The sequence below is a fragment of the Streptomyces sp. NPDC005195 genome, from assembly GCF_040608315.1.
In the GTDB taxonomy this organism is placed as follows: domain Bacteria; phylum Actinomycetota; class Actinomycetes; order Streptomycetales; family Streptomycetaceae; genus Streptomyces; species Streptomyces kaempferi.
On record NZ_JBEXHZ010000016.1, the window covers coordinates 1 to 56,513 of the forward strand.

Below are 56,513 nucleotides of genomic sequence, written 5' to 3' on the forward strand. Positions count from 1 at the left end.
CCACCGAACGCCGCCTTGATCGCGATCGGCAGCCCGTGCTCCTTCGCGAAGGCCACGACCTCCTCCGCCCCGGACACCGGATCGGGAGTGCCCGCGACCAGCGGGGCACCCGCACGCTGCGCGATGTGCCGGGCCGCGACCTTGTCACCCAGGTCACGGATGGCCTGCGGGGGCGGCCCGATCCAGATCAGCCCCGCGTCCAGGACCGCCTGCGCGAACTCGGCGTTCTCCGACAAGAACCCGTACCCGGGATGGACCGCGTCCGCCCCCGAGTCCCCGGCGGCCCGCAGGACCTTCGCGATGTCCAGATAACTGGTGGCCGGAGTGTCACCGCCCAACGCGAACGCCTCGTCCGCCGCTCGGACATGCACAGCGTCCCGGTCCGGTTCCGCATACACGGCAACGCTCGCGATCCCGGCATCCCGGCACGCCCGGGCCACGCGGACAGCGATTTCGCCACGGTTGGCGATGAGCACCTTGCGCACGATGGCTCCCTCCTTGAAACAAGCCGAGTTTAGGGACTGCCGACACGGCCTATCGACCCGTCCCCAATGGTGAGCTTGCCCACACGGAGCGTGATTCGAGGCTCGCTCGACCCGCGAGATCCCTTGTCACACCGTGGTACGCAGGAATCCTTGGTTGAACCCTAGCCCTCCTGTGTGGTCAAGGTCTCTGTGCGGCTGTGCCGCGCCGCACATCGTTTCTTTGTGGAGTCCCTACGAATGGCCCAACGATTCTTTGCCCTCGGCAGAACCCTTGTCCCGTGGTTTACCCGTTAGTAGCGTTCAGGATGTCTCGAACGTACTTGTGGTAACAGCACTCGGAAGTGGGTGGGGACCGGTGGTACGCAGACCGGTGGCGTGGGTGGCGGCGATCGTGCTCTTCGTGGAGGCGGTCGGAATCGCGTTGCTGAACTGGTTCCTCGGCGTGGTCGTCGACCGGCAGGACATGTCCCTGGCGGGGCTGGACTCGGACATGATGTCCACCTCGTCGAAGATCGGGGGACTGGTCTTCGGTCTCTACTTCGCGCTGTGCGGGGTCGCCGCGCTGCTCGCCGGGGTGCGGAACCGCGCGCCGGGGGTCTTCGGGCGCGTCCTGCTGATCAGCGCCGCCGTGGTGCACGGCCTGCTCGGCGCGTTCACGGTGGGGCTGGTGGGCTGGGGCGCGTTCGCCTTCATGATGGTGGTGCTCGCGCTGATCGTGTTCACGCTGCTGGCGTTCGGTCCCGCGGCGGGTCCCGCGGACGCCGCGCCGGGAGACGGCGGCGGTGGCCTGGACGGGGTGCACGGCGGCAAGGGAGGAGCCCCGGTCGCGGCTCCTCCGGCGCCCAGCGCCTCCTGACCGCCCTGGTGCCGCGGCAGGCGACGTCCGCCCCGTCGCGGCACCAGCGGGCGTCACTTCTCCCGCGGTGTCCACAACTCCGTGATGCCGACGCCCAGTTCGCCCAGCAGTCGGCGGACCAGGGGCAGGGAGATGCCGATGACGTTGCCGTGGTCGCCGTCGATGCCCTCGATGAACGGGGCCGAGCGGCCGTCGAGCGTGAAGGCGCCGGCGACGTGGAGCGGTTCGCCCGAGGCGACGTACGCGGCGATCTCGGCGTCGGTCGGCTCGCCGAAGCGGACCACGGTGGACGCGGTCGCCGACGCGTAGCGCTTGGTCGCCGTGTCGTGGACGCAGTGCCCCGTCTGGAGGGTCCCGGCCCGGCCGCGCATCGCCTTCCAGCGCGCGGTGGCCTCCTCGGCGTCCGCCGGCTTGCCGAGCGCCTGGCCGTCCAGGTCGAGGACCGAGTCGCAGCCGATCACCAGGGCGCCCTGCACCTCGGGCCGCGCGGCCACGACGGAGGCCTTGGCCTCGGCCAGGGCGAGCGCGAGTTCGGCGGGTGTCGGGGCGGAGACGGCGTCCTCGTCGACCCCGCTCACGATCACCTCGGGGGCGAGTCCGGCCTGCCGCAGCAGGTTGAGCCGGGCGGGGGACTGCGAGGCGAGGACGAGGCGGCGGCGCGGCTGATCGGTCATGCGGTCAGCGTATCGGCGCGGGCGTGTCGTGCGCCGCTCACATCAGACCGAGGACGAGCATCGCGAGCAGCATGGCCAGTGCCATGAGAACGCCGAGCCGCCGCAACATGTCCTGCATGTCGCGCAACTCCTTGGGCGGCTCGTTCTCGGGGTCGGACCACAGCATGTCCCCGATCGTGCGGCGGCCCGGGTGCCGGGCGCCTGAGTACGCGTACTCAACCTTGCCCTCCGCCCGGTGAACGGGTCCGAGGTTTCTTCGGCCGCCCCGCGCCCGCTGCGACGCGGGTGCCGGAGGGAACCCGCCGTTGAACGACTCGGCCCCGTACCGCGGACTCGCCGGTCCGGCGGATCCGGACCGGCTGCGGGCGGCGTACGACTTCGGCGATCACCCGCATCCGAACGACGCCGGGATCGCGGTGATGGCCGAAGAGGCGGCGGACTGCCTGCGGGGCCGCGCGCGTAGGCGCGGCGCCCGCCCGGCCGCTCACGAGGCCCCGCGTCCCGGCGGGGCACTCCCGTCAGCCCGGCCAGTAGGTCCGGGTCCAGGTCGACGCGCCCGGCTGCGGCAGACGGCGGGCGGCGATGCGGGACGGGTCCGCCCACGCGTCCCTGGTTCCCGGCGCGCCGGACGGCGGGCCCGCCGCCGCCGCGGCGCGGACCTGGACCACCGCCAGTGCGGCGGCCAGCTCCTCGGGGGTCGGATTGCCCCGTACGACCTTGATGTTCATGTCCGCTCCCAAGGATCCCGGGGTCTACAGGGGGATGTTGCCGTGCTTCTTCGGAGGGAGTGATTCCCGCTTCGTGCGCAGCTGACGCAGACCCCGTACGAGATGGGAGCGGGTGTCGGAGGGCATGATCACCGCGTCGATGTAGCCGCGCTCGGCCGCCGTGTAGGGATTGAGGAGCGCGTCCTCGTACTCCTGGATCAGACGGGCCCGGGTGGCCTCCGCCTCGGCGGGGTCCGTGACGGCGGCGATGGTACGGCGGTGCAGGATGTTCACCGCGCCCTGGGCGCCCATGACGGCGATCTGGGCGGTGGGCCACGCGAGGTTGAGGTCGGCTCCGAGGTGCTTGGAGCCCATGACGTCGTACGCGCCGCCGAAGGCCTTGCGGGTGATGACCGTGATGAGCGGGACGGTGGCCTCGGCGTACGCGTAGATCAGCTTGGCGCCGCGGCGGATGATGCCGGTGTGCTCCTGGCCGACGCCCGGGAGGAAGCCGGGGACGTCCACGAAGGTGATGACCGGGACGTTGAAGGCGTCGCAGGTGCGGACGAAGCGGGCCGCCTTCTCCGAGGCGTCGATGTCCAGGCAGCCGGCGAACTGCATCGGCTGGTTGGCGACGATGCCCACCGGCCGGCCCTCGACCCGGCCGAAGCCGGTGAGGATGTTCGGCGCGAACAGCGGCTGCGTCTCGAAGAACTCGGCGTCGTCCAGGACGTGTTCGATCACCGTGTGCATGTCGTACGGCTGGTTCGCGCTGTCCGGCACGATCGTGTCCAGCTCGCGGTCCTCGTCGGTGATCGCGAGGTCCGCCTCCTCCGGGAACACCGGGGGCTCGCTGAGGTTGTTGGACGGCAGGTACGACAGCAGCTGCTTGACGTACTCGATGGCGTCCTTCTCGTCACCCGCCATGTGGTGGGCCACGCCTGACACCGCGTTGTGCGTGCGGGCACCGCCGAGCTCCTCGAAGCCGACGTCCTCGCCCGTCACCGTCTTGATGACGTCCGGACCCGTGATGAACATGTGCGAGGTCTGGTCGACCATGATCGTGAAGTCGGTGATCGCGGGGGAGTAGACCGCGCCGCCCGCGCAGGGGCCGACGACCAGGCTGATCTGCGGGATCACGCCCGAGGCATGGGTGTTGCGGCGGAAGATCTCGCCGTACATGCCGAGGGCCGAGACGCCCTCCTGGATGCGGGCGCCGCCCGAGTCGTTGATGCCGATGACCGGACAGCCGGTCTTCAGCGCGAAGTCCATCACCTTCATGATCTTCTGCCCGAAGACCTCGCCGAGGGCGCCTCCGAAGACCGTGAAGTCCTGTGAGAAGACGGCGACGGGACGGCCGTCGACCATGCCGTACCCGGTCACGACACCGTCGCCGTACGGCCGGTTCTGCGCCATGCCGAAGTCGGTCGAACGGTGCTGCGCGAACTCGTCGAGTTCGACGAAGGAGCCCTCGTCGATCAGCAGGTCGATCCGCTCACGGGCCGTCAGTTTGCCTTTGGCGTGCTGCTTTTCGACAGCCCGCGCCGAGCCGGCGTGCGTCGCCTCCTGGACGCGGCGCCGCAGATCCGCGAGTTTGCCCGCGGTCGTGTGGATGTCGGGGTGGTGCAGCTCTTCCGGCTCGGACATCGGGATGCGGCTCCCTGCCTGCTCTGTGGGACATGAGGGTGATGTGCTCAGGGGGTTGCTACTGACTCGTAGGGTAGTGGTGCCGATACGGTTCGGCAGTGCGGCGTTTACCACACCTAGGGTGGGTTGCATGACGCCGCGAGATGCCTCAGACGCGAACGACAACCGATGGTCCGACCTCGACCGTCCGCCCCTCAACGCCACCGCCCTGCGCCGGGCGCTGGTGCGGGACGGCGCGGACGGCGGGCTCTGGAGCGATCTCCAGGTCGTGGCCGGCACCGGGTCCACCAACAGCGACCTGGTCGGGCTGGCCGTCTCCGGAAAGGCGGACGAAGGAGCCGTCCTCGTCGCCGAGGAGCAGAACGCCGGACGCGGCCGCCTGGACCGGCGGTGGACGGCACCGGCCCGCTCGGGCCTGTTCTTCTCCGTCCTCCTCAAACCCGCCGGGATCCCCATTGAGCGCTGGGGCTGGCTCCCGCTGCTGACCGGGGTCGCGGTGGCGTCGGCCCTCTCCCGGGTCGCGGGGGTCGACACGGCACTCAAGTGGCCCAACGACCTGCTGGTGACGGTGGACGGCGGAGAACGCAAGGCGGGCGGCATCCTCGCCGAACGCGCCGGTACCGACTCGGTGGTGGTCGGCATCGGTATCAACGTCACCCTGCGCGAGGACGAGCTCCCGGTGCCGGGTGCGGGGTCGCTCGCCCTCGCCGGAGCGACGACCACGGACCGTGACACCGTGCTGCGGGCCGTGCTGCGCTCACTGGAGCAGTGGTACGAGAAGTGGCGCGCCGCCGGCGGTGACCCCGACGCCTCGGGTCTCCAGGAGACATATGCCGCCGGGTGCGCGACGCTCGGACGAGTGGTGCGGGCCGAACTGCCGGGCGGCAGGTCGATCACCGGGGAGGCGGTGGCCGTCGACGGGGACGGGCGTCTGGTCCTGGCCACGGAGGAGGGGGTGCAGCAGCCGGTGGGCGCGGGAGACATCGTCCACCTCCGGCCGGCCTGAGCGTTCGAGGCCGGCGGGCCGTACTCAGCGATGGACACCGGAGCCGATCGCGGTTCCGGGTCCCGGTCAGGCGTACGAGTCAGGAGTGAGCCAGCGCACACCTGCCGTAGAGTTGAGCGCGGTCGATACCTGACCGTGGCAGATCGGAAAGGCAGCAGGCGTGACCGTCGACGACACGGGCTCCGGCACGGGTGCGCACCCCGCTCCCGACGGTGAGCCGGGGCGTACCGCCGGGTCGGCCACCGACCCGGCGCCCGCGGCCGCCGACGCGGACCTGCGGGGCGACGAGGACGCCGGGGACCCACAGGAGCGATCGAGGGCGAACGCGCGTTCGGATCGCAGTCTGTCGGACACCCCCAGCCCGCCGCCGGACCCGCAGGGGCGGCTGGACGGCCAGAGCCGGCTGGACGCGCAGAACCGGCTGGACGAGCAGGCCGCCGACTCCGGGGAGAATCCTCTCGCCCTGCGTCTGGAACAGCTCATCCTGGGCGCCGAGCGCCGCTACACCCCGTTCCAGGCCGCCCGCAGCGCGGGTGTCTCCATGGAGCTGGCCTCCCGCTTCTGGCGGGCCATGGGCTTCGCCGACATAGGGCAGGCCAAGGCGCTGACCGAGGCCGACGTCCTCGCCCTGCGGCGGCTGGCCGGTCTCGTCGAGGCGGGCCTGCTCAGCGAGGCGATGGCGGTGCAGGTCGCCCGGTCCACCGGCCAGACCACGGCGCGGCTGGCCGAGTGGCAGATCGACTCGTTCCTGGAGGGGCTGACCGAGCCTCCGGAACCGGGGATGACGCGCACCGAGGTCACGTATCCCCTGATCGAGCTGCTCCTGCCCGAGCTGGAGGAGTTCATCGTCTACGTCTGGCGGCGCCAGCTGGCCGCCGCCACCGGCCGGGTGGTCCAGGCCGGTGACGACGAGGAGATGGTCGACCGCCGTCTCGCCGTCGGCTTCGCGGACCTCGTCGGGTTCACCCGGCTGACCCGCCGCATGGAGGAGGAGGAGCTCGGCGAGCTCGTCGAGGCCTTCGAGACCACCGCCGCCGACCTGGTGGCCGCGCACGGGGGCCGGCTCATCAAGACCCTCGGCGACGAGGTGCTGTACTCCGCGGACGACGCGGGAGTCGCCGCCGAGATCGCCCTGCGCCTCATCGAGACGATGGCCAACGACGAGACCATGCCGGAACTGCGTGTCGGTATCGCCTTCGGCACCGTCACGACCCGGATGGGCGACGTCTTCGGCACGACGGTGAACCTCGCCTCCCGGCTCACGTCGATAGCGCCGCGGGACGCCGTCCTCGTGGACGGTGCCTTCGCGGAGGAACTGGTCCGCACCCAGGACGCCCCCGCCTCCGAGGCCGAGGCCGCCGAGGCGGCGGCCACCGCGGAGAAGGAGGGCGAGGAGCCGCCCGCCTACCGCTTCGCCCTCCAGCCGATGTGGCAGCGCCCGGTCCGTGGCCTCGGTGTGGTCGAACCGTGGCTGCTGGCCCGACGGGCGCGGTCGGACACACCCTGAGGGCTGTCCCACGATCCCCGGTGGCCCGGCGTGCGGCGTCGGACGCGGGTGTCCGCCGGGCGGAGGGAGCAGAGGTGCGGAGGCGTCCCTCGTGCCGGGCGGAGGGCGCAGCGGCGTCCTCGTACCGGGCGGGTTCGGGCGTGGTCCTGTCCGGGTGATCCGGTCGTGCGGCGAGGTGCCGCGGCTGTCGACGCGCGCCCGCCGGGGACCACGGGAGCGCCCCGCCCTGAGCCGGGCGGCCCCGCCGGCCGTCCTGTCCCCCGCGCACACCGCTCCCGGCGCCCCGCCCGGCTCCCGCTACCCGCCCAGCGGGTTCGTCAGGCTGTTGACGCAGATTCCCACGATCGGCACGCAGAGACCGGGAGAACCGGGCTTCGGTGCCGGGGAGTGGGTGGTGGCGCTCGGCGTGGGGTGCGGCGCGGGCGCGGCCGGAGGCTGCGACGGTACGGGCGCCGTGGGGATGCCGGTCGAGTCCGGCGCGTCGTCCGCGGGGGCGCCCGCGTGGCCCCGCGGGTGCGCCCCGGGCGGTGCCGTGGCCGACGGGTCCGTCACCCCGGGAGCCCCGGCCGCTCCGTCGGGTCCCCGCGACGCCGTCGACGCCGCGGACGCCGTGGCGCCGGGACTCGCCCCCGCTGCCGGGGTCGCGCCCACTCCGCCCTCCGCGGCGGCCGCACCGGCGGACGCGGGATGCGCGGAGGGCGCGGCCCAGACGGTGGGTGAGGCGTCGAGTGCCCCGTCGTCGGCGACCCCCGGCCGCGGCTCGGCCTCCGCGCCCCCGCCGCTCCCGGTGATCCCGTCCGGAGCCATCCGCGCCAGGCTCAGCGCCCCGGCGGCCAGCGCGAGCCCGCCCACGGCGAGGAGCGCCCGGCGCCTCCGCGGTCTGCGGTGCCGTCCGCGGCCGGTGCGCTGCGGGAACGCGGGAGGGGCGGTCTCGGCGGTCTCCTCCGGTTCCGGCGCGCGCTCGGCGGCCCCCGGCGAGGTGTCCGTGTCCCGGGTCCGGCCGGGCGGCACGGGGGCCCTGGCCGGCTCGGGGCGGGGCGGTTCCCCGCCGCGCGGGCGGGCGGGCGGCTGCGTGGCGGGAGTTCCCCCCGGCCGGGGGGAGCCGAGTGCCTGGGCGAGCGTCGCCACGCGGGTGATGGGCTCCGTGGACCCCGGCGGGACCGGGGGCACCCGTACCCAAGGTCCCCTCGCCACGTCGGTCGTCGTGCCGTTCGTCATGGTCATCCCTCCCCGGTCTGTGGACGCTCCCCGATGTCCTTGGCGGTGCGCAGGTTATGCGTCTTTTGGGTGCCTGGGGCGGGAGTTGGGCGGGATGTCACCCGAACGTGGAAGCGTGGCCGGAGGGACGGGTTTCGTCGGGCGGCGTCGGCTGCGATGATCGGGGGAGGCGGAAGTTAACCCGCGTTAACCGTTCACCGGGAGGGTGTCATGGCGGAGCAAGGGGACGAGCGGCGGTCCGGGGACGAGGGACGGTCCGGGGACGAGGGACGGTCCGAGGGTGAGGGACGGTCCGAGGGTGAGCGGCGGTTCGGGGAGTTCGTCGTCGTGCGTCGCCACGAGCATGTCGCGGAGCTCGCCCTCGACCGGCCGAAGGCCATGAACGCCGTGTCCACGGAGATGGCCCGTTCCCTCGCCGGTGCCTGCGCGGCGCTCGCCGCCGACCCCGGCGTACGGGTCGTGGTGCTGACCTCCACCCATGAGCGGGCCTTCTGCGTGGGCGCCGACCTGAAGGAGCGCAACTCCTTCACCGACGCCGACCTGATGCGGCAGCGCCCCGTGGCGCGGGCCGCGTACACCGGCGTTCTGGAGCTGCCGATGCCGACCGTCGCCGCCGTGCACGGCTTCGCGCTCGGCGGCGGATTCGAGCTGGCGCTCTCCTGCGACCTGATCGTGGCCGACCGTACGGCGGTGCTGGGGCTGCCCGAGGTGTCCGTCGGGGTGATCCCGGGAGGCGGCGGTACGCAGTTGCTGCCCCGCCGTGTCGGTGCGGCCCGCGCGGCCGAGCTGATCTTCTCGGCGCGCCGTCTGGAGGCGGCCGAGGCACGGGAGTTGGGACTCGTCGACGAGCTCGTGGACGAGGGACAGGACCGTACGGAGGCGCTGGCGCTCGCCGCCCGTGTCGCCGCCAACTCGCCCGTCGGCCTGCGGGCGGCGAAGCGGGCGCTGCGGCTCGGGCAGGGGCTCGACCTCCGTGCGGGCCTGGAGGTCGAGGACGCCGCCTGGCGGTCGGTCGCCTTCTCCGGGGACCGGGCGGAGGGAGTCGCGGCCTTCAACGAGAAGCGCAGGCCGCAGTGGCCCGGCCAGTAGCTTCCGGGTACGGCCACTCGGACCCCTGTCCGCCGTACCGATATCCCAAATGAAGGTAAATGTCCTTAGCCTGTAGTGATGGGTGAGGACAGACGGCTGAGGGCCGTGGTGGAGCTGGCGCAGGGGATGGCGGCGGCGCACACCCCGCGCGAATCCTGGCGGGCCGCGGCGCTCGGTGCCTGCCACGCGCTCAGCGGCAGCTTCGCCGCGCTCTCCGTGTGGGAGCGCGAACTCGGCCGGCTCCGCGTGCTGGTGAACGTGGGCGAACGCGCGCCGGACGAGGAGGAGTTCCCCGAGGGGGAGGCCTACCCGGTGCACCAGTTCCCGGAGATCGCCGAGTTCCTGCACGAGCGCTGGGCCGGCGGCGGCGGCCCGAACGCCTGGGTGGAGACCGCGGACGGCCCGGCGGGCGGCCGCGCCGGGTACTGCCACCAGCGGGTCGCCGCCCTGCGCAGGCGTGGGCGCGGCTGCTGCGTGGTCGCCCCGGTCGTGCTGCACGGGCGTGCCTGGGGTGAGCTGTACGTGGCCCGCCCCGCGGCGGAGCCCTTCTTCGACCGGGCCGACGCGGACTTCGCGACCGTCCTCGCCTCCGTCGTCGCGGCCGGGATCGCCCAGACCGAGCGGCTGGAGGAGGCCCGGCGGCTGGCGTTCACGGACGCCCTGACCGGGCTCGCCAACCGCCGTGCCGTCGACGTACGTCTGGACGAGGCGATCGGACGGCACCGGGCGGAGGACGTCGTGGTCAGTCTCGTCGTCTGCGACCTCAACGGACTCAAGCGCGTGAACGACACCCGGGGGCACGCCGTCGGCGACCGGCTCCTGGAGCGGTTCGGGTCGGTGCTGTCGCTGTGCGGGGCGATGCTCCCGGGCACCCTCGCCGCCCGTCTCGGCGGTGACGAGTTCTGTCTTCTCGCGGTCGGACCGCCGGCCGACGAGGTCGTTCGCATCGCCGGCGAACTCTGCCGCCGCGCCGCCGGGTTGGACATGGGCGAGGGGGTGGCGTGCGGGGTCGCCTCGACCGGGGACCCGATCGGACCGGTGCGCTCGGCGCGGCGCCTCTTCCGGCTGGCCGACGCCGCCCAGTACCGCGCGAAGGCCGTACGCGCCGCACAGCCCGTCGTCGCCGGGCGGGAAGGGCCCGACGACCCGGTCGTACGCCTGGCCGACGCGCCGCCCCCGGCCGAGGGGGAGCGCCGCCGCTTCCGGGGGCGGCACGAGCAGCGCCGCCCGTGACGCCGGGACGTACGGCGAAGTAAGGGGCGAACCGGCCATCCACTAGTGACACCCCTAGTGACATCGCGGAATTCACTGCGTACGCTCCTGAATATGGATATGCATACTGTGGTGGTGGGGACGTCCGGCGTGACCGCGTCCGACGTTCTCGCCGTGGCGCGTGGCGGCGCCCGGATCGAGCTCGCCGACGAGGCGGTGGCGGCCCTGGCCGCGGCCCGCGAGATCGTGGAGGCGCTGGCCGCCAAGCCGGAGCCCGTCTACGGCGTCTCCACCGGCTTCGGTGCGCTCGCGAGCCGGCACATCAGCCCGGAACTCCGCGCCCAGCTGCAGCGCAACATCGTCCGCTCGCACGCCGCCGGGATGGGCCCGCACGTCGAGCGCGAGGTCGTGCGCGCGCTCATGTTCCTGCGGCTCAAGACCGTCTGCTCGGGGCACACCGGCGTCCGGCCCGAGGTCGCGCGGACCATGGCCGACATCCTCAACGCGGGCATCACCCCGGTCGTGCACGAGTACGGCTCCCTGGGCTGCTCCGGCGACCTGGCGCCGCTCTCCCACTGCGCGCTGACGCTGATGGGCGAGGGCGACGCGGAGGGCCCGGACGGCACGGTCCGCCCCGCCGCCGAGCTCCTCGCCGCGCACGGCATCGCACCCGTCGAGCTGCGCGAGAAGGAAGGCCTCGCCCTTCTCAACGGCACCGACGGCATGCTCGGCATGCTGGTCATGGCCCTCGCCGACCTGGACACGCTCTACAAGTCCGCCGACGTCACCGCGGCCCTCTCCCTCGAGGCCCTGCTCGGCACCGACAAGGTCCTCGCCCCCGAGCTGCACGCCATCCGCCCGCACCCCGGACAGAGCGCCTCGGCCGCCAACATGCTGACCGTGCTCAAGGGTTCGGAGCTCACCGGCCACCACCAGGACGGCGCCCCGCGCGTCCAGGACGCCTACTCCGTGCGCTGCGCCCCGCAGGTCGCGGGCGCCGGCCGCGACACCCTCGCGCACGCCCGGCTCGTCGCGGAGCGCGAGCTCGCCGCCGCTGTCGACAACCCGCTCGTGCTGCCCGACGGACGCGTCGAGTCGAACGGCAACTTCCACGGCGCCCCGGTCGCCTACGTCCTCGACTTCCTGGCCATCGCCGCCGCCGACCTGGGCTCCATCGCCGAGCGCCGCACCGACCGGCTGCTCGACAAGAACCGCTCGCACGGACTGCCGCCGTTCCTCGCGGACGACGCGGGCGTCGACTCCGGTCTGATGATCGCCCAGTACACGCAGGCCGCGCTGGTCAGCGAGATGAAGCGGCTCGCCGTACCCGCGTCCGTGGACTCCATCCCGTCCTCCGCCATGCAGGAGGACCACGTCTCCATGGGCTGGTCGGCCGCGCGCAAGCTGCGCACCGCCGTGGACAACCTCACCCGCATCGTCGCGATCGAGCTGTACGCCGCCACCCGCGCGATCGAACTGCGCGAGGGCCTGACCCCCGCCCCGGCGTCGCGGGCCGTGATCGACGCCGTCCGCGCCGCCGGTGTCCAGGGGCCTGGCCCCGACCGTTTCCTCTCCCCGGACCTGGAGGCGGCCGACGCCTTCGTGCGCGGCGGCCGGGTGGTGACCGCGGTGGAAGCGGTCACCGGTCCGCTGCTGTAGGCACCCACCGCCGTATGCCGGTGAGGGCGCCGTCCAGGCCGGCGCCCTCACCGGCCGCAGAGTGTGCTACTGTCTCATTGATACGTTTTTGGTACCCATTTACTTTGTGCGCCTGATCGGAATCCTCCGCAGGCGCGTTTTGTTTTACCGGCATCTCCGGCATTTCCCGGTGCATCTCCGGATTGGGGCCCTACCTGTTCAGGAGAGAAACATGGCTACCGGCACCGTGAAGTGGTTCAACGCGGAAAAGGGCTTCGGCTTCATCGAGCAGGACGGCGGCGGCCCCGACGTCTTCGCCCACTACTCCAACATCGCCAGCTCCGGCTTCCGTGAGCTGCTGGAGGGCCAGAAGGTCTCGTTCGACGTCGCGCAGGGCCAGAAGGGCCTGCAGGCGGAGAACATCATCCCCGCCTGATTTCGGGGACGCGCTTTTCCAGAGCCGGGGCCCGCACCTTCGGGTGGGGGTCCCGGCTCGTGCTGTGAGTGCTCATGAAATGCCGCCCATATTGGCGGCGGGCGCTGTGCGTGCAGTCCGTGGGGCCCAGGAAGGAAATCCAGATCCAGCATGACTCGATCCGAACGTCCCGTCCGTAAGCGGCCGGCGAATGCGCGTGGCGGCGCCCAGACCGGCGGCTCCGCGAGGAACGCCGTCCGTGGTGGCGGCCGGGGCGCCGGCAAGGGCCCCGCCCGCAAGGCGGCGGCTCCGCAGGAGTTCTCCCTGCCCGAGACCATCACCCCGGCCCTGCCCTCCGTCGACTCCTTCGACGCGCTGGACATGCCGGCCGCCCTGACCAAGACCCTCGCGGCGCAGGGTGTCACCGAGCCGTTCCCGATCCAGGGCGCGACCCTGCCCAACTCGCTGGCCGGACGCGACGTCCTGGGCCGGGGCCGGACCGGCTCCGGCAAGACGCTCGCCTTCGGGCTCGCGCTGCTGGCCCGCACGGCCGGCCGTCGCGCCGAACCCAGGGCACCGCTCGCCCTGGTCCTGGTGCCCACGCGTGAGCTGGCCCAGCAGGTCGACGACGCGTTGACGCCGTACGCGACCGCCGTGAACCTGCGGGTCGTCACCGCGGTCGGCGGCATGTCGATCGGCCGCCAGGCCGGTACGCTGCGCCGCGGCGCCGAGGTGCTGGTGGCCACCCCGGGACGGCTGAAGGACCTCATCGAACGCGGCGACTGCACGCTCGGCCAGGTCGCGATCACCGTCCTCGACGAGGCCGACCAGATGGCCGACATGGGCTTCATGCCGCAGGTCACCGCGCTGCTCAAGCAGGTCGAGCCGGACGGTCAGCGACTGCTCTTCTCGGCGACGCTGGACAAGAACATCGACCGGCTCGTCCGGATGTTCCTGACGGACCCCGTGGTGCACTCCGTCGACCCGTCGGCGGGCGCGGTGACGACCATGGAGCACCACGTGCTGCACGTCGCCGACGAGACCGACAAGAAGGCCGTGGCCCTGCGGATCGCCGCGCGCGACGGCCGCGTGATCCTCTTCGTGGACACCAAGCGCGGAGCCGACCGGTTCACCAAGCGGCTGCTGGCCAACGGCGTACGGGCCTCCGCGCTGCACGGCGGCCGCAGCCAGCCGCAGCGCAACCGGACCCTGGACCAGTTCAAGAGCGGCCAGGTCACCGCGCTGGTCGCCACCAACGTGGCCGCTCGCGGCATCCACATCGACGACCTCGACCTCGTCGTCAACGTGGACCCGCCGACCGACCACAAGGACTACCTGCACCGGGGCGGGCGTACCGCGCGGGCCGGCGAGTCCGGCAGCGTCGTCACCCTCGTCCTGCCCGAGCAGCGGCGGGAGATGTCGCGTCTGATGGCGGACGCGGGCATCACCCCGCGCTCGGCCCAGGTCAAGTCGAGCGACGAGGAACTGGCCCGTCTCACCGGCGCCCGCGAGCCCTCCGGGGTTCCGGTCGTCATCGAGGTTCCGCAGCCCGTCGAGCAGCCGAAGCAGCGGCCCCGGTCGCGGCCCCGGACGGGTGGCGGCGCGCGGCGCTCCACCGGTTCGGGCACGGGCACGGAGTCGCAGGGCCGGCAGGCGCAGGGGCGTCAGCCGCAGCGAGGCACCGGCGGCGGCACCGGCGGTGGCACCGGCGGTGCCACCGGTGGACGTCGTACCGGCGGTGGCAGCGGGACCGGCGGCACCCGGGGGCGTGCTCCGCAGCGCCGTACGGAGCGTGGCGGACAGGGCGGCGGCGGCCGGCGCGCCGCGTAGGCGCTCCACCGGGAGCCGGTCCGGCCGGCTCCCGGCCGCACGCCGCGGCCGCGGACTTCACGGGTCCCGGGCTCCTCGGGGAGCCCGGGACCCGTCGGGTCTCTCAGGGGTGGAAGGCGCCGAGGAAGCCCGGATCGATCTTGTCGAGCTCCAGACCGACGTCCCGGTGGAGGTCGAGGAGCTCGGTCATGTGCAGCGCGCGGCGGCGGGCCGCGGGCAGGTCGCGGCGGGCGTCGGCGGACCACAGCACCGGGTCGAACGTGATGCCCTGGGAGCCCGGGAGCGGCCCCGTCTCGGCCCGCCAGCCGGGCCAGCGGAGGTTGTCGTAGAAGTCCTCCGTGCCGCCTTCCAGGAGCCAGCTGAGCCAGGCCGCGTGGCCCACGCCGAGGGCCTCCCAGCGCAGTGCGTCCGGCGCGAAGTAGAGCACCTCGCCGGGCCCCCCGGGGCGGCCCACCGCGCCCGGTTCGGGTCCGTTGAGCACATAGGTCCCGCCGAGGACGTCATGGCCGACGACGAGCCCGCCGTCCGGCCGCCACGCCGGGTCGAAGCGGGCGGGGAACTCGTTGACGTCGGCGATGCCCGGCGGCCCCTTGGGCGATCCGTCGCCCGGACTGCCGTAGATGCGCAGCCAGCCGCTGTCCAGTGACACGCCGCCGCAGTTGAGGACGAAGGCGCCGAGCCAGGAGCGTGCGGTGACCTGCAGTTGCAGCAGGGACGCGCGGGCCTGGGCCGGCTCCACCGGGAGCACCTCCAGGGACACCGTGCTGGTGGAGATCGCCTCGGAGAGGAGGGGCCATGCGGGCTCCTCGACATCGGTCAGCTCGGTCAGGTCTCGCATGGGTATCCCGTGGGGTTCCGGGCCGGAGCGCTGCGCTCAGAAGGCCGCCGTGCGTTCCCGCCGCACCGAGTAGGTCACAAAGCCGGCGCCGAGGCCGAGGAAAAGGGTGCCGCCGACGAGGTACGGCGTCGTGTCGACGCTTCCGGTGTCGGCGAGCCGGGTGTGGTCGTCGCTCGGCTCCGTGACGGCCTGCTCCGCTCCGGCCGTCGTGGTGGCGGCTTTCGTGGTGGCGGCCGTCGTGGTGCCGGCCGACGGGTCGGCGGTCGGTGCCGACCCGTGCTGAGCAGGCGCTTCCGGACTCGCGTTGGCGGACGGGACGAACCACAGGGCTCCCAGGAGGGTCCCGGCTGCGGTGGCGGTCAGCAACGAGCGACGTGCGGCGGACACGTAATATCGATCCCCTTGTGGCGCTGGCGAATTGGCCGTGTGGCCCGATGCTAATGAAAGGCGCGGGTCGTGGGAAAGTCGTGGGGACCTCGGGCCGTACGCTCCGTCCCATGAGTACTCCTGAGACATCACGATTTGTCCGGCTTCGCGTGGAGCTGGTGCTGGAAGTCGACGACGCGGACGCCGTCACCAAGGCCGCGCTGCGCCGCGTCGCGGACGACTCCGGCATGCAGGCCGACGAGCGGGCGCACGCCGAGAACGCGGTGGCGGAAGACACTGCCGAAGCCCTCGCCCATCTCGTCGATCCGTTCGACCTGGTCAGCGAGGTGCCCGGGGTCGAGCTCGCCCAGGCGTCCTGGAGCAGCGAGCCGATCGACTACGACCCCGATTCGCCGGAATGGGACCTGGACGAGGATGATGACGACGTGGACGACGACGAAGAAGTCGGAGTCGGCTGAGGCCCCTTGGGAAATTCGTGACCCCGGGTGGCAACCGCCGCCCGGGGTTCATTCGTCTCAGACGACGCACCGGCCACTTCCGCACCATGGGTTCGGTCCGGCCGCCGGTCCACCCGATCGGGGTCCCACGGGGCCGATCGGCTCGGTCGGCGCCGTTGACCGGCGTGGTGCGTCCCACACGCCAGAGGGATGTGGCACGGGACGAACCGGTCGTACGTTGAAGGTTCCTGACGGGGGTCTTGTGGTATTTGGTGATTCGGCAACGATGGAGAAGCGTGTGATGACGGACAGTAAGCGGGGTCGGGGCCTGATGGCCGCGTCCGCACTGCTCGGCGGAGTGCTGGTGCTCTCTGCGTGCAGCGGAAGTGGCAGCAAGGCCGACGCCTCGGACGGCGGCGGGTCCTCGCAGGCCCAGGCCGACGAGGCGGCGGCCCAGAAGAGTTCCGAGGCGCAGATCAAGATCACCCCCGCCGACGGCTCCGACAACGCGTCCATCAACAACGCCGCCGCGGTCACTGTGACCAAGGGCACACTCTCCTCCGTCTCCATGAAGACGGAGGCCGGCGCGGACGTCGCCGGCCAGATATCGGCCGACAAGAAGAGCTGGAAGCCCGCCGCCCAGCTCGACCGCGCCACCACGTACAAGATCGCCGCCGAGGCCGCCGACTCCGCGGGCCTGGTGGCCCACGAGAACGCGTCGTTCACCACGGTCTCCGCGGCGAACAGCTTCATCGGCAACTTCACGCCGGAGGACGGTTCCACCGTCGGCGTCGGCATGCCGGTCTCGGTCAACTTCAACAAGGCGATCACCAACAAGGCCGCCGTGCAGAAGGGGATCACCGTCTCCTCCAGCAGCGGCCAGGAGGTCGTCGGGCACTGGTTCGGCGCCAACCGCCTCGACTTCCGTCCCGAGAACTACTGGACGGGCGGTTCCACCGTCACCCTCAAGCTGAACCTGGACGGCGTCCAGGGCGCGAGCGGTGTGTACGGCGTGCAGCAGAAGACGGTCACGTTCAAGATCGGCCGCAACCAGGTCTCGGTCGTCGACGCCCAGACCAAGACCATGAAGGTCACGCAGGACGGCAAGACGATCAAGACGATCCCGATCTCCTCGGGATCCCCGGAGCACAAGACGTACCAGGGCCAGATGGTGATCTCCGAGAAGTTCAAGGAGACCCGGATGAACGGCTCGACGGTCGGCTTCACGAACTCCGACGGCAAGGGCGAGTACGACATCAAGGACGTGCCGCACGCCATGCGGCTGTCGAACTCCGGCACCTTCGTGCACGGCAACTACTGGGGCGCCAAGTCCATCTTCGGCTCGGTGAACACCAGTCACGGCTGTGTCGGCCTGTCCGACACCAAGGGTGCCGGCGACCCGAACACCGCCGCGGCCTGGTTCTACAACCACTCGCTGATCGGTGACGTCGTGGTCGTCAAGAACACCGGTGACAAGACCGTCGCCCCGGACAACGGCCTCAACGGCTGGAACCTGGACTGGGCGTCGTGGAAGGCCGGTTCGGCCGTCTGACGCCGGCTCCCGCCACTCACGAGAACCCCGCCGATGGCGGCGGCCCGCACGGGCCGCCGCCATCGGCGTTCCCACAGGGTTCCGGGGCCGCGCACAGGTGAACTTCCGTGCCGTCACAGCCTTCTCATCGTTCTCTTATTTCGGCCTTATGGCTTCATCACGCGCCGTACCTACCTTGCGGCCATGTTCTTCACCTACCTGAGGCGCGAACTGCGCCGCCGCAGGAAGGCGGCGCTCGTCGTCGCCTCCGGGCTCGCCCTGGGCATCGCCCTGGTCATCGTGGTCAGCTCCGTGTCGTCCGGCATGGAGAAGGCCCAGGGCAAGGTCCTCCAGTCGCTGTACGGGCTGGGTACGGACATGACCGTCACCAAGGCCGCGGCGCCGCCGACGAGCACCGGTCAGCGCCCCCGCTTCAACTTCGACGCGAACGACAACGGCTCCGACAAGGAGCAGAGCAGTGACCGCGTCATGGTCCAGGGATTCCAGACCCTGGCCGCCTCGACGGTCTCCAAGGTCGACTCTCAGCACGGCGTGGCGGACTCCGTCGGCGGCCTCAGTCTCCAGGTCATCCGCGTCAACGGGCAGTTCACCCGGGGCCAGTTCCAGCAGAACGGGAACGGTGGAGGCAACCGGCGGCAGGGCGGCCAGCAGCCCCCGCAGGGCCGCGTCGAGGGCGGCGGCGCCAACTTCGACGTCAACAACTACTCCGTCTACGGCACCGACGTCACCAAGCCGGCGCTCGGCCCGCTGACCTCCTCGAAGATCACCAGCGGCCGTACCTTCACGACGTCCGAGACGAACGCCGAGGTGGTCGTCGCCGACACGTCGTACGCCAAGGAGAAGAAGCTCTCGGTCGGCGGCACGGTCACCGTGAAGGGCGTCAAGTACCAGGTGATCGGGATCGCGACTCCGGACAGCGGTGACGCGGCGGCCAACCTCTACATGCCGCTCCAGCAGGCGCAGACGCTGGCCGGCGCCAAGGACAAGGTCACCACGATCTACGTCAAGGCGTCCGACTCGCAGCAGATCTCCAGCGTCAAGAGCACCATCCAGAAGAACATCTCGGGGACCACGGTCACCACCTCCGCCGACCTCGCGGACACCGTCTCCGGCTCCCTGTCGACCGCATCCGACCTCGCCTCGAACGTCGGCAAGTGGCTGTCGATCGCGGTGCTCGTGGCCGCGTTCCTGGTCGCCGGTCTGCTCACCTCCTCGGCCGTCTCCCGGCGTGTGCGCGAGTTCGGCACCCTCAAGGCGCTCGGCTGGACGTCGGGCCGGGTGACCCGTCAGGTCGTCGGTGAGGCCGTCGTCAACGGTCTGGTCGGCGGAGTCCTCGGCATCGCGCTCGGTCTGGCGGGCGCGTACGCGGTCACCGAGATCAGCCCCAACCTGCAGGCCCAGGTGGGCGGATCGGGCGGCGGTGGTGGTGGACAGGGCGGCTTCGGTGGCTTCGGCGGTCCCGGTCGGCGGGCCGCGTCCAAGGCGCTGGACGTCACGCTCACCGCGCCCGTCAGCCTCTCCACCATCGCCGGAGCGGTCGCCCTCGCCGTCGCCGGCGGCCTGATCGCCGGTGCCTTCGGCGGCTGGCGCGCCTCCCGGCTGCGGCCCGCGGACGCCCTGCGCCGCGTCGAATAGACCGACCCCGCACGGGCCGTGCGGCCCACACCCCCGTACGGCCCGCCCCCTCACGCACAACCAGGAGCAGCACCATGTACGAACTCAGAGGCGTCATCAAGCGGTACCGGCGGGGCAAGGACTCGGTCGACGCGCTCGCCGGCATCGATCTGACCATCGCGGACGGCGACCGGCTCGTCATCCAGGGGCCCACGGGCGGCGGGAAATCCACCCTGCTCCAGATGCTCGGCGGACTCGACCGGCCCACCGGAGGCAGCGTCGAACTCGACGGCGTCGATCTGGCGAAACTGTCCGAGGCGAAGCTCACCAAGGTGCGCAGCGAGAACATCGGATTCGTCTTCCAGAGCTTCAACCTGATTCCCACACTCACCGCCCAGGAGAATGTGGAGACGGCTCTCGTCCCCCTCGGGGTCAAGGGGAAGGAACGGCGCGTGCGGGCCGCCGAGGCCCTGGAGTCGGTGGGCCTCGCCGAGCGGCTCGGACATCTGCCCGCCGAACTCTCCGGCGGTCAGCAGCAGCGCGTCGCCATCGCCCGTGCCCTGGTCAAGCAGCCGAAGGTGCTCCTCGCCGACGAGCCCACCGGAAATCTCGACGAGTCCATGCGCGACGAGATCATGGACGTGCTGGAGACCATGTGGAAGGAGCGCGGGCTCACTTTCATCATGGTCACCCACGATTCCGCGATCGCGAGGAAGGCCCCGCGCGTCGCGACGATCCGCAAGGGAAAGATCAGCGTCAAGGAGAACGCGGGCGCGTGAACGAGAACAAAACGGAGAGTTCGAGAACTTAGCGGAACAATTCCGTCAACTCTTCGCCGCGGCCCCGCTCTTGAGGGGCCGAACGCCCCCCGGCATACTTGCGCTTTCCGAGGGGTGATCGTGCATGCGTACGAGACTTCCCTCGGCCGGGTGAATGGGGAATTCACCCGGACCTCATCTCCAGGGGGAGACTTGCGCAGACAAGTGAAAAGAGCGTGCGCGGCGACCGTTGCCACGGCGGCGGCCGTGGCCCTGGCGGCGGGCATGACCAGCCCGGCGTCCGCGAGGGTCCCGGCGAAGGCCGGACACGTCAACAGTGCTTCCGGGGCCGGGATCACGGCCAAGCACCGCATCACACTGATCACCGGCGACCGGGTGGTCGTCGACGCCAAGGGTCGCGTCGTCGGCCTCGAGCGGGCCAAGGGCCGTGCGCAGGTGCCCGTCCAGATCCGCAAGGCCCACGGCCACACCCTCGTGGTGCCGGCCGACGCACAGGCGCTGATAGCCGCCGGCAAGGTGGACCGGCGGCTCTTCGACGTCACCGAGCTGAACAAGGCCGCGACCCGGGCCTCCCAGAAGCAGGGCCTGAAGGTCATCGTCGGCTACAAGGGAGCCGCGACGGCCGCGCGGGCGGGCGTCCGCGAGGCGGGCACGCTCCGCCGGACCCTGAAGTCCCTGAACGCGGACGCGGTGCGGACGCCGCAGCGGGACGCGGCCGAGCTGTGGTCCGCGGTCACCGACCACGGGCGGGCGGCCTCCGGCATCGCGCACGTCTGGCTGGACGGCGTGCGCAGGGCGAGCCTCGACAAGTCCGTGCCGCAGATCGGCGCCCCCAAGGCCTGGGCCGCCGGGTACGACGGCAAGGGCGTCAAGATCGCCGTCCTCGACACCGGTGTGGACGCGACCCACCCGGACCTCAGGAACCAGGTGATCGCGTCCCGGAACTTCTCCGGCGCCGCCGACGCCACCGACCACTACGGCCATGGCACGCACGTCGCGTCCATCGCGGCGGGCACCGGTGCCAAGTCGAACGGGAAGTACAAGGGCGTCGCACCAGGCGCCAAGATCCTCAACGGCAAGGTTCTCGACGACACCGGAAACGGTGACGACTCCGGCATCCTCGCGGGCATGGAGTGGGCGGCCGACCAGGGCGCCGACGTCGTCAACCTGAGCCTCGGCGGCCCGGACACCCCCGACGTGGATCCGCTGGAGGCCGAGGTCGACAAGCTCTCGGCCGAGAAGGGCATCCTCTTCGCGATCGCGGCGGGCAACGAGGGCCCCGAGTCGATCGGCTCGCCGGGCAGCGCGGACGCCGCCCTCACCGTCGGCGCCGTCGACGACCACGACAGGCTGGCGGACTTCTCCAGCACCGGCCCCCGCCTCGGCGACGGCGCCATCAAGCCGGACGTCACCGCCCCGGGCGTGGACATCACCGCGGCCGCCGCGCCGGGCAGCGTCATCGACACGGAGGTCGGCGAGAAGCCCGCGGGCTACCTGACCATCTCGGGTACGTCGATGGCGACCCCGCATGTCGCGGGCGCCGCCGCCATCCTCAAGCAGGAACACCCGGACTGGACGTACACCGAGCTCAAGGGTGCGCTGACGGGCTCCGCCAAGGGCGGCCCGTACACACCGTTCCAGCAGGGCGCGGGCCGTATCGCCGTCGACTCGGCGATCAAGCAGACCGTGATCGCCGACCCCTCCTCGGTGAGCTTCGGCGTCGCGCGGTGGCCGCACGCCGACGACACGGCGCTGACACGGCAGCTGACGTACCGCAACCTCGGCACGAAGGACGTCACCCTGACGCTCGGGGTCAAGACCACCGACCCGAAGGGTCACACGGCCCCTTCGGGCTTCTTCGAGCTCGCCGCCACCACCCTCACCGTCCCGGCCGGAGGCGAGGCGTCCGTCGGGGTCGACGCGAACACCAGGCTCGGCGGCACCCTCGACGGCGCGTACGCCGCGTACGTGACGGCGACGGGCGGCGGCCAGTCGGTGCGCACGGCGGTCGCGGTCGAGCGTGAGCCGGAGTCGTACGACGTCACCCTGAAGTACGTCGACCGCGCCGGCCAGACGCCCACGCACCTCACCGACCTGGAGGGCTACACCGGGCTCGGCGCCGACCGGGACTACGCGTCGCAGAACACCGCGGACACCGTGACCCTGCGGGTGCCCAAGGGCAAGTACCTGCTCAACTCCCTGTCCGTGCAGGACCTGGTCGAGGCGAAGGGCGGGGTCGACTGGCTGGTCCGGCCCCGGCTGGACGTCACCGGGAACACCACGCTGACGCTGGACGCACGCACCGCCGAGGGCGCCGACATCACGGTGCCGGACGCGCGGGCCGAGCCGCTGTCGGCGGTCGTCAACTACTTCGACGACACCACGGGCATCGGAATCGGCCTCGGCCTCGACTCCTTCCGGAACGTGCGGGTGGCGCACCTCGGCCCGGCCCTCACCCCCGGCCTGTTCCAGAGCTGGGCCGGACAGTGGACCAAGGGCGCGAGCGCCGAGTACGACACCTTCACCGGCGCCAAGGTCAGCAGGCTCCAGGGCGCGCACGTCAAGCACTACAAGGCGAGCGAACTGGCCAAGGTCCGGGCGGACATGGGCGGCGCGGCCGCCGGCAAGACGGGCGCGATCACCGCGTACGGCTATCTGCCCGACGACGGCAGCGCCGGCATCGGCGTCGACCAGAAACTGCCGAGCGCGCGCACGCTCTATCTGTCGGCCGGTGAGAAGGTCCAGTGGGCCTTCGACTTCGAGCAGCACGCCGGCAAGGACGCCACCGGATTCCCGGTCGTCGACGCCTACTACACGCTCGGCGTCCCGCAGACCTTCAAGGCGGGCACCAGCTACACCAAGCGGTTCAACACGGCCGTCTTCGGCCCGAAGATCAGCGCAGACTTCGGGGTCTTCCGGGACGGCGACAACCTCGTCGGCTATCTGCCGCTGTACGCCGACGGAAGCACCCACGCCGGGTCCTCGCTGTTCAGCTCGGTCACCACGACGCTCTACCGCAACGGGACGAAGGTCGGATCGAACGACGACCCGCTCTTCGGTGAGAAGGAGTTCAAGGTCCCGGCCGCCCTGGCGGAGTACCGGCTGACGACCTCGGTCAAGCGCAGCGTGAAGGTCGCCGCGGCCTCCACACGGATCGACGCGAGCTGGACCTTCAAGTCCAAGAGGGCCGACTTCGCGAAGCTGCCCGCCTCCACGGTCCGCTTCAACGCCGCGACCGGCCTGGACAGCCGCGTCGAGGCCGGCAAGAAGGTCACCGTCCCGCTCACCGTGCAGGGCTCGGCCGCGGGCAGGAACCTCAAGTCGCTGTACGTGTACGTCTCGTACGACTACGGCCAGACCTGGACCATGCTGAAGGTCAAGGACGGGAAGATCACCGTCAAGAACCCGGCGAAGGGCAAGGGCATCTCCTTCCACGCGAAGATCACCGACAAGCAGGGCAACAAGTCGACGGTCTCGATCTACAACGCGTACTACGGAAAGTGAGTCCGCTCCCCACCCGGGTGAAGTGAGCCCGTAGCGAACGGTCCGCCGGAAGAACAGCTTCCGGTGGGCCGTCCGTGTTTCCGTGGTCCGCATGAGCGCCCACACCGTGGAGTACGTCCGCTACCACATACCCGAGGAACGGTCCGCGGAGTTCCTGGCCGCCCACACCCGGGCCGCGGCCCAGCTGTCCGCCGCCCCGCAGTGCGTCGACTACGAACTCGCCCGCAGCGAGGAGGACTTCGAACACTTCGTCCTGCGGATCACCTGGACCTCGACCGAGGCCCACGAACAGGACTTCCGCACCTCGGAGCTCTTCCCGGCCTTCCTCGCCGAGATCCGCCCCTACATCCCGCACATCGAGGAGACGCGCCACTACAAGGCGACGACGGTACGGGGCACCGGCGCCGCGGTCCCCACCCTGTACGCGTGGGCGGGCGGCGCCGAGGCCTTCGTCCGGCTGACCGAGGTCTTCTACGACAAGGTCCTGAAGGACGACGTCCTCGGACCCGTCTTCGCCGGCCTGGCCCCCGAGCACGCGGCGCACGTCGCCCTCTGGCTCGGCGAGGTCTTCGGCGGACCACCCGCCTACTCCGAGACCCAGGGCGGCCACGGCCACATGGTCGCCAAGCACTTCGGCAGGAACATCACGGAGACCCAGCGCCGACGCTGGGTCAACGTCCTCCAGGACGCGGCGGACGACGCGGGACTGCCCACCGACGCCGAGTTCCGCTCCGCGTTCCTCGCCTACGCGGAGTGGGGCACGCGGCTCGCCGTGTACTTCTCCGGCCCCGACGCGGTGCCTCCCGCCGAGCAGCCCGTACCGCGGTGGACGTGGGGGGCGGCACCGCCGTACCAGGCGTGACGGCAGGAGCGGCCGGGCGGGTGAGCGCCTGACGGTGTGGCGGCCGGGCGGGTGAGGGCCGGGCGCGTGGCGGCCGGCCGTTCCCGCCCGAGGCGCCGCGCGGGGGCGCGGCGCGCCTACGACTGGGCGTTGGCCCCCGCACGGGTCGCGTCCGTGCCCCAGCTGGCCAGCAGCCGCAGTGCCTCCGCCGAGGCCGACCCCGGCTCCGCGTGGTACGTGATCAGCGCCTGCTCACTGTCGTCCGCCATCCGGAACGACTCGAACCGCAGGTCCAGGTCGCCCACCAGCGGATGCCGCAGCTCCTTCACGCCGTGGTTCTTCTCCTTCACGTCGTGCGTGGCCCACAGCCGCCGGAAGTCGGGACTCTTGACGGAGAGCTCCCCGACCAGCGCCGACAGCCTCGGATCGTCCGGATGACAGCCCGCGTCCATGCGCAGCATGCACACGATGTCGATCGCCTTCTGCTCCCAGTCCACGAACAGCTCGCGATACTCGGGCCGCAGGAACACCAGCCGTGCCCAGTTCCGCTCGCCGGGCGCCAGCTCCGCCCAGTCGCCGAACACGGCCGCGGCCATCCGGTTCCAGACCAGGATGTCCGCGCGCCGCCCGGTGACGTACGCGGGCACACCGTCCAGCATGTCCAGCAGGTGCCGCAGCGCCACCCGCACGTGCTGCGGCCGGGCCGTCTGCTTCTTCTTGAGCTGCTTGGGCTTGGCGAGATGGGTCAGATGCGCGTGCTCGGCGTCCGACAGGCGCAGGGCGCGGGCGATCGCGTCGAGCACCTCCGCCGACACGTTCCGTCCGTTGCCCTGTTCGAGCCGCGTGTAGTACGCCACGGACACCCCGGCCAGCTGCGCCAGCTCCTCGCGCCGCAGTCCGGGCACCCGGCGGTGCCGTCCGAAGTCGGGCAGCCCCACATCCTCCGGCTTCAGCCGGGCCCGGCGGGTGCGCAGGAACTCACTGAGCTCGGCCCGCCGGTCCAGCGGCTGCCCGGCTTCCCCGGCGATCTCCTGGAAGGGCTGCTCGTTCATAGGTCCAGTATTCACGGTCGTACGCAGCGGAGCCTGACCCCGCCAGTAGTAGGACCAGCGGTCGTACGCAAAGCCGTGGCCTGGGTGAACGGCGCGCGGCGGGGCAGGCTGGTGGCCGTGCCCGGCGGAAGATGACAGCCGGCCACAGACCATTCCCTAGGAGAACCCCCCGCATGAGCACTGTTGCTGCGTACGCCGCCCCCGCCGCCAAGGCTCCGCTGGAGCGCACCACCATCGAGCGCCGCCCCGTGGGCGAGTTCGACGTCCTGATCGACATCAAGTTCGCCGGTATCTGCCACTCGGACATCCACCAGGTCCGCGAGGGCTGGGGCGAGGCGATCTTCCCGATGGTGCCCGGTCACGAGATCGCCGGCATCGTCTCCGAGGTCGGTTCCGGCGTCACCCGGTTCAAGGTCGGCGACCGCGTGGGCGTCGGCTGCATGGTCGACTCCTGCCGCGAGTGCGAGAACTGCAAGGCGGGCCTGGAGCAGTACTGCACGGGCGGCGGCATGATCGGTACCTACAACGCGATCGGCAAGGACGGCGAACCCACCTACGGTGGGTACTCCCAGGCCGTCGTAGTCGACGAGAACTACACCGTACGCATTCCCGACGGCCTCTCCCTCGACGTGGCCGCGCCCCTGCTCTGCGCGGGAATCACCACGTACTCCCCGCTCCGGCACTGGAACGCCGGCCCCGGCAAGAAGGTCGCGGTCCTCGGCATGGGTGGCCTCGGTCACATGGGCGTCAAGATCGCGCACGCGCTCGGCGCCGAGGTGACTGTGCTGTCGCAGTCCCTGCGCAAGAAGGACGACGGCCTGAAGCTGGGCGCCGACCACTACTACGCCACCAGTGACCCGAAGACCTTCGAGGAACTGCGCGGCACCTTCGACATCATCCTGTCCACGGTCTCGGCACCGCTCGACTTCGGGTCGTTCCTCTCGCTGCTGCGGACGGACGGCGCGCTGGTCAACGTCGGCGCCCCCGAGGAGCCGATCTCCCTCAACCTCTTCTCCCTGATCGGCGGCCGCAAGTCGCTGTCCGGCTCCGGTATCGGCGGCATCCAGGAGACCCAGGAGATGCTCGACTTCTGCGCCGAGCACGGCCTCGGTGCGGAGATCGAACTGATCAGCGCGTCCGAGATCAACGACGCGTACGAGCGGGTGCTGTCGAGCGACGTCCGCTACCGCTTCGTGATCGACACCGCGACGATCTAGTGGGCTGACGCGGGTGAGGAGGGCGCCGACCGGTCACAGGACCGGTCGGCGCCCTCCTTTCCCCGTCCCGTGCGGACCGTCCCGTGCGGACCGTCCCGTGCGGACCGTGTCGTGCGGACCGTGTCGTGCGGGCGGCCGAAGCGCGGGCGGCCGAAGCGCGGTCGACGATGGAGGGGGAGACGCGCCCGAGGTTCCGTGGCCGGTGCACGGCCCGCGGCGACCCGCTAGGACTGCCGGCCCCGCTGGGAGTCTTCCTGGTCGGGGGAGAACGGGCGAGGAGCACGCTCGGCGGCTGGAAGGACCGGGCCGCCCGGCACAACGTCGCCGTGATGGCGGTCCTGTTCTCCGTCATGGGGCTGAAACTGCTCGGTGACGGCATCGCCGTCCGGACCGCGTGACCGCCCGACTCCGTGACCGCAGGGGTCCCGGTCCCGGGTGCGGGCCAGTTGCGTGCGGGTTAGGCTTTTCGACGGCAAGGTCAGGTTCTCCGGGCGGTGTTTCAGACGCCGGAGCCTCAGTCGTGATGACCAGTTCCCCAACCGAGACCTTCGACGAGCGTGGTCTCCTCCACCGGTGCGGGTGTGGGCGACAGCCGTATCCCTGCTTCGAAGGCATGACTCTCGCTTCTGGGCGCCGTGGCGGTGCCGCGTGGGCGCCCTGAGGGTGTCGCCCCGAACTCCGCTGACGTGCGGCCCTGTGAAATGGAGGTCGGGATGAGAGTGGTCGTCGATCTTTCCCGGTGCCAGGGGTACGCACAGTGCGCGTTCCTGGCCCCGGACACGTTCCGGATGCACGGCGAGGAAGCGCTGATGTACGCCCCGAACCCCGACGACGCCCAGCGCGAGCAGGTACTGCGCGCCGCGGCGGCCTGCCCGCTCCAGGCCATTCTGGTCGACCGGGTGGACGGGCGGGACGCGTCGGTGGGGACGTCGCCGTCATGAGCAGCGCCCACACCCTGCGGAGGTTCAGGCGCGACGGCCGCGTCGTGATCGTCGGGGCGTCCCTGGCGGGACTGCGCGCGGCGGAGGCCCTGCGCGGCGAGGGTTTCACCGGCTCGTTGACCATGATCGGCGACGAACCGGGTGAGCCCTACGACCGCCCTCCGCTGTCCAAACAGGTATTGACCGGATGGGTACCGGCCGAGGGCACCACCCTGCCGCGACGTTGCGACATCGACGCGGAGTGGCTCCTGGGCGTCCCCGCCGACGGCCTGGACCTGGCGGCCGACCAGGTGCGGCTCGCCGACGGCCGCAGGATCCCCTTCGACCGCATGCTGATCGCCACCGGGGTACGGGCCCGGCCCTGGCCCGTCGAGGCCGAAGGGGCCCTGGACGGCGTGTTCGTCGTCCGTACACGTCAGGACGCGGAAGGTCTGCAGCGGGCGATCGCCGCCGGGCCCTCCCGTGTCCTGATCATCGGCGCGGGATTCACCGGTTCCGAGATCGCCTCCGTCTGCCGCGAGCGCGGCCTCCCGGTGACCGTCGCCGAACTCGGGCCGGCCCCGCTGGTCGGGGGACTCGGCGCGATGATCGGCGGGGTCGCCGCCGACATGCAGCGCGCCCACGGCGTCGACCTGCGCTGCGGGGTCAAGGTCACCCAGTTGGAGGGCGACGCGCAAGGGCGCTTGTGCCGCGCCCACTTCTCCGACGGCAGCACGGTCGACGCGGACGTGGCGGTGGTGGCGCTCGGCGGCATCCGCAACACCGAGTGGCTGCGGGACTCGGGACTGGCGGTGGGCGTGTGGGGAGTCGCCTGCGACGCGGGCTGCCGCGCCTTCGACCTCAACGGCCTGGTCACCGACGACATCTTCGTCGCCGGAGACGTGGCACGCAGTCCCCACCCGATCTACGAGTACCGGTTCATCTCCCTGGAGCACTGGGCCAACGCCGTGGAACAGGCCGAGATCGCGGCCCACAACATGGTCAGCACCCAGGCGGACCGCTGGCCGCACCTGTCGATCCCGGCGTTCTGGTCGATCCAGTTCGGCGTCAACATCAAGTCCGTCGGTGTACCGACCTACGCCGACGAGGTCGTCGTCGCGCAGGGATCCGTGGCCGACCGCCGCTTCGTCGCCGCGTACGGCTATCAGGGCCGGGTCACCGCGGCGGTCAGCTTCAACAACGCGAAGTGGCTCGATCACTACCGGCAGTTGATCGAGACGGCGGCGCCCTTCCCGCCCCCCTGCCCCACACCCGACCAGCCGGTCGACGCGAAACCGGTGCCCGTCGACTTTCCCGGCCCCGCGCTGCTCGCCCAGGGCGCCACCGTCGTCGTCACCGGGCACGACCCGGGCGAACGGCGCGTCACCGCCATGCGGCAGGGCCGGTAGCGGGAGGAAGCCCGGTGGGAGGACCCGGAGGGGAAGTCCCCGTGGGACGAAGTCCGGTACAGGGAAGCAGGAGGGAACCGACATGACCACGACCGAGACACCCGACACCCTGCGCCGGATCCTCGACTACTCCTCGCGGGCCGACCCATACCCGCTCTACGCGGAACTGCGCAAGACCCCGGTGGCCCTGCAGGAGGACGGCAGCTACGTCATCAGCACCTACCGTGAGCTCACCGGCATACTCCACGACCCGCGCCTGAGTTCCGACGTACGCAACCTGACGCGGCCGATGGCGGCGGTCGAGGGACGCGCCACGCCCTCGTTCATCAACCTCGACCCGCCCGAGCACGACCGCCTGCGACGCCTGGCGATGCGTCACTTCGGGCCACCGCACACCCCGGGACTGGTCTCCGGCATGGAACCCGACCTGGCCGCCACCGTCACCGGCCTGATCGACGGCTTCGCGGGCGAACAGCGGATCGACATCGTCGACGACTTCGCCTATCCGTTCCCGGTCACCGTGATCTGCCGTCTGCTCGGCGTGCCACGCGAGGACGAACCCCGGTTCCACGTGTGGGTGAACGCCATCATCGAGTCGATCGACTACGACCCCAGGACCGACCCCCAGGAGAAACTGGACAACGGCGTGCAGGCCACCAAGGATCTGCGCCAGTATCTCGGCGGACTCCTGGAGGAACGCCACGGCCGCCCCGGTGACGACCTGCTGACCCGGCTGGCCAACGACGACGGGCCCGACGGGCGGATGACCGACGAGGAGATCATCAGCACCGCCAACCTGCTGCTCATCGCCGGCCACGAGACCACCGTCAACCTCATCACCAACGGCATGCTGACGCTGCTGCGCCACCCCGGGATACTCCAACGCCTGCGTGCCGAACCGGACCTGGTCGTACCGATGGTGGAGGAACTGCTGCGCTACGAGCCCCCGGTGCACATCATTCCGTGGCGGGCGGCGTACAGCGACATCACGGTCGGCGACACGGTCATCCCCAAGGGCTCGCAGATCATGCTCATGCTCGCCTCGGGCAGCCGCGACCCGGACCGCTTCGAGGACCCCGACCGCTTCGACCCCGGCCGGCAGGACAACCAGCACCTGGGATTCGGCAGTGGTATCCACCTGTGCTTCGGCGGACCGCTGGCCCGGCTGGAGACCCAGATCGCACTGACCGAGCTGGTGCGCCGCCTCGAACAGCCCAGGCTGGTCGTCGACCCACCGCCGTACCGGCCCAGCCCCGTCCTGCGGGGGCCGATCCATCTGCACGTCGAGCAGAGCTGAGCCGAGCACGCGAGGTGCCACGAAGAGCCAGGTGCCATGGCGAGCGCTGTGTACTGAATGCCGGGCACTTCATGGCGGACGGACGCCGCGGCGTGCCGTGACGGCAGCGGGGCCCCGGAGCGTGGTCGCTCCGGGGCCCCGCGGTCAGTGTGCGGCTCAGCGGCGCGTCAGGGCCTGACGCAGCACGTCGTACACGTGGGTGTTGGCGTGCTTGCCGGTGAAGCGGTCGGACAGCGGGCCCGCCGCGGTCACCGGTACGTCCACCCCGGTGTGGCCGGACGTGGTCCAGTCGACGTAGAAGCTCTTGTCGCTGCCGCGGATGCTGAACGGCCCGTCCTCGGCGGAGACGCCGGTGCCGGACTCGTCGGCGGCGTCCGACTCCTCGACGGCCAGGCCGCCGGTCTCGTGGTCACCGGTGATGACCAGCAAGGTGTCGGAGTGGGTGGCGACGTACGCGCGGGCCACGGCCACGGCCTTCTCCAGCTCCTGCATGGACTGCAGGGTGCGGGTGGCGTTGTTGGAGTGCGCGAACTCGTCGGTGCCCTCCTCCTCGACCATGAGGAAGAAGCCCTTCTTGTTCTTGTCCAGCGTGCCCAGGGCCTTGCTGGTCATCGTGGAGAGACCGACCACCGGGCTGTACACGTCGCCCTGGCCCTCGGGACGCTGCTGGAACATCTCCTCGTTGGCGAAGAGGCCGAGGAGCTTGCCACCCTTGGCGCGGCTGAGCTGGTCCGCGCTGTTGACGTAGGAGTAACCGGCCTTCTTGGCCTTCTTGATGAGGTCGCCCTTGGTGCCCTTGCTCGCCTCGGACGGGTCCTCGGCGGGCTGGTCCTTGAACGCGCCGGCGCTGCCCGCGGGCAGCCACCAGTCCTCGCCACCGCCCAGGATGACGTCGGGCTTGCTGACCTCGATGTACTGGCGGGCGATCTCGTCCTGCGCCGAACGGTTGGCGGTGTTCGCGAAGAACGCCGCCGGCGAGGCGTCGGTGACCTGCGCGGTGGTGACCAGGCCGGTGGCCTTGCCGGCCGCCTTGGCCTGCTGACCGAGGGTGGCCAGCGGGTTGCCGTCCACGTCGACGCTGATGGCGCCGTTGTAGGTCTTCTCACCGGTGGCCCACGCGGTCGCCGCGGCGGCCGAGTCGGTGACGACGGCCTTCGGGTCGTCCGGCTCGGTGGTCAGCTGGCCCGAGACGGGGAGCTTGTCCATGGCGAGCTGGCCGTTCAGGCCCGTGAAGTGCAGACGGGCGGCCTGGCGCATTGCCGCGCCCATGCCGTCGCCGTTGATGAAGATGACGTTCTTGGCGGTCGGGGCCTTGGCCTTCGCCGCGGCCTGCGGAGCCGAGGCCGACGCGCCCAGCGACGGGTTGACCACCATCGTCACGACGGCGGCGGCGACTGCTGCGGCTGCGGGAGCGGCGAACCGCCGAGCGCTACGGGCATCCAGGGACACAACGTCCTCCATTGCTGTTCTTGCCCATCATTTGACCGTGAACATAAGGTTCTTTGGGGGGAGGTTGACCAAGAACAGATGGCCAGTACACGACGAGATCTTCAGCGACAGGTAAAGGCGCAGGTCCCGGACGTCACGTACTTGTCCAGACAGGTCGCCCGAGCACGCGCTTCGCCCCCGCCCTCCCGCACACCCCACGCACCGGCAAACCACATCCCCACCCGCCCGGCGCCGAAGGCCGGTTCAACGGCTGCAGCCGCAGGTCCCGCTCGGAGTCCCCCTGCACACGCGCGGGCGCCCGCTTCAACTCCCTTGCCACGCGGCAGCTGGCAGCGTGACCTCAAGCGCGCACCAGCCCGTGTCCAGTGGGATCCCGAACGCGATCTGAACCTGCGTCCGCTGCCGTACCGCTCGCTGCAACTGGGGCTCTCGGGTGAGGCGTCGTCGCGTTACGCGGACGAGTGGATCGTGTCCATCGGCGACGTGACTCCGCTGGCCAACGAGATCCACGCACTCGTCAGGGCCGGCGACCTGGACTCAGCTGCCCGGCTGCTCCCCCGGGAGCAGGGATACCCCGCCGGCGAGGAGCTCCTGGCCCACCTGCGTCCCTGACCGGCTGTCCGGCACAAGGGGCTGGCATCATCCACGGGCCACATGGCGGCAAGGTCCGTGAACACTGCTTGATGATCCATGTCAAGCCGCGTTCACAGACTGCATAGAGTGTGAGCGGGGTGAAGCCTGGTCTTCCTTGGGGGCTGTACGTTCCGCGCGGCGGACGGGTACCGCCAGCAGTATCTTGACCGCAACATCAACGGCCACGGCGGGACCGGTGTTTCCTGTCCGATCGGCGTGGCTCTGGTCAAGAGGGGGCCCGTCATCGACTCTGATCTCCTGGCGGCTTTGTGGAGGGAACGGCATCCGTCGGGTCCTCCACTTGCTCACACGTTTCGCACTAGGTTCGCGGATAGTTGGGTGCGCTTCCACAGCCTTCCCGACTCGAAGCGCTACCCGGAGTCCGAGGACGAGTGCGCGATCGTTCTGAACCGGTACAACACGATTCTTGACGAGTTGTTCGCGGGCACGGACGTGTTCGTGGTGACCATGGACTGGTCGAACACGCCGACCGGGCCCGCGGGCTACCCCACGCCACGACAGACACTGCATCCCGACGGCATCCGCTGGTGGACGGAGTCGGAGCAGGACGACCCCGCCCCGGAGTTCCACACCCACACACGTTTGTACGCCGACCGGCGCCGGTGGCACCGCGGCTGCCTCGACGGGCTGTTGCGAGCCGTCGCGGACGAGACGCTCGCCGAAGTCTTTGTCGCCGACACGGAACTGCGACGCATCCACCATCCCTACGACGGTGGCGCAGACGTCATCCTCGCCACGGCTGCGGAGCGTGACCGTATGCGTGATCAACACGCAGACTGGCTCTCCAGTCACCCGACCGGCCTCTGAGCGCCGGGGCGGGCCACCTTTACCCAGGCCGCGTGCGATGGTCTGTCAACACGGCATGATGATCCATGTCATCCCGTCCCGCTTCCACGCGATGGGGAAACGGCCTTCCCGGGCGGCGGGCAGACCGATCTCCGGCGAGTACGCCTGGTAGACGGTGACCGTGGATTCCCGGTAGACCGCCCGGATTTCGCGTCGAGGTTCGTCATGGCCTACAGCAGGGCGTCCGCCGAGTCCGGGCTGCCATCGGATCAAGGCTGTCCCGCCCGTACTTCGGAGGCGCGAGGGTGCGTGTCACCGGCGTCTTGTCCGCGACCTCGGGACCGCCGGTGGTGCCGCCGTGTGTCGGTGCCGCCGGTCGGCGCGTCGTCGGATCAGGCCCGCAGACCGATGAGTCCGTCGTAGGCGGCCATCACCATCTCCAGCCCCCGGTTGTCTTCCGCGGGCTCGCGCATCTGGTGCGTCACGTAGGCCACCGTCATACGGGCCTCGGGGTCGATCACGACCAGTGAACCACCCCAACCGCCCCACCCGTAGGTGTTGTCGAACAGCCCGTAGCCCAAGCCCCAACGGATGGGCATGCCCAGGACGCGGTCCTCGCCGCTGAACTGCTCCTGCCTCGCACGGTCACAGCCCGCCCGCGACAGCAGTCGCGTCCCGCGCGCCGTTCCCCCGCAGGCCATCACCGACTGCACGAGGCCGACCGAGCGGGCGTTGCCCACCCCGTTCGCCGCGGGGATCTCCGCACGGCGCCAGGCCACGCTGTTGCCGTCACGGAGCCGTACACGGGTGGCGGCGGTGGGAGGCGCCTGGCCGCTGGACGAGCCGGCGACGTAGTCCTCGTCCCGGGAGGACGGCGGGATCGCGAGCGCCACCCGGTGGTCGTGCTCTGCGGGCAGCCCGATGTGGAAGTCGGCGCCCAGCGGCCCGGCCACCTCCTCCGCGAAGAACTCGCCCAGGCTACGGCCGGTGATCCGGCGTACGACCTCGCCCACGAGAAACCCCTGGGTGAGCGAGTGGTACCCGGCCGCGCTTCCCGGCTCCCACTGCGGAGTCTGTGCGGCCAGCCGTGCCGTGGCGGACGGCCAGTCGTAGAGGTCCTCGATCGGCCCGTCCCAGTCGGGCAGACCCGCGGTGTGCGCGAGCAGGTGCCGTACCAGCACCTTCTCCTTGCCCGCCCTGGCGAATTCGGGCCAGTACCGGCCGACCGGCGCGGCCAGGTCGAGCTCGCCACGGTCGGCCAGGACCAGCGCGCAAAGCGCCGTCATCGTCTTGGTGACGGACCAGACATTGGTGATCGTGTCCCGCTGCCACGGGATCGTGCGCTCCGCGTCGGCGAACCCGCCCCAGACGTCCACCACCGGTTCGCCGTCCACGAAGACGGCCACCGAGGCGCCGGCGTCCCCTTCGTCCAACAACGCGGACAGCGCGCTGGGCACGGCGGTGAACAGGTCGTCGTACGAGCCCTCGATGTCGGCCATGCCAGGTTTCTAGCCCGCGACGGACCGGCGGGGCAACCGAATTCCCGGGCCACGGCCACTCGGCTCGACGCACGTCCCGGCGGCCCCGGTCGTCCCGTGCGTCACTCGGCACAGCAGAGTGGGCGGTGCCGCAGGTTCCCCTCCGCGCCAGGCCGGTCGGCGCTCCCCGGGACGGAAGACCGATGCCCGCGTGTCCGTCACGCTGACCCGCCGCCCGGACGGCCTCACCCCCGTCAGGGACGCGTCGGCGACGATCGACTCGCGGGTCGTCTACGTACACTGACGGCCATGGCATGCCGCATCAGTGAGCTCGTCATCGACGTCGCCGACCCCGACCGGCTCGCCGCCTTCTGGAGCGAGGTCCTCGGCTACGTCGAACTCGGCCGGGAGGACGACGGAAGCATCGAGATCGGGCCGTCCGACGCCGGCTTCGGCGGCCCGCGGCCCACCCTCGTCCTCAGCCCCAGCGGCGAGCCGCGGACCGGGAAGCTGCGACTGCACATCGACGTCAACGCCACCGACCGCGACCAGGACGCCGAGCTGGAGCGGCTGCTCGCGCTCGGTGCCACGCCCGTCGACGTCGGTCAGACCGGCGCCGAGAGCTGGCACGTCCTGGCCGACCCGGAAGGCAACGAATTCTGCCTCCTGCGCGCCCGGCTCCAGCCCCTCTGACCAGGTGCGCCCAGTCCTTCCGGCACCCGGTCGTGGCAGCGAGGTCCCAAGACAGGGCGGGTCGATCGCCCACGAGCCCAGGCCGACCACGGCTGAGGGCGGTGGTGTCACCGTCCTGGGTCAGCCTCCCCCCGCAGGACGCACCAGCGGAGTGACGGCAAGGGAAGCACGAATGAACCCGCCGACAGAGTGCGGAAAGCCTGACGGTGCGGTGCGGTGTCAGCCGCGCCGCCGCCACCAGCGACGCTTCGGTTCGGCTGCCCGAGGTGTGGCTCCGGCCTTGTCGGGGGCTGACGTGCTGGTGGGCGGCAAGGCGCTCAAGGCAGCGCGGATGCGGTCGAAGGGGGCAACGGTGTGATGGTCGCCGGCGGGCAGCGTCACGCCGACGCAGACCAGCTTGAAGCTGTTGTCACCGACGGGTGCGCCGATGAACACCGGTGCGCCCACGCACCCTTGTGGCAGGTCTCCGATCCACCGGATGACGCCGTCGTCCGCGCGTGTGATCTGCCCGATCACGACAGCCTGCTCTCGGGAGCCGTCCCCGTCGTTGACGTGGCCCAGGAGATAGGCCGGGACCGGTGGCTCACCGAGGCCGGCGATGTCCTGTTCCGTGGCTGCGATGCCGTCGGTGATCTCGTCCGTCGTCCAGTGCCAGCCCTTGCGGGCGCCGTGCGCGTGCAGCCCGGTGGAGGGCATGACCGCCACCCCCAGGTCGCCGAGGTGCGTCCACCCCTCGGCGAAGTCGAGCATCATCAGCTTCTGAGCGCTCATCACGGGTGCGCACAGTTCAGGGCGCAGGGTGAACTCGGCCAACTCGACTCGCGCCGGCTCACTGGCGGTCACGAGGTACTGCCGGACCACCTCGCCATCGGAGGTCGTCTCCACGAGTTCGTTGAACCAGAAGGCAGTCGCGTGCTGTTCCTCCCGGTGGGCCCGCTGGAAGGGAAGCGTCGAACGTCCGACGTGATCAACTATCGCGTCGATGGTCGCGCTGGAAGGGTCGGGCAGGTCAGACATGGACCGAGAGGCTAACGGATCCGTGATCACCGGGCGAGATCGGGCCGCCGTGATCACGGCAGGGCCCGCCCGCGCACCCTCCGGTCCTCGGTCTTCGGTGCCGGTGCCGGTGCCGGTGCTGGTGCCGGGCAGTGGTCGGTCGACGCGACTCGACGGCTCAAGTCATCCAGTCCCGCTTCTGCGAGGCGGGGAATCGGCCTTCCTCGCGGCGGGAACGCGGCCCCGGTGAACAGGGGGCAGGCCGATCGCGCGGGATGCGCGCCGGGTGCGAGGGCTCGCGTCTGCCGTGAGGAGCGGGGCGGCGTGACCTGCCGCGGGAGCAGCCGGTGGAACGGGCCACGCCTTCGCCGCGGGTCATGCGTGCGGCAGGGGCTGTTCCGTCCAGACGGTCTTGCCGTCGTGGGAGTAGCGGGTGCCCCACCGCTCCGTGAGCTGCGCGACCAGGAAGAGCCCGCGTCCGCCCTCGTCCGTGCTGAGGGCCCGTCGGAGGTGCGGGGAGGTGTGGCTGGCGTCCGACACCTCACAGATCAGGCCGTGCGTACGGATGAGGCGCAGGGTGACGGGGCCGTCCGCGTAACGGTAGGTGTTGGTGACGAGCTCGCTGGCGACCAGCTCGGTGGTGAAGGCCATGTCCGCGAGCCCCCATTCGGTCAGTTTCGCCGTGGTCAGCTCCCTGGCACGGGCGGGGGCGGTCGCTTCCAGGGGCAGCTGCCAGGTGGCGACATCCTCGGACGGCAGCACCCGGGTACGGGCGATGAGCAGCGCGACGTCGTCGGTGGGGAGGCGTTCCTTCGGCAGCAGCGCTTCGACCACGGCGCGGCAGGTGTCGTCCAGGGAATCGTCGGTGTGGGTGAGGCATTCGTGCAGGCGCTCCAGCGCGGCGTCGATGTCGCTGTTGCGCGCCTCCAGAAGACCGTTGGTGTAGAGCGTGAGCAGGCTGCCCTCGGGGAGGTCGAGCTCGAACGTCTCGAACGGCAGCCCGCCCAGACCCAGCGGCGGACCGACGGGCAGGTCGAGCACGGTCACCTCGCCGTCCGGGGTGGACACCATCGGTGCCGGGTGACCGGCGCGTGCCAGGGAGCAGCGCCGGGAGACCGGGTCGTAGACCGCGTACACGCAGGTGGCCCCGAGCATCTGTTCCACCGCGGACTCGCCGTCGGTGTTCGCCTCCAGCTCGGTGGACAGCAGACTGACCAGATCGTCCAGCCGCGCCACCACCTCGTCCGGTTCGAGGTCGAGGCTGGCCAGGGTGCGCACGGCGGCGCGCAGGCGGCCCATGGAGGCCGCGGCGTGGATTCCGTGGCCGACCACGTCTCCTACGACGAGTGCGACCCGGGCCCCTGAGAGCGGGATCACGTCGAACCAGTCTCCGCCGATGCCCGGTTCACCGCTCGCCGGGAGGTATCGGCAGGCCACCTCGACGGCGGGCAGGTCGGACGCGGCGCTCGGCAGCAGGCTGCGCTGCAGAGTCAGGGCGGCGCTCTGCTGCTGGGTGAAGCGGCGCGCGTTGTCGATGCAGACGGCCGCGCGCGAGGAAAGCTCGTGGGCCACCGCGGCATCGTCGTCCTCGAAAGGCTCCGAATGACGCACCCGCCACAGGCTCACCACGCCCAGCACCAGGCCGCGAGCGACCAGGGGTACCACGATCAGCGAGTGGACGCCGAGACCCATGGCGATCTCGATCCGCCGCCGGTCCACGGCGTACCACTCGGGCCGGAGGGACAGCAGGCGTTCGAGAATCGGGCGACGCTCGGTGAGGCACCGCGCCTGCGGGGATCCCGGAAGGAGCGGGACCACCTCGCCCTCCTGGTACGGGACCCGGCGTTCCGGGGGAGAGAGGGCGACGCGGAGCAGCGCGCCTGTCACACCGGGGCGTGGCTCGTCACCCAGTGTCACCGGCTTCAGCAGGTCCACCGAGCAGTAGTCGGCCAGGCCGTCGGCGGCCACCTCGGCCAGCTCCCAGGCCGTCTGCGACACGTCCAGTGAGGTTCCGATCCGAGCGCTCGCCTCGTTCATCAGGGCGAGCCTGCGCCGGGCCCGGTGGCGGTCGGTCACGTCCTCGATCGTCTCGGCCACGCCGAGAACCCGGCCCGCGGGGTCTTCCATCCGGAACGCCGAGACGGAAACGATCCGTTCCCGACCCGGGTCATGGCGCGCGCGGGCCGACTGCTCGGTGAAGATCAACGGCTGGCCGGTCTCCAGGACGTGCCGTACCCGTTCCTCGGCCGGACCCGCGTCCTCGTCGACCATGAACTCGCGAGGGCGGCGGCCCACCGGTGCCTCGGCCGGGACACCGCTCGCCTTCTCGATCGCGCGGTTGACCCGGATCACCCTCATGTCCGTGCCATGGACCACCAGACCGATCGGGGACCGGCGGTACAGGCCGTCCAGCAGCGCACGGTCCCGCTGCCAGGCGATGACCTCCGCGGCGGGGGCTCCGACGAGGAACCACTCCTGAGCGTCCCCGTCCCGAGTGATCGCGCGGGCCCGGAAACCCATCTCCACCCGTCGCCCGTCGCGGTGTCGCACGGGCAGGACCCCGAACCAGCCTCCCGTCCTCATGGCCTCCACGACGACGGACCGCACGATCGGCAGGTCACGGGCGTCCACGAGGAGGTCCTGCCACACCCGTCCGAGCACTTCCTTGGTCGGATAGCCCAGCAATTCCTGGGCACGTGCGCTCCAGCCGACCACGGCGCCCCGATGGTCGAGCACGGCCGAGGCACCGCGCCCGAGGGCGAACGGATCCTCGGGGCTCTCGCTGAAATGCATCGACGGCATCCCCATGGCCACCACCTTGCCTACGTGACTTCGATGTTCCTCCCAGCGGTCTCCGTCCGCGACTCTCCCGTTCGACCGGGTCGGTGGTCCGGCAGGAGCTTCACGGCGACGCTCGGTGCGGGGGACGGCGCGGGCGACGAGGGAGTGATGGGGGACGAGGGGGGACTGACGAGGCGGGTGACTATGTTCGTTGTCCCAGCGGGACGAATTGGCCGTGGTGTCACGGCGATGAAGGTCGATGCCGCGGCCGGGCGACCGTCACGCGGCCGCGACCACACGCGACGCCCACCCGCGTACGAGGGATCTGGGCGGTCAGCGCGCTGCTCACCGGACCGGAGCCGGCCGGCGGCGCGGTCGACGTCGCCGCGACGTCCGGCGGGAGGGGCTCAGCCGTCCGCCTTGGCCACGCCGACCGGGCACGGGACCCCCGTCCCGCCGATCCCGCAGTAACCGTCAATGTTGCGGTGAAGATACTGCTGGTGGTAAGCCTCCGCCGGATAGAAGGTGCGGCCCTCCGCCGGGAGGAGTTCCGTGGTGATCGTGCCGTGGCCGGAGCGGGTGAGGACCTTCTGGTAGGCCTCGCGGGAGGCGCTCGCGGCGGCTGCCTGGGCGGGGGTGTGGGTGTGGACGGCGGAGCGGTACTGCGTGCCGGAGTCGTTGCCCTGGCGGAAGCCCTGGGTCGGGTCGTGCGACTCCCAGAAGACCTTCAGCAGTTCCTCGTACGAGATCTCGGCCGGGTCGTGAACCACGCGGACGGCCTCCGTGTGACCGGTCAGGCCCGAGCAGACCTCCTCGTAGGTGGGGTTCTCGGTGAAGCCGCCCTGGTAGCCGACGAGGGTCGTGTACACGCCCTTCGGCAGCTGCCAGAACTTGCGCTCGGCGCCCCAGAAGCAGCCCAGTCCGAAGTCGGCGATCTCCAGGCCCGCGGGGTAGGGGCCGAGGAGGGGGGTGCCGAGGACCGTGTGCGGGTCGGGGGCCGTGAAGATCGGCTCGGACCGTCCGGACAGGGCCTGTTCGGCGGTCGGGAGCTGCGGGGTGCGGCTGTACAGGAACATGCGGTCTCCACGGGTCACAGGGGCACGAGGCCGGGGGTGGGGTCCGCCGGATGCAACGCGGGAGCCCCGGCCGGCATTCCGTTCCGGCCGGGGCTCCCGGTGCTCGCGTGGCGCCCCGCTCAGCGAGGGAGGGACGCCGGACTGCCCCCGTTCGCCTCGTACCCGGCCACCGCCAGCGCGCGGTACACCGCGTAGTCCGCCGCCGGGTCGGAGGTGAGGGTCCAGGGGAGGGCGCCGACGTGACCGTCGATGTGCACCAACTGGTTCATGGCCTCCGCCCACCGCTCGCCGCGGACCAGGAAGAGCACCAGGAGGTGGCGGACGTGCGCCAGCATCGGGTCGTCCGGGCGGGCCGCGTGGACCGCGAAGAGCGCGCCGTGGACCGCCTTGGTGACGACCTCGCTCTGGTAGAAGCTGCGGACCAGGTTCACCTCGGGCAGGTGCTCGAAGACCGCGAAGAGGGGCATGGCCGCGAGCAGGGACCCCTGCGGGGCGCGCGCGGCGGCGGCCTCCGCGAACGAGTACGCCACCTCACGCGAGCCGTGCCACTTCTCGCACCAGTAGTGGAGGGCCGCCAGGTGCGCGCCCATGTGGGCGGGCGCGCGGTCCAGGATCTTCAGCCACAGCTTCTCGAACTCCGCCTGGGGATAGGCGAGACCGCGGGCCACCGACAGCTCGACGATGTACGGGATCGGGTCGCCGGGGGCGAGCAGCGCCGCCTCGCCGCCGGCCGACCTGGCCTCCTCCATGATGATCCGGAACTCGTCGGTGCCCGGCGTCGACGTCCGCCACGCCTGCTGCACCAGGAACTCCGCGTGCACCGCGGCGCCGCCCGCGTCCTTGGGGGCCTCGGCCCGCCACACGCGAAGCCACTGCCCGCCCGGCGTCTCACTGACCCCGCCGGGGCGCTGCTGCAGTTCCAGCGACGCGGCCCCCGCGAAGGCCTGCACCCGCTGCCAGCGGGTCTCGCCCGCGCTCTCCGTGCCCGCCAGGAGCTGCGCGGCGGCGCGGTAGTCCTGCGTGTGCTGCACCACGTTCAGGACGTCGAGGAGATCCGCGTCCGGGCCCGGCATGCGGATGTCCAGCTCCTCCTGCCGCAGGAATCCGTAGTTCGCCGGGTCCGCGGCGTCCGGGTCGCCGGGCGAGACCAGCTGAATACCGGCGCGCCGACGCCTGAGAACCGGCAGCAGGACCAGGCTGAACAGGGCCAGCGCCATCAGGACCCAGAGAATTTGCATGCCTCAAGCGAACCAGACGGGTCCGACAATTGGCCAACCCGGTCGGAAGCGGGCCCACGCCGCTGCCTCGCGCCGGTCCGCCCGGTCGCCTCGCGCGGGCACGCCGGGCCGCCCCTGCCGGTTCACGCGGCCGCCCCGCGCGGGCCCCGGCGCGCCGCGCGGCGACCCGGCGGGGGCCGTGGGCCCTCACCAGTCCCGCGGGCGCACTACGCTCGGGACCCATGAGCGACAGGCACATCAGTCAGCACTTCGAGACCCTCGCGATCCACGCGGGCAACACCGCAGATCCCCTGACCGGCGCGGTCGTCCCGCCGATCTACCAGGTCTCGACCTACAAGCAGGACGGCGTCGGCGGGCTGCGCGGCGGCTACGAGTACAGCCGCAGCGCCAACCCCACCAGGACCGCCCTGGAAGAGAACCTCGCCGCCCTCGAGGGCGGTCGCCGCGGCCTCGCGTTCGCGTCCGGACTGGCGGCCGAGGACTGCCTGTTGCGTACGCTGCTCAGCCCCGGCGACCACGTCGTGATCCCCAACGACGCCTACGGCGGTACGTTCCGCCTCTTCGCGAAGGTCGTCTCGCGCTGGGGCGTGGAGTGGTCCGTGGCGGACACCAGCGACCCCGACTCCGTACGGGCCGCCCTCACCCCGAAGACCAAGGCGATCTGGGTCGAGACCCCCTCCAACCCCCTCCTCGGCATCACCGACATCACCGCGGTGGCGCAGATCGCGCGCGAGGCGGGCGCCCGGCTCGTCGTCGACAACACCTTCGCCACCCCCTACCTGCAGCAGCCGCTCGCGCTCGGCGCGGACGTCGTCGTGCACTCCCTCACCAAGTACATGGGCGGCCACTCGGACGTCGTGGGCGGTGCGCTGATCACCGGCGACCAGGAACTCGGCGAGGAGCTGGCGTACCACCAGAACGCGATGGGCGCGGTCGCCGGGCCCTTCGACTCCTGGCTGGTGCTGCGCGGCGCCAAGACGCTCGCGGTGCGGATGGACCGGCACAGCGAGAACGCCACGAAGGTCGCCGACATGCTCACCCGGCACGCGCGCGTGACGCGTGTGCTGTACCCGGGCCTGCCGGACCACCCCGGTCACGAGGTCGCCGCCAAGCAGATGCGGGCGTTCGGCGGCATGGTCTCCTTCCAGGTCGAGGGCGGCGAGGAGGCGGCCGTCGAGGTCTGCAACCGCGCCAAGGTGTTCACGCTCGGCGAGTCCCTGGGGGGCGTCGAATCCCTGATCGAGCACCCGGGGCGTATGACGCACGCGTCCGTAGTGGGCTCGGCCCTGGAGGTACCGGGCGACCTCGTCCGGCTCTCCGTGGGCATCGAGAACGTCGACGACCTGCTCCAGGACCTGCAGCAGGCCCTCGGCTAGGAGCCGGCCGGCCAACGGCGGGACGGCGGGATCACCGTCCGTCCCGCGCCGGTCACCAGTCCGTCAGCGGTGGAGTCGTCTGGGACGGCGGCTCCACCCAGGGCTGGGCCGTCGCCGCCCAGACGACGAAGGCCACGGTCGCCGCGAACAGCAGCAGCCACATCAGGCGACGCGCCAGCGTCCGGCGGCGCAGCATACGACTCCCGAGGCGCACGGCCTCCGGGTACAGATCGGGCGGCACCCTGGGCGGCGTTCGCTCCAGCAGCCGTCGTACCTCCGTCTCCCGCCCGTACAGGGTCACGAGGGCGCCACCTCCACCACCGCCGGGGCCGGACCGCGCGGCGGGTGGAGCAGCGTCGCCGTCGCGCGGGCGCACACCGCTCTGACGCGTTCCGGGGGCAGTCCGAGCAGGGCCCCCGCCTGTTCCTCGGCGACACCCTCGTACAGCCTGAGGACCAGGATCAGCCGCTCCTGGGGGGTCAGCCGCGCCAGGGCCCCGCTGGGGGCGGGGCGCGTCCGCCCGAAGCCTCCGTACTGGTGCCAGGCGCTGCGTGCGAAGCGCACGGCGAGGTGCTGGCGGGCCCGGTCGTACGGGTCCTCGCCCCGCAGCCGGTCCCAGGAGGCGTATGTGTGGGCCAGCGCCAGCGTCAGCAGGCGCCGCGCGCGCGGGTTGGCCTCCGGAGGTTCCGCCGTGAGCAGTGTGGCGGCATGGAGCAGCCGCCCTGCCGCGCCCGTGACGAATGCCTCGAACTCCCGGGCCCGGCGGGCACTTTGGGACGCACGCCGTTCTCGCAACACGCCTCCCGCCCGAGGGCGACCCTGAGGGGAACGGTGCTCCGGCCGCGTACGACAGGCCGCACCGGGTGCGACAGGAGCCCGGTCTCATCTGAGGCCAGACGTGGCCTTCCGGTCAAGAGCCCGGCGCACATCACGCGCGCGTGCCCGGCGCGCGGTACGCGCGTGCGGTGGCGGCGCGGGCACGGGACCCCGGGTGCCGGCGCGGCTCCGGGGGGTTCGCGGAGTCCCGGGAGGCCGGGAGGAGAGGCGCGGATGCCGGGGGGAGCCGGGGGAGAGGGGACGCTCAGGGGGAGGCGGCGGGTGAGGGGCGGGCGTCAGGACGTCGGCCGGTCCGGCGACGCGATTCCCGTGGGCGTCATCCGGGCCGAGAGCGCGCCATTGAAGCGCATGAGGAGCGCGCAGAAGACCTCGCGCTCCTGCGGCTCCCAGTCGTCCGTCAGTTCGGCCATCAACTGACGCCTGGAGGAGCGCACTTCCTCGAGGCGGGCGTGCCCGCGCGGCGACAGCTGGAGCACCACCGCGCGGCCGTCCTCCGGGTGCGAGGTGCGCTTGACGAGGCCGGTGTCGACCAGCGGCGCCACCTGCCGGGTGACCGTCGAGGAGTCGATGCCCATGCTCGCGGCGAGCGCCTTGACGCCCATCGGGCCTTCCTTGTCGAGGCGGTTGAGCAGCAGGTACGCGGCGCGGTCCATGGAGTTGCGCACCTGCCCCACCCCGCCGAGCCGGGTCTGTTCGGCACGGCGCGCGAACACCGCGACCTCGTGCTGCAGCGTTTCGAGAAGACCGGTGTCACCGACGGTCGTCATGTCCATCGACATCTCTGGTGTTGTGGGCATGGCCGGGGGCTCAATTCATGCGTGGGGAGCTGGGTTGGGGGACAGGGTACGCGGCCGGGAGGCGGGTCGTACCGGCGCTGCGGAAACCGGTCTCGGAGGGTGGTCGCACAAGGAGCTCCCATGCGTGAACTGCGAGACTGGTGGTCATGAGCTACAGCACGGCTGACTCCTTGCCCCGGGTGACGTCGGACGATGTACGAGGCGCCCAGAAGATGCTGTCGGGCGTGGCGCGGATGACCGCGATGGAGGGCAGCAGGTACCTGTCCCAGCTGGTCGGCGCCCCCGTGCACCTCAAGTGCGAGAACCTCCAGCGCACCGGTTCGTTCAAACTGCGTGGCGCGTACGTGCGGATCGCGGGGCTCCTCCCTGAGGAGCGCGCGGCCGGTGTGGTCGCGGCGAGTGCCGGAAACCACGCGCAGGGGGTGGCCCTCGCGTCCTCGCTGCTGGGCGTGCGCTCCACGGTCTTCATGCCGACCGGGGCCCCGCTGCCGAAGGTCGCGGCCACCCGCGACTACGGCGCCGAGGTGAGGCTGCACGGTCAGGTGGTCGACGAGACGCTGGCCGCCGCCCAGGAGTACGCGGCCGCCACGGGAGCGGTGTTCATCCACCCCTTCGACCACCCCGACATCATCGCGGGCCAGGGCACGGTGGGTCTGGAGATCCTGGAGCAGTGCCCGGAGGTGCGCACCATCGTCGTCGGGATCGGCGGCGGCGGGCTGGCCGCGGGTGTCGCGGTCGCGGTGAAGTCGATCCGCCCCGATGTGCGGATCATCGGTGTGCAGGCGGCGGGCGCCGCGGCGTACCCGGCCTCGCTGGCGGCCGGTCGGCCGGTGCCGGTCGCGAACCCGGCGACGATGGCCGACGGCATCAAGGTCGGACGGCCGGGAGACGTGCCGTTCGCGATCATCCGTGACCTCGTGGACGAGGTGCGTACCGTCTCCGAGAACAGTCTCTCCAGCGCGCTGCTGCTCTGTCTCGAGCGGGCGAAGCTGGTCGTCGAACCGGCAGGCGCGAGCCCGGTCGCGGCGCTGCTGCAGGAGCCGGACACCTTCGAGGGGCCGGTCGTCGCGCTGCTGTCCGGCGGCAACGTGGACCCGCTGCTGATGCAGCGCATCCTGCGGCACGGCATGGCGGCGAGCGGCCGTTACCTGGCGGTCACGCTCCGGCTGACGGACCGTCCCGGAGCCCTCGCCACACTTCTCGGGGTGTTGTCAGTGGCGGACGCTAACGTCCTCGACGTGAGCCACGTGCGAACCGATCCCCGGCTCGGGCTCACGGAGGTGGAGGTCGAGCTGCACCTGGAGACGAAGGGTCCGGAGCACTGCGCCGAGGTCGGCCGCGCCCTGCGCGAGGCGGGCTACACGGTCATCGACTGAGGCCGAGGCAGGTCCCAGCCGGGTAGGACACCCTCTCGTCACTCCATGGAAAAATCTGTTGAGAAACGCGATACATCGCGTTACGGTGTGTCTTCCGCCCGCTCTCTGCGCGGGCGGAGCAGGCACGTGCCGGCGCGGACGAATCAGCGGAAGCAACAAGAGCTCGCAGGCCATCGCAAACAGCGCATGACCTCGCAGGACATCGCATGACCTCGCAAGAACTCACCGGAAACTCAGCGTGAAAATCCCCCGACGAGATCCACGAAGAAATCCCCGAAGAGGTGGAGAACTCACATGCCAGGCGCCATCTACGCCGAAGGTCTGGTCAAGACCTTCGGTGACGTAAAGGCTCTGGACGGCGTCGACCTCGATGTACCCGAGGGCACCGTCCTGGGCCTCCTGGGGCCGAACGGCGCGGGCAAGACCACCGCCGTCCGCTGCCTGACGACCCTGCTGCGACCCGACAGCGGAAAAGTGGTCGTCGCCGGTGTCGACGTGCTCAAGCACCCCGACGAGGTACGGCGCAGGGTCGGCCTGTCCGGACAGTTCGCCGCGGTCGACGAGTACCTGACCGGCCGCGAGAACCTCCAGATGGTCGGCAGGCTCTACCAGATGAGGGCGAGGGCCGCGAAGGAGCGGGCCGTCGAGCTGCTCGACCAGTTCCATCTGACGGACGCGGCCGACCGCCCCGCGAAGACCTACTCGGGCGGCATGCGCCGCCGGCTCGACCTGGCCGCCGCGCTGGTCGTCTCGCCCCCGGTGATGTTCATGGACGAGCCGACGACGGGTCTCGACCCGCGCAACCGCCAGCAGCTGTGGGAGGTCATCAAACAGCTCGTCTCCGGCGGTACGACGCTCCTGCTGACCACCCAGTACCTGGAGGAGGCCGACCACCTCGCGCACGACATCTGCGTGGTCGACCAGGGCCGTGTCATCGCGCGCGGCACCGCCGACGAGCTCAAGGCGCGGACCGGCGGCGAGCGCGTCGAGGTCGTCGTGCACGAGCGCGAGCACATGGCGACCGCCGCCGGGGTGCTGCGCGGCTTCGGCAAGGGCGAGAGCACCGTCGAGGAGCACACCCGCAAGCTCACCGTCCCCGTCACCGGTGGCGCGAAGCTCCTCGCGGAGGTCATCCGCGAGCTGGACACCCGCGGTATCGAGATCGACGACATCGGCCTGCGCCGTCCCACGCTCGACGACGTCTTCCTCTCCCTCACGGGCCATGTGGCCGAGGTGAAGGAGGAGGAGCGCGAAATGGGGCACGAAGAGGCCGCGGAAGCGAAGGGCCGCAAGGCGAAGAAGGAGTCCGTGAAGTGAGTGCCGTGACAGACACCGCCCCCGTGGTGGTCCCCAAGGGAGTCCTCGGCCAGTCCGTGCGCGACTCCCTGGTCATCGCCCAGCGCAACCTGATCCGCATGTCCCGCATCCCCGAGATGTTGATCTTCGGGCTGATCCAGCCGATCATGTTCGTGGTGCTGTTCTCGTACGTGTTCGGCGGCTCCATGAACATCGGCGGCAGCACGGACCCGTCCACCTACCGCGAGTTCCTGATGGCCGGCATCTTCGCGCAGACCGTCACCTTCGCCACCGCGGGCGCCGGCGCGGGCATCGCCGACGACATGCACAAGGGCCTCATCGACCGGTTCCGCTCGCTGCCGATGGCGCGAGGCGCGGTCCTGACCGGACGGACGCTCGCCGACCTGGTGCAGACGGCGCTCACCCTGTTCGTGCTCGCCGTCGTCGCCCTGCTGGTCGGCTGGCGCACCCACACCAGCGTCGGGGAGGTGCTCGGGGCCTTCGCCCTGCTGCTCCTGACCGGGTACGCGTTCACCTGGATCGGCGCGCTCATCGGCCTCTCCGTGCGCACCCCCGAGGCGGCCACGTCCGGCGGGCTCATCTGGCTCTTCCCGATCACGTTCGTCTCGAACGCGTTCGTGGACTCCAGCAGGATGACCCCCTGGCTGCGCCATGTCGCCGACTGGAACCCGTTCAGCGCCACGGTGCAGGCATGCCGCCAGCTCTTCGGGAATCCGGGGCTGTCCCCGTCGGACGCCTGGCCCATGCAGCATCCCGTCTGGGCCTCGCTGATCTACTCGGTCCTGATCATCGTGGTCTTCCGGACGCTGGCAGTGCGCAAGTACCGGTCCGCCACGGCGTGACCGGGCCGGCGGACCGAGTCGGCGAACCGGGCCCCGGTGACCGGGCCCCGGACATGACGGTGCCCCCGGCGTGGGCCGGGGGCACCGTCGGAGCGAAGGGGCCGGGAGCGGAGTTCGGCCGTGCCCGGTCGGGGGCTCAGCCCTGGTAGGGCACGGCCTTGAGGATCTTCACCGAGGCGGGCTTGCCGTTCGGCAGCTCGTAACGGGCGTCCTCGCCGACCTTCTTGCCGTTCACGCCCGAGCCCAGGGGGGACTGCGGCGAGTACGTCTCGATGTCGGCGCTGGCGTACTCGCGCGAGGCGAGCAGGAAGTCCAGCGTGTCGTCCTCGTCACCGTCGAACGCGATGGTGACGACCATGCCGGGGGCGACCACGCCGTCCGCCGCGGGGGCCTCGCCGACCTTGGCGTTCTCCAGGAGCTGGGTCAGCTGGCGCACACGGAGCTCCTGCTTGCCCTGCTCCTCCTTGGCCGCGTGGTACCCGCCGTTCTCCCGCAGGTCGCCCTCCTCGCGCGCGGCCGCGATCTTGCCGGCGATCTCCGTGCGCGCGGGACCAGACAGGTACTCCAGCTCGGCCCTGAGCTGGTTGTACGCCTCCTGGGTCAGCCAGGTGACGTTCTCGCTGGTCTGGGTCACTGGTGCTCCTCGTAGGTACTGGGAATACAAAGCATCGCCCTACCCAGAAGCATGTTCTTTCACGGGTGGGCGAAACCACGAGCCTAACAATTCAGCGGCTCAAGGGGGAGGACATAAGACATCAGAATTACGTCAACCCAGGTCAGGACCGGTATCGGTGCTGAGCCGGCCGGTGATGTCAGTCGGCGTGGCAGCCGAGGAGCTCCGCCGTGGTGCCGCGGGAGGTCGTACGGAGCGTGACGACCTTGTCGACACGGGAGGCGTCCTGGTCGAAGCGGAAGTCGGCGCGGCCCACCTCCGTGCCGTCGGCGCTCTGCGAGCGGAGGGTGCAGTAGCCGTGGCCCTTCGCGTCCTTGTGCACCTCCAGATGCACCTGGACCGAGTCGGCCGAGGCGTCGAAGGTGATCACCTGGGCGCTGATCTTGTTCTCGCCGACGTAGTAGTACGCGAACCAGCCGATCAGGGCGAGCAGGGCGACCCCCAGCACGCTGCCGAGAATCCTGAGTTTCCGGTCCGCGCGCTCGTCCGCGGAGCGGCCGTACCGGCCCTCGGGCAGCTGCGTGCGCGCCGTACTCATGATCGTCCTCTCGGCAGGGCCGGGACCGGGGCATGGCCGAGGTCCTGGGAGGGGCCCGGGGACCGGGCCCCGGAATTATTCGCCCCCCGATTCCGTCACTATAGAAGCCGCCCATCGCGCTGATTCACGCCGGGCGCCGACAGCCGACCCAGGCGACAGCCGACTGACCGAGGATTGAGTCTTGACTGACCAGCTGCGACTGATGGCCGTGCACGCCCACCCCGACGACGAGTCGAGCAAGGGCGCGGCCACCATGGCGAAGTACGTGTCCGAGGGGGTGGACGTGCTGGTCGTGACCTGCACGGGCGGGGAGCGCGGCTCCATCCTCAACCCGAAGCTCCAGGGCGACACGTACATCGAGGAGCACATCCACGAGGTACGCAAGAAGGAGATGGACGAGGCCCGCGAGATCCTCGGCGTCAAGCAGGAGTGGCTCGGCTTCGTCGACTCCGGCCTGCCCGAGGGCGACCCGCTGCCGCCGCTGCCCGAAGGCTGTTTCGCGCTCGAGGACGTGGACAAGGCGGCCGGTGAGCTGGTCAGGCAGATCCGCTCCTTCCGTCCCCAGGTGATCACCACCTACGACGAGAACGGCGGTTACCCGCACCCCGACCACATCATGACCCACAAGATCTCGATGGTGGCCTTCGGCGGCGCGGCGGACACCGAGAAGTACCCGGAGTCCGAGTACGGCCCGGCCTTCCAGCCGCGGAAGCTCTACTACAACCAGGGCTTCAACCGCCCGCGTACCGAGGCGCTGCACCACGCGCTGCTGGACCGTGGCCTGGAGTCGCCGTACGGGGACTGGCTGAAGCGCTGGAGCGAGTTCGAGCGCGCCGAGCGCACCCTGACCACGCATGTCCCGTGTGCCGAGTTCTTCGAGATCCGGGACAAGGCGCTGATCGCGCACGCCACCCAGATCGACCCCGACGGCGGCTGGTTCAAGGTCCCCATGGAGATCCAGAGGGAGGTCTGGCCGACCGAGGAGTACGAGCTCGCGACGTCCCTCGTCGATACCTCCCTCCCCGAGGACGACCTCTTTGCGGGCATCCGCGACAATGCCTGACATGAGCGCAAGCCTGGCACTGACGCACCTCGTCCCCCTCGCCAAGGAGGTCGACGAGAACAAGGTCACCCCCGGCGTCCTCGGCTTCATCGTCTTCGCGGTGATGGCCCTGGCCGTATGGGGTCTGATGAAGTCCATGAACCGCCGACTGGGCAAGGTCACCTTCGAGGAGGACGCGGCCAAGGACACCGCGGCCACCGGCAAGGGGACCGGCGGCCCGGTGGGCGGAAAGGCCTCCCCCGCGAAGGGCTGAGCCTCCGTCGCGAGCAGTCCGCAGGGACGGCAGCGGATGGGGCGTACTCCGGTCACGGACGGCCGGGGTGCGCGCCGACGCGGCCGCTCCCGTGGACAAGGACGTCCGCACGCGTGGACGTCGACGCCCTACGGGACTCTCCCGACCGCCACGCCCATGACCTCCCGGGCGTGCCGGCCGGGCACCATCCGCAGGCGCCAGGCCTGCCATCCCGCGTCCAGGTCGGCCCCCCGTTCCAGCAGGAGCTGGTACGCCTCGACGTAGTCGTCGAGCTTTCCGTCGCGGGAGGGGTGGCCGGAGCGGGCGAGCTGGGCCAGTTCCTCCAGAGCGACGGCGCTGCCCACTTCCAGGCCGCCCGCGGACGCGTACGGCAGCAGCGTGCACCTCAGGAACCTCGCCCAGTCCTCGCCCCGCCGGTCGCCGTAGGAGGCGAAGAGGCCGGCCGCCTCGTCGCACAGGGCGAGGGCCTGCGGCGTACGGGCGTTGCCGGCGTCGACCACCGCCAGTTCCAGGCACGTCCACGCCTCGCCGTGCGCCACGCCGATGCGGTGGAAGTCGGCCCGCGCGTCCACCAGCAGTTGGCGGGCGAAGCCCGAGTTGCGCAGCGAGCCGGTCTGGGCGGCGCGCTGGTCGCGGGTGACGCGGGCCGAGTGGTGGCGCGCGCACGCGAGCCCGTAGACGTCCCGCATCCGGGAGAACATCGAGCGGGAGCGCTCCAGTTCACGGACCGCCCGGTCCAGGTCGCCGGTCTCCTCCAGCGCCTGGCCCAGGTAGTACACCGTCCAGGCCTCCCCGCGCGCGTCCTCGTTCTCCCGGTGCCGGGAGGCCGCCTGGCGCAGGCCTGTGACCGCTGTGGACGGGTCGCCGTCGACGAGGCGGGCGCGGGCCAGCTGGGTCAGCGCCCAGGCCTCGCCGCGGGCGTCGCGGGTACGTCCGTACAGATCGAGGGCTTCGCGCAGCTCCCGCTCCGCGCGCGGTACGTCGCCCATGCGCAGGCCCAGCTGGCCGAGCTGGAAGTGGGCCCAGGCCTCGCCGTGCACGGACTCGCCCTCGCGGTGCAGGACCAGGGCCTCGGTGAGCAGGGTCAGGGCCGTGGCGATCCGGCCGCGGTCGCGTTCCACCGCGGCCAGCGCGTGCATCGTCCAGGCGCGGTCGGCCGCGAGGTCGGGGGAGACCTGGAGGTCCATGGCCTCCTGGAGTCTGGCCGCGGCTTCGGTGAGGTTGCCCTGGTGGTGCAGGGTGATGCCGAGCGAGCAGAGGGCGCGGGCGGCGCCCGCGTCGTGGTGCGCCTCGAAGTAGAGGTTCACCACGGACGACAGGGTGGTGTGGGCCTTGTCCAGTTCGCCGAGCTGGCGGGCCGCGATGCCGGTGCGCCACTGGACCGAGCGGACCAGCAGTCCCTGGTCGACCGCCTGCGTCAGCTCGCTGATCTCGCCCAGGCGGTAGAGGTCGCCGCGTAGCAGGCAGTAGTCGCACAGGGCGCCCAGAAGGTGCAGTACGGCCGCCTGGTCCACGCCTTCCGCGTGCCGCAGCGCCGCCGTGATGAAGCTCGACTCGTCGTCCAGCCAGCGCAGGGCCGCGTCGAGGGAGGTGAACCCGTGCGGGCCGAACTGGTCGGCCCGGGTGGACGTCTTGCCGTCGACCAGCCGGATCACGGAGTCCGCCAGCTCGGCGTAGTTCACGATCAGGCGTTCCTGCGCTGCCGTCCGCTCGGAGGGGTCCTCCTCGTCCAGCAGCCGGGCCTGGGCGAAGGCCCGGACGAGGTCGTGCAGGCGGTAGCGGCTGCCGCGGACATGGTCGATCAGGCCCGAGCGGGCCAGTGCCGTCAGGTGCCGGGTGGCTTCCGGTTCGTCCGTCGCCAGCAGGGATGCCGCCGCCGCGGTGCCCAGCGAGGTCCGGCCGGCCAGCGCGAGGCGGCGCAGCAGCCGCCGTGCCGCGTCGGTCTGGTCCGTGTAGCGCAGCCACAGCGCCCGCTCGACCGGCTCCACGGGACCGTACGCCCCGAGGTCCGCGGCCAGTTGGCGCGAGGTACGGGGGCCGAGCGAGGAACCCGCGAGGCGCAGCGCCAGCGGGAGACCGCCGCACAGCTCCCGCACCTGGTCGGAGGCCTCGGCGTCGTACGGGTCCGACGCGTCCTGGGACGCCGCGTTCAGCAGTTCCTCGGCGCCCGCCGCGTCGAGCGCCTCGACGGGGAGCTGATGCACCCAGGCGGGAAGGTCGGCGGGCAGGTCGAGTGCGGTGCGGGCGGTGACCAGGACCAGGCTCTCCGAGCGTTCCGGGACCAGGGCGCGCACCTGTTCGGCGTCGGAGGCGTCGTCGAGCACGATCGTGACCGGCAGGCCCGTCAGATGCTGGTGGTACAGCTCGCCGAGGCGTCTGACCTGCTGGTCCGGTGAGGAACGCTCACGGAAGAGGAGCTGCTCGCGGGGTGCGCCGAGCCGGTTGAGGAGGTGGAGGAGGGCGTCGCGGGTGGTCAGGGGCGCCTCCTCGGCGCTGTCGCCGCGCAGGTCGACCACGCACGCGCCGCGGAACTGGTCCCGCAGGCTGTGCGCCGCCCGGATCGCGAGGGTGCTGCGGCCGGAGCCGGGCGCGCCGTGCAGCACCACCACCGTCGGTTTCGACTCCGTGCCGGCGCGTGCCGCGTGCACCCACTGGGCGACCCGCGCCAGCTCGGTCCGGCGCCCCGCGAACGGACCGGCCGGCTCGGGCAGCTGCCCGAACGACTGCTCCAGCACGCTGCGCCGGCGCGCGGCGGCGCTCTTGTCCGTGCGGCGCAGTTGCGGAGCACCCTGTTTGGCGCCCGCGGAGGCGCTGACCACCCGCTGCTGGTCGAGGAAGGGGCGGATGCCGCGGACGTCCAGGGCGGTCAGCCACTGCAGGCGCAGCTGCTCGGGACCGCCGGGCCGGCCCAGCGCTCCGGCCCGGCGGCTCGCGGCCGGTACGTGGGCGGCCGTCACCTTGAGCACGGTGGCCACCGCGGCCACCACCGCGACCGTCGCTCCCGCGCCGACCGCGGTGCCCGCGCCGGTGCCCAGCGCCAGGTCCGCCGCGCAGGCGGCGACGGCGGCAACGGCCGCCACCAGCAGCGGAGTTCCGGCGCCCTCCCGGGCGTAGCGCTGTGCGAACGTCAGCCGGCCGGCGTCCGCCGCGTCGAGGGCGTGGGTGTAGGCCCCGTACTCCTCGGCGGCGGCCCGGCCCAGGGTGTCGAGTTCGGCGCGGGCCCGTGACAGGAGCACGGTCCCGTCCGTACGTCCGCCCGAGCGCCGTACCTCTTCCTCGACGGCCCGGGTCAGCAGCCTTTCGGCCTCCGCCCGGTGGCTGTCCCGCATGTCACGTCCCCCTCCGGCGTGCAACTCCTCTGCGGCCAAGTGTCGTTGGTAGGAGGCGTGAGCGCGAGAGGGCGGCGATCACCGGAGGGCGGGACGCGCCCGGTGAAGTGGCGCTCGGTTCGGTTCGCCGGCGCGCGGCGGCCACACCCTTCCTTCCGTTCCGGCGCGGCCGGGCCAGACGGAGCCCTGCGGTCCCCACGACGGGGACGGGCATTGTGAGAGGCTGGGCCGTATGAACCGGCTGGCTGGTGTGACCTCGCCTTATCTGCTGCAGCACGCGGACAATCCGGTCGACTGGTGGCCCTGGACGCCGGAGGCTTTCGAGGAGGCGCGGCGCCGGGACGTACCCGTTCTGCTGTCGGTCGGCTACTCGGCATGTCACTGGTGTCACGTCATGGCGCACGAGTCCTTCGAGGACGAGGCGACGGCCGCGTATCTGAACGAGCACTTCGTGAGCGTCAAGGTGGACCGCGAGGAGCGCCCGGACGTCGACGCGGTCTACATGGAGGCCGTGCAGGCGGCCACCGGCCAGGGCGGCTGGCCCATGACCGTCTTCCTGACGCCCGAGGCCGAGCCCTTCTACTTCGGGACGTACTTCCCGCCCGCTCCCCGCCACGGCATGCCCGGCTTCCGGCAGATCCTGGAGGGCGTGCACGGCGCCTGGACCGAGCGGCGCGAGGAGGTCGCCGAGGTCGCGGAGAAGATCGTGCGGGACCTCGGCGGACGCGAGATGAGTTTCGGGGACGACCAAGTGCCGGGCGAGGAGGAGCTGGCCGGGGCCCTGCTCGGGCTCACCCGGGAGTACGACGCGAGCCGCGGCGGCTTCGGCGGGTCGCCCAAGTTCCCGCCGTCCATGGTCGTGGAGTTTCTGCTGCGCCACCACGCCCGCACCGGCTCCGAGGGCGCCCTCCAGATGGCGCGGGACACCTGCGAGCGGATGGCGCGCGGCGGTATCTACGACCAACTCGGCGGAGGGTTCTCCCGGTACTCCGTCGACCGTGAGTGGGTGGTCCCCCACTTCGAGAAGATGCTGTACGACAACGCGCTGCTGTGCCGTGTCTACGCGCACCTCTGGCGCGCCACCGGCTCCGAGCTCGCCCGCCGGATCGCCCTGGAGACCGCCGACTTCATGGTGAGTGAACTGCGTACCGCCGAGGGCGGTTTCGCCTCCGCGCTCGACGCCGACAGCGACGACGGGAGCGGCCGGCACGTCGAGGGCGCGTACTACGTGTGGACGCCCGAGCAGCTGCGCGAGGTCTTGGGGGACGACGCCGAACTCGCCGCCGAGTACTTCGGGGTGACCGCGGAGGGCACCTTCGAGGAGGGTTCCTCGGTGCTGCAACTCCCGCAGCGGGAAGTCGTGTTCGACGGCGAGAAGGTGGCCGGTATGCGCCGCCTGCTGCTGGCCGCGCGGTCGGACCGTCCGGCGCCCGGCCGTGACGACAAGGTCGTCGCCGCGTGGAACGGGCTGGCCGTCGCCGCGCTCGCGGAGACCGGCGCGTACTTCGACCGCCCGGACCTGGTGGACGCCGCGATCGGCGCCGCCGACCTCCTCGTACGTCTGCACATGGACGACCGGGCACGACTGGCCCGTACCAGCCGGGACGGCCGGCCCGGAGCGAACGCGGGGGTGCTGGAGGACTACGCCGACGTCGCGGAGGGCTTCCTCGCGCTGGCCTCGGTGACCGGCGAGGGCGTCTGGCTGGAATTCGCCGGGTTCCTCCTCGACCATGTGCTCGCGCAGTTCACCGACCCCGGGTCGGGCGCCCTGTACGACACCGCGGCCGACGCGGAGCAGCTCATCCGCCGCCCCCAGGACCCGACCGACAACGCCACGCCCTCCGGGTGGAGCGCGGCCGCCGGGGCCCTGCTGTCGTACGCCGCGCACACCGGTTCCGAGCCTCATCGCGCCGCCGCCGAGCGGGCGTTGGGTGTCGTGAAGGCGCTCGGGCCGCGCGCTCCCCGCTTCGTCGGCTGGGGGCTGGCGGTCGCGGAGGCACTGCTCGACGGGCCGCGCGAGGTCGCGGTCGTGGGACCGGCCGGCGACGCCATGACCCGGGCACTGCACCGGACGGCGCTGCTGGGCACCGCGCCGGGTGCCGTCGTCGCCATGGGCGCTGCGGAGAGTGACGAGCTGCCGCTGCTCGCCGGCCGTCCGCTGGTGGACGGGGAACCGGCCGCGTATGTCTGCCGTAACTTCACCTGTGACGCTCCGACGACCGATCCCGACCGTCTTCGCACGGCTCTGAGCGGCTGAAACGGCTGACCTCCAACCGGCTCAAACGCGACCAGCGTTCGATTTGTTCAGCAATTCCTCCCAGTGTGATGAAACGTGCTCTTCACCAGAACAACCTGTGGGCTTCACAGATCACCCATAGTCTCTGCTCGGTGACGCGGCGGATGTGACACACCGTCGCGCCTGGGGGATTTGGGGATCTGGGGGGATCTGTTGCTCACGTCTGTCTTCATCGCTGCCGTTTCGCTGGCCCTTTTCTGGATGGCCGCCTTCACCCTGTGGTGGCAGATGCACGCGTGGCGTACGCCCGAAGTGCTGGCCTCCACCCGCTTCAGCAGACCGGACGGCGGTGACCGGCTCGCCTTCTCACTGCTGCTGCCCGCCCGCCACGAACAGGCCGTGCTCGACCACACCATCCAGCGGCTGCTGGAGTCGAGTCACACGGACTTCGAGATCATCGTCATCGTCGGACACGACGATCCGGAGACCACCGGAGTCGCCCGGCGGGCCGCGGCCCGCGACCCGCGGGTGCGGGTCGTCGTCGACCAGCACGAAAGGAAGAACAAGCCGAAGGCCATGAACACGGCGCTGCCG

The 56,513-nt window shown here is 71.3% G+C and carries 50 protein-coding genes and 3 pseudogenes (1 of these 53 running past the window's edge); 31 read left to right on the top strand and 22 right to left on the bottom strand.

The features are described 5' to 3' along the window. On the bottom strand, positions 1-485 hold a 485-nt coding region (locus ABZV34_RS18680; protein ID WP_356277358.1), incomplete at its 3' end, for a biotin carboxylase N-terminal domain-containing protein. A 355-nt stretch (positions 486-840) separates the two neighbouring features. On the opposite strand from ABZV34_RS18680, the gene ABZV34_RS18685 reads away from it, so the two are divergent. Beyond that, the gene (locus ABZV34_RS18685) at positions 841-1,341 is read left to right on the top strand and encodes a hypothetical protein (protein ID WP_356277361.1); all 501 of its coding nucleotides are present in this window, start codon (positions 841-843) and stop codon (positions 1,339-1,341) included. A 53-nt stretch (positions 1,342-1,394) separates the two neighbouring features. Here the strand turns inward: ABZV34_RS18685 and ABZV34_RS18690 are convergent, their stop codons facing one another. The 4 genes from ABZV34_RS18690 to ABZV34_RS18705 all read right to left on the bottom strand — a co-directional run bounded on the left by ABZV34_RS18690 (position 1,395) and on the right by ABZV34_RS18705 (position 4,369). Beyond that, on the bottom strand, positions 1,395-2,015 hold the full coding sequence (locus tag ABZV34_RS18690; protein WP_168529916.1) for a nucleoside triphosphate pyrophosphatase: 621 nt from the start codon (positions 2,013-2,015) through the stop codon (positions 1,395-1,397). A gap of 37 nt (positions 2,016-2,052) precedes the next feature. Further along, the gene (locus ABZV34_RS18695; RefSeq protein WP_356277364.1) at positions 2,053-2,181 is read right to left on the bottom strand and encodes a hypothetical protein; all 129 of its coding nucleotides are present in this window, start codon (positions 2,179-2,181) and stop codon (positions 2,053-2,055) included. A gap of 352 nt (positions 2,182-2,533) precedes the next feature. Then, positions 2,534-2,743 (bottom strand): acyl-CoA carboxylase epsilon subunit, encoded by a 210-nt coding sequence (locus tag ABZV34_RS18700; protein ID WP_356277367.1) that lies wholly within the window; start codon positions 2,741-2,743, stop codon positions 2,534-2,536. Positions 2,744-2,767: 24 nt separating this feature from the next. Beyond that, positions 2,768-4,369: an acyl-CoA carboxylase subunit beta gene (locus ABZV34_RS18705; protein ID WP_356277370.1), complete on the bottom strand. Its 1,602-nt coding sequence runs from the start codon at positions 4,367-4,369 to the stop codon at positions 2,768-2,770. Positions 4,370-4,499: 130 nt separating this feature from the next. Here ABZV34_RS18705 and ABZV34_RS18710 point away from each other — a divergent pair, with 130 nt between their 5' ends. Continuing rightward, a complete protein-coding gene (locus tag ABZV34_RS18710) occupies positions 4,500-5,375 on the top strand; it encodes a biotin--[acetyl-CoA-carboxylase] ligase (RefSeq protein WP_356277373.1) in 876 nt (291 codons plus the stop codon). Between the two features lie 160 nt (positions 5,376-5,535). Continuing rightward, positions 5,536-6,882, top strand: a complete 1,347-nt coding sequence (locus ABZV34_RS18715; protein WP_356277375.1) for an adenylate/guanylate cyclase domain-containing protein — start codon at positions 5,536-5,538, stop codon at positions 6,880-6,882. 297 nt (positions 6,883-7,179) lie between these two features. On the opposite strand, the gene ABZV34_RS18720 is transcribed toward ABZV34_RS18715, so the two are convergent. Further along, positions 7,180-8,100 carry a hypothetical protein gene (locus tag ABZV34_RS18720; protein ID WP_356277378.1) on the bottom strand — a complete coding sequence of 307 codons (921 nt, stop codon included), beginning with the start codon at positions 8,098-8,100 and terminating at the stop codon, positions 7,180-7,182. 210 nt (positions 8,101-8,310) lie between these two features. On the opposite strand from ABZV34_RS18720, the gene ABZV34_RS18725 reads away from it, so the two are divergent. The 5 genes from ABZV34_RS18725 (at position 8,311) to ABZV34_RS18745 (ending at position 14,284) form a co-directional block, all read left to right on the top strand. After that, complete coding sequence (locus ABZV34_RS18725) at positions 8,311-9,189, top strand: enoyl-CoA hydratase-related protein (RefSeq protein WP_356277381.1); 879 nt, start codon at positions 8,311-8,313, stop codon at positions 9,187-9,189. A gap of 78 nt (positions 9,190-9,267) precedes the next feature. Beyond that, a complete protein-coding gene (locus ABZV34_RS18730; protein WP_356277384.1) occupies positions 9,268-10,422 on the top strand; it encodes a sensor domain-containing diguanylate cyclase in 1,155 nt (384 codons plus the stop codon). Between the two features lie 99 nt (positions 10,423-10,521). Continuing rightward, on the top strand, positions 10,522-12,060 hold the full coding sequence (gene hutH / locus ABZV34_RS18735) for a histidine ammonia-lyase (protein ID WP_356277662.1): 1,539 nt from the start codon (positions 10,522-10,524) through the stop codon (positions 12,058-12,060). A 211-nt stretch (positions 12,061-12,271) separates the two neighbouring features. Then, positions 12,272-12,475 carry a cold-shock protein gene (locus ABZV34_RS18740; protein WP_054234742.1) on the top strand — a complete coding sequence of 68 codons (204 nt, stop codon included), beginning with the start codon at positions 12,272-12,274 and terminating at the stop codon, positions 12,473-12,475. Positions 12,476-12,625: 150 nt separating this feature from the next. Beyond that, positions 12,626-14,284, top strand: coding sequence for a DEAD/DEAH box helicase (locus ABZV34_RS18745; RefSeq protein ID WP_356277388.1), 1,659 nt, complete (start codon positions 12,626-12,628; stop codon positions 14,282-14,284). Between the two features lie 103 nt (positions 14,285-14,387). On the opposite strand, the gene ABZV34_RS18750 is transcribed toward ABZV34_RS18745, so the two are convergent. Together ABZV34_RS18750 and ABZV34_RS18755 are read right to left on the bottom strand one after the other, a co-directional pair. Next, positions 14,388-15,122, bottom strand: a complete 735-nt coding sequence (locus tag ABZV34_RS18750) for a DUF2625 family protein (RefSeq protein ID WP_356277390.1) — start codon at positions 15,120-15,122, stop codon at positions 14,388-14,390. 36 nt (positions 15,123-15,158) lie between these two features. Continuing rightward, positions 15,159-15,509 (bottom strand): hypothetical protein, encoded by a 351-nt coding sequence (locus tag ABZV34_RS18755; protein WP_356277393.1) that lies wholly within the window; start codon positions 15,507-15,509, stop codon positions 15,159-15,161. A gap of 110 nt (positions 15,510-15,619) precedes the next feature. On the opposite strand from ABZV34_RS18755, the gene ABZV34_RS18760 reads away from it, so the two are divergent. From ABZV34_RS18760 to ABZV34_RS18785, 6 genes are all read left to right on the top strand, one after another. Then, positions 15,620-15,967, top strand: coding sequence for a hypothetical protein (locus tag ABZV34_RS18760; RefSeq protein ID WP_356277395.1), 348 nt, complete (start codon positions 15,620-15,622; stop codon positions 15,965-15,967). 265 nt (positions 15,968-16,232) lie between these two features. Next, positions 16,233-17,498 carry an Ig-like domain-containing protein gene (locus ABZV34_RS18765; RefSeq protein ID WP_356277398.1) on the top strand — a complete coding sequence of 422 codons (1,266 nt, stop codon included), beginning with the start codon at positions 16,233-16,235 and terminating at the stop codon, positions 17,496-17,498. A gap of 183 nt (positions 17,499-17,681) precedes the next feature. Further along, positions 17,682-19,133, top strand: a complete 1,452-nt coding sequence (locus ABZV34_RS18770; protein ID WP_356277401.1) for an ABC transporter permease — start codon at positions 17,682-17,684, stop codon at positions 19,131-19,133. Between the two features lie 74 nt (positions 19,134-19,207). Continuing rightward, positions 19,208-19,891 (top strand): ABC transporter ATP-binding protein, encoded by a 684-nt coding sequence (locus tag ABZV34_RS18775; RefSeq protein WP_356277404.1) that lies wholly within the window; start codon positions 19,208-19,210, stop codon positions 19,889-19,891. A 192-nt stretch (positions 19,892-20,083) separates the two neighbouring features. After that, the gene (locus tag ABZV34_RS18780; protein WP_356277407.1) at positions 20,084-23,395 is read left to right on the top strand and encodes a S8 family peptidase; all 3,312 of its coding nucleotides are present in this window, start codon (positions 20,084-20,086) and stop codon (positions 23,393-23,395) included. A gap of 91 nt (positions 23,396-23,486) precedes the next feature. Further along, positions 23,487-24,257, top strand: coding sequence for an antibiotic biosynthesis monooxygenase (locus ABZV34_RS18785; protein WP_356277410.1), 771 nt, complete (start codon positions 23,487-23,489; stop codon positions 24,255-24,257). Between the two features lie 116 nt (positions 24,258-24,373). Here the strand turns inward: ABZV34_RS18785 and ABZV34_RS18790 are convergent, their stop codons facing one another. Then, positions 24,374-25,288, bottom strand: coding sequence for a helix-turn-helix transcriptional regulator (locus tag ABZV34_RS18790; protein ID WP_356277413.1), 915 nt, complete (start codon positions 25,286-25,288; stop codon positions 24,374-24,376). Between the two features lie 173 nt (positions 25,289-25,461). Here ABZV34_RS18790 and ABZV34_RS18795 point away from each other — a divergent pair, with 173 nt between their 5' ends. The 5 genes from ABZV34_RS18795 (at position 25,462) to ABZV34_RS18815 (ending at position 30,131) form a co-directional block, all read left to right on the top strand. After that, complete coding sequence (locus ABZV34_RS18795; protein ID WP_356277416.1) at positions 25,462-26,505, top strand: NAD(P)-dependent alcohol dehydrogenase; 1,044 nt, start codon at positions 25,462-25,464, stop codon at positions 26,503-26,505. Positions 26,506-26,630: 125 nt separating this feature from the next. Beyond that, entirely contained in the window at positions 26,631-26,903 is a 273-nt protein-coding gene (locus tag ABZV34_RS18800; protein ID WP_356277419.1) for a hypothetical protein, read from the top strand. Between the two features lie 315 nt (positions 26,904-27,218). Next, positions 27,219-27,446 (top strand): ferredoxin, encoded by a 228-nt coding sequence (locus tag ABZV34_RS18805; protein WP_356277422.1) that lies wholly within the window; start codon positions 27,219-27,221, stop codon positions 27,444-27,446. Then, complete coding sequence (locus ABZV34_RS18810; RefSeq protein WP_356277425.1) at positions 27,443-28,834, top strand: FAD/NAD(P)-binding oxidoreductase; 1,392 nt, start codon at positions 27,443-27,445, stop codon at positions 28,832-28,834. The genes ABZV34_RS18805 and ABZV34_RS18810 overlap by 4 nt, the downstream gene beginning before the upstream one ends. Positions 28,835-28,916: 82 nt before the next feature. Beyond that, on the top strand, positions 28,917-30,131 hold the full coding sequence (locus ABZV34_RS18815) for a cytochrome P450 (protein ID WP_356277428.1): 1,215 nt from the start codon (positions 28,917-28,919) through the stop codon (positions 30,129-30,131). Between the two features lie 156 nt (positions 30,132-30,287). Here ABZV34_RS18815 and ABZV34_RS18820 read toward each other — a convergent pair whose 3' ends face one another. Further along, on the bottom strand, positions 30,288-31,592 hold the full coding sequence (locus tag ABZV34_RS18820) for an alkaline phosphatase (RefSeq protein WP_356277431.1): 1,305 nt from the start codon (positions 31,590-31,592) through the stop codon (positions 30,288-30,290). Positions 31,593-31,904: 312 nt separating this feature from the next. On the opposite strand from ABZV34_RS18820, the pseudogene ABZV34_RS18825 reads away from it, so the two are divergent. The 3 genes and pseudogenes from ABZV34_RS18825 to ABZV34_RS18835 form a co-directional block, all read left to right on the top strand. After that, positions 31,905-32,192 (top strand): annotated as a pseudogene (locus ABZV34_RS18825) (DUF4291 family protein); the annotation flags it as partial. Between the two features lie 150 nt (positions 32,193-32,342). After that, positions 32,343-32,435: pseudogene (locus ABZV34_RS18830) on the top strand (peptide-methionine (S)-S-oxide reductase); the annotation flags it as partial. 117 nt (positions 32,436-32,552) lie between these two features. Next, entirely contained in the window at positions 32,553-33,041 is a 489-nt protein-coding gene (locus tag ABZV34_RS18835; RefSeq protein ID WP_356277434.1) for a hypothetical protein, read from the top strand. Positions 33,042-33,104: 63 nt separating this feature from the next. On the opposite strand, the pseudogene ABZV34_RS18840 reads toward ABZV34_RS18835, so the two are convergent. Both ABZV34_RS18840 and ABZV34_RS18845 read right to left on the bottom strand, forming a co-directional pair. Continuing rightward, a pseudogene (locus ABZV34_RS18840) lies at positions 33,105-33,290 on the bottom strand (DUF4291 family protein); the annotation flags it as partial. Between the two features lie 122 nt (positions 33,291-33,412). Then, positions 33,413-34,519, bottom strand: a complete 1,107-nt coding sequence (locus ABZV34_RS18845; protein ID WP_356277437.1) for a serine hydrolase domain-containing protein — start codon at positions 34,517-34,519, stop codon at positions 33,413-33,415. Between the two features lie 288 nt (positions 34,520-34,807). On the opposite strand from ABZV34_RS18845, the gene ABZV34_RS18850 reads away from it, so the two are divergent. Beyond that, positions 34,808-35,191: a VOC family protein gene (locus ABZV34_RS18850; RefSeq protein ID WP_356277440.1), complete on the top strand. Its 384-nt coding sequence runs from the start codon at positions 34,808-34,810 to the stop codon at positions 35,189-35,191. A gap of 219 nt (positions 35,192-35,410) precedes the next feature. Here the strand turns inward: ABZV34_RS18850 and ABZV34_RS18855 are convergent, their stop codons facing one another. From ABZV34_RS18855 to ABZV34_RS18870, 4 genes are all read right to left on the bottom strand, one after another. Next, complete coding sequence (locus tag ABZV34_RS18855) at positions 35,411-36,208, bottom strand: hypothetical protein (protein WP_356277443.1); 798 nt, start codon at positions 36,206-36,208, stop codon at positions 35,411-35,413. Between the two features lie 354 nt (positions 36,209-36,562). Then, positions 36,563-38,995: a SpoIIE family protein phosphatase gene (locus tag ABZV34_RS18860; RefSeq protein ID WP_356277446.1), complete on the bottom strand. Its 2,433-nt coding sequence runs from the start codon at positions 38,993-38,995 to the stop codon at positions 36,563-36,565. A 380-nt stretch (positions 38,996-39,375) separates the two neighbouring features. Beyond that, the gene (msrA, locus tag ABZV34_RS18865; RefSeq protein ID WP_356277449.1) at positions 39,376-40,044 is read right to left on the bottom strand and encodes a peptide-methionine (S)-S-oxide reductase MsrA; all 669 of its coding nucleotides are present in this window, start codon (positions 40,042-40,044) and stop codon (positions 39,376-39,378) included. Between the two features lie 119 nt (positions 40,045-40,163). Continuing rightward, positions 40,164-41,282: a hypothetical protein gene (locus ABZV34_RS18870; RefSeq protein ID WP_356277452.1), complete on the bottom strand. Its 1,119-nt coding sequence runs from the start codon at positions 41,280-41,282 to the stop codon at positions 40,164-40,166. Between the two features lie 221 nt (positions 41,283-41,503). Between ABZV34_RS18870 and ABZV34_RS18875 the strand changes: the two genes are divergently transcribed. After that, positions 41,504-42,658, top strand: a complete 1,155-nt coding sequence (locus tag ABZV34_RS18875; protein WP_356277455.1) for a cystathionine gamma-synthase — start codon at positions 41,504-41,506, stop codon at positions 42,656-42,658. Positions 42,659-42,710: 52 nt separating this feature from the next. Here the strand turns inward: ABZV34_RS18875 and ABZV34_RS18880 are convergent, their stop codons facing one another. The 3 genes from ABZV34_RS18880 to ABZV34_RS18890 form a co-directional block, all read right to left on the bottom strand. Further along, the gene (locus tag ABZV34_RS18880; RefSeq protein WP_356277458.1) at positions 42,711-42,959 is read right to left on the bottom strand and encodes a hypothetical protein; all 249 of its coding nucleotides are present in this window, start codon (positions 42,957-42,959) and stop codon (positions 42,711-42,713) included. After that, positions 42,956-43,453 carry a sigma factor-like helix-turn-helix DNA-binding protein gene (locus ABZV34_RS18885; RefSeq protein WP_356277460.1) on the bottom strand — a complete coding sequence of 166 codons (498 nt, stop codon included), beginning with the start codon at positions 43,451-43,453 and terminating at the stop codon, positions 42,956-42,958. The genes ABZV34_RS18880 and ABZV34_RS18885 overlap by 4 nt, the downstream gene beginning before the upstream one ends. A gap of 317 nt (positions 43,454-43,770) precedes the next feature. Beyond that, entirely contained in the window at positions 43,771-44,292 is a 522-nt protein-coding gene (locus ABZV34_RS18890) for a MarR family transcriptional regulator (RefSeq protein ID WP_356277461.1), read from the bottom strand. Between the two features lie 146 nt (positions 44,293-44,438). Here ABZV34_RS18890 and ilvA point away from each other — a divergent pair, with 146 nt between their 5' ends. From ilvA to ABZV34_RS18905, 3 genes are all read left to right on the top strand, one after another. Next, a complete protein-coding gene (ilvA, locus tag ABZV34_RS18895) occupies positions 44,439-45,668 on the top strand; it encodes a threonine ammonia-lyase (protein WP_356277464.1) in 1,230 nt (409 codons plus the stop codon). Between the two features lie 294 nt (positions 45,669-45,962). Further along, positions 45,963-46,985 (top strand): ATP-binding cassette domain-containing protein, encoded by a 1,023-nt coding sequence (locus ABZV34_RS18900; protein ID WP_356277467.1) that lies wholly within the window; start codon positions 45,963-45,965, stop codon positions 46,983-46,985. Then, complete coding sequence (locus ABZV34_RS18905) at positions 46,982-47,827, top strand: ABC transporter permease (RefSeq protein WP_356277470.1); 846 nt, start codon at positions 46,982-46,984, stop codon at positions 47,825-47,827. Before ABZV34_RS18900 ends, ABZV34_RS18905 begins: the two co-directional genes overlap by 4 nt. A gap of 136 nt (positions 47,828-47,963) precedes the next feature. Here ABZV34_RS18905 and greA read toward each other — a convergent pair whose 3' ends face one another. Both greA and ABZV34_RS18915 read right to left on the bottom strand, forming a co-directional pair. Beyond that, the gene (gene greA, locus ABZV34_RS18910) at positions 47,964-48,461 is read right to left on the bottom strand and encodes a transcription elongation factor GreA (protein WP_356277472.1); all 498 of its coding nucleotides are present in this window, start codon (positions 48,459-48,461) and stop codon (positions 47,964-47,966) included. 178 nt (positions 48,462-48,639) lie between these two features. Further along, on the bottom strand, positions 48,640-49,038 hold the full coding sequence (locus ABZV34_RS18915) for a DUF4307 domain-containing protein (protein WP_356277475.1): 399 nt from the start codon (positions 49,036-49,038) through the stop codon (positions 48,640-48,642). A 202-nt stretch (positions 49,039-49,240) separates the two neighbouring features. Here ABZV34_RS18915 and mca point away from each other — a divergent pair, with 202 nt between their 5' ends. Both mca and ABZV34_RS18925 read left to right on the top strand, forming a co-directional pair. Beyond that, positions 49,241-50,101 carry a mycothiol conjugate amidase Mca gene (mca, locus tag ABZV34_RS18920; protein ID WP_356277665.1) on the top strand — a complete coding sequence of 287 codons (861 nt, stop codon included), beginning with the start codon at positions 49,241-49,243 and terminating at the stop codon, positions 50,099-50,101. Continuing rightward, on the top strand, positions 50,094-50,354 hold the full coding sequence (locus ABZV34_RS18925; RefSeq protein ID WP_168529955.1) for a hypothetical protein: 261 nt from the start codon (positions 50,094-50,096) through the stop codon (positions 50,352-50,354). Before mca ends, ABZV34_RS18925 begins: the two co-directional genes overlap by 8 nt. A 128-nt stretch (positions 50,355-50,482) precedes the next feature. On the opposite strand, the gene ABZV34_RS18930 is transcribed toward ABZV34_RS18925, so the two are convergent. After that, on the bottom strand, positions 50,483-53,683 hold the full coding sequence (locus tag ABZV34_RS18930) for a tetratricopeptide repeat protein (protein ID WP_356277478.1): 3,201 nt from the start codon (positions 53,681-53,683) through the stop codon (positions 50,483-50,485). A gap of 232 nt (positions 53,684-53,915) precedes the next feature. Between ABZV34_RS18930 and ABZV34_RS18935 the strand changes: the two genes are divergently transcribed. Continuing rightward, positions 53,916-55,940, top strand: coding sequence for a thioredoxin domain-containing protein (locus ABZV34_RS18935; RefSeq protein WP_356277481.1), 2,025 nt, complete (start codon positions 53,916-53,918; stop codon positions 55,938-55,940). Positions 55,941-56,132: 192 nt separating this feature from the next. After that, on the top strand, positions 56,133-56,513 hold the beginning of the coding sequence (locus tag ABZV34_RS18940; RefSeq protein ID WP_356277484.1) for a glycosyltransferase. It continues 873 nt past the right edge of the window; only the first 381 of its 1,254 coding nucleotides appear in the window; it begins with the start codon at positions 56,133-56,135; the stop codon falls past the right edge of the window.

Coding starts and splice junctions, on each gene's coding strand:
- ABZV34_RS18750 (WP_356277390.1), bottom strand. CDS start 15,122: ATGCGAGACCTGACCGAGCTGACCGATGTCGAGGAGCCCGCATGGCCC.
- ABZV34_RS18850 (WP_356277440.1), top strand. CDS start 34,808: ATGGCATGCCGCATCAGTGAGCTCGTCATCGACGTCGCCGACCCCGAC.
- ABZV34_RS18810 (WP_356277425.1), top strand. CDS start 27,443: ATGAGCAGCGCCCACACCCTGCGGAGGTTCAGGCGCGACGGCCGCGTC.
- ABZV34_RS18795 (WP_356277416.1), top strand. CDS start 25,462: ATGAGCACTGTTGCTGCGTACGCCGCCCCCGCCGCCAAGGCTCCGCTG.
- ABZV34_RS18860 (WP_356277446.1), bottom strand. CDS start 38,995: ATGGGGATGCCGTCGATGCATTTCAGCGAGAGCCCCGAGGATCCGTTC.
- hutH (WP_356277662.1), top strand. CDS start 10,522: ATGCATACTGTGGTGGTGGGGACGTCCGGCGTGACCGCGTCCGACGTT.
- msrA (WP_356277449.1), bottom strand. CDS start 40,044: ATGTTCCTGTACAGCCGCACCCCGCAGCTCCCGACCGCCGAACAGGCC.
- mca (WP_356277665.1), top strand. CDS start 49,241: ATGGCCGTGCACGCCCACCCCGACGACGAGTCGAGCAAGGGCGCGGCC.
- ABZV34_RS18870 (WP_356277452.1), bottom strand. CDS start 41,282: ATGCAAATTCTCTGGGTCCTGATGGCGCTGGCCCTGTTCAGCCTGGTC.
- ABZV34_RS18705 (WP_356277370.1), bottom strand. CDS start 4,369: ATGTCCGAGCCGGAAGAGCTGCACCACCCCGACATCCACACGACCGCG.
- ABZV34_RS18875 (WP_356277455.1), top strand. CDS start 41,504: ATGAGCGACAGGCACATCAGTCAGCACTTCGAGACCCTCGCGATCCAC.
- ABZV34_RS18935 (WP_356277481.1), top strand. CDS start 53,916: ATGAACCGGCTGGCTGGTGTGACCTCGCCTTATCTGCTGCAGCACGCG.
- ABZV34_RS18915 (WP_356277475.1), bottom strand. CDS start 49,038: ATGAGTACGGCGCGCACGCAGCTGCCCGAGGGCCGGTACGGCCGCTCC.
- ABZV34_RS18845 (WP_356277437.1), bottom strand. CDS start 34,519: ATGGCCGACATCGAGGGCTCGTACGACGACCTGTTCACCGCCGTGCCC.
- ilvA (WP_356277464.1), top strand. CDS start 44,439: ATGAGCTACAGCACGGCTGACTCCTTGCCCCGGGTGACGTCGGACGAT.
- ABZV34_RS18695 (WP_356277364.1), bottom strand. CDS start 2,181: ATGCTGTGGTCCGACCCCGAGAACGAGCCGCCCAAGGAGTTGCGCGAC.
- ABZV34_RS18730 (WP_356277384.1), top strand. CDS start 9,268: ATGGGTGAGGACAGACGGCTGAGGGCCGTGGTGGAGCTGGCGCAGGGG.
- ABZV34_RS18805 (WP_356277422.1), top strand. CDS start 27,219: ATGAGAGTGGTCGTCGATCTTTCCCGGTGCCAGGGGTACGCACAGTGC.
- ABZV34_RS18925 (WP_168529955.1), top strand. CDS start 50,094: ATGCCTGACATGAGCGCAAGCCTGGCACTGACGCACCTCGTCCCCCTC.
- ABZV34_RS18720 (WP_356277378.1), bottom strand. CDS start 8,100: ATGACGAACGGCACGACGACCGACGTGGCGAGGGGACCTTGGGTACGG.
- ABZV34_RS18700 (WP_356277367.1), bottom strand. CDS start 2,743: ATGAACATCAAGGTCGTACGGGGCAATCCGACCCCCGAGGAGCTGGCC.
- ABZV34_RS18855 (WP_356277443.1), bottom strand. CDS start 36,208: ATGTCTGACCTGCCCGACCCTTCCAGCGCGACCATCGACGCGATAGTT.
- ABZV34_RS18775 (WP_356277404.1), top strand. CDS start 19,208: ATGTACGAACTCAGAGGCGTCATCAAGCGGTACCGGCGGGGCAAGGAC.
- ABZV34_RS18900 (WP_356277467.1), top strand. CDS start 45,963: ATGCCAGGCGCCATCTACGCCGAAGGTCTGGTCAAGACCTTCGGTGAC.
- ABZV34_RS18740 (WP_054234742.1), top strand. CDS start 12,272: ATGGCTACCGGCACCGTGAAGTGGTTCAACGCGGAAAAGGGCTTCGGC.
- ABZV34_RS18785 (WP_356277410.1), top strand. CDS start 23,487: ATGAGCGCCCACACCGTGGAGTACGTCCGCTACCACATACCCGAGGAA.
- ABZV34_RS18745 (WP_356277388.1), top strand. CDS start 12,626: ATGACTCGATCCGAACGTCCCGTCCGTAAGCGGCCGGCGAATGCGCGT.
- ABZV34_RS18725 (WP_356277381.1), top strand. CDS start 8,311: ATGGCGGAGCAAGGGGACGAGCGGCGGTCCGGGGACGAGGGACGGTCC.
- ABZV34_RS18760 (WP_356277395.1), top strand. CDS start 15,620: ATGAGTACTCCTGAGACATCACGATTTGTCCGGCTTCGCGTGGAGCTG.
- ABZV34_RS18890 (WP_356277461.1), bottom strand. CDS start 44,292: ATGCCCACAACACCAGAGATGTCGATGGACATGACGACCGTCGGTGAC.
- ABZV34_RS18710 (WP_356277373.1), top strand. CDS start 4,500: ATGACGCCGCGAGATGCCTCAGACGCGAACGACAACCGATGGTCCGAC.
- ABZV34_RS18770 (WP_356277401.1), top strand. CDS start 17,682: ATGTTCTTCACCTACCTGAGGCGCGAACTGCGCCGCCGCAGGAAGGCG.
- ABZV34_RS18790 (WP_356277413.1), bottom strand. CDS start 25,288: ATGAACGAGCAGCCCTTCCAGGAGATCGCCGGGGAAGCCGGGCAGCCG.
- ABZV34_RS18820 (WP_356277431.1), bottom strand. CDS start 31,592: ATGGAGGACGTTGTGTCCCTGGATGCCCGTAGCGCTCGGCGGTTCGCC.
- ABZV34_RS18815 (WP_356277428.1), top strand. CDS start 28,917: ATGACCACGACCGAGACACCCGACACCCTGCGCCGGATCCTCGACTAC.
- ABZV34_RS18930 (WP_356277478.1), bottom strand. CDS start 53,683: ATGCGGGACAGCCACCGGGCGGAGGCCGAAAGGCTGCTGACCCGGGCC.
- ABZV34_RS18765 (WP_356277398.1), top strand. CDS start 16,233: ATGGAGAAGCGTGTGATGACGGACAGTAAGCGGGGTCGGGGCCTGATG.
- ABZV34_RS18690 (WP_168529916.1), bottom strand. CDS start 2,015: ATGACCGATCAGCCGCGCCGCCGCCTCGTCCTCGCCTCGCAGTCCCCC.